This is a genomic window from Streptomyces sp. NPDC107498 (genome assembly GCF_055582805.1).
Genome location: NZ_JBVJPE010000005.1, coordinates 387,795 through 441,805, shown reverse-complemented (window position 1 = coordinate 441,805; position 54,011 = coordinate 387,795). Strand labels below are relative to the sequence as shown.

Genomic DNA, 54,011 nt, shown 5'->3' with positions numbered 1-54,011 from the left:
GAGGAGCACAGGGCCGACGTCATCGGCATGTCCGGCCTCCTGGTGAAGTCCACCGTGATCATGAAGGAGAACCTGGAGGAGCTCAACGGCCGCGGACTGGCCGCCACGTACCCCGTCATCCTCGGCGGCGCGGCCCTGACCAGGGCGTACGTCGAACAGGACCTCCACGAGATCTACCAGGGCGAGGTCCGCTACGCCCGCGACGCCTTCGAGGGCCTGCGCCTCATGGACGCCCTCATGGCCGTGAAGCGCGGCGTGCCCGGCGCCGCACTGCCCCCGCTCAAGCAGCGCCGCGTGGTCCGGCGGCAGCCTGTGGTGGAGGTCCGCGAGCCCGAGCCGGCCGGACGCTCCGACGTCGCCGCCGACAACCCCGTACCCGAGCCCCCCTTCCTCGGGACGAAGGTCACCACCGGCATCCCGCTGGCCGAGTACGCCCCCTGGCTCGACGAGACCGCCCTCTTCAAGGGCCAGTGGGGACTGAAGGACGCCGCGACCGTCGAGACGGAGGGCAGGCCGCGCCTGCGCGCCCTCCTCGACCGGATCGAACGCGAGGGCCTGGCCGAGGCGGCCGTCGTCCACGGCTGGTTCCCTTGTGTGTCCAAGGGCGACGACCTGATCGTCCTGGACGAGGACGGAGGCGAGCGGACCCGCTTCTCCTTCCCCCGCCAGCAGCGGGGCCGCCGCCTCTGCCTGGCCGACTTCCACCGCTCCGAGGACTCCGGAGAGGTGGACGCGGTCGCGTTCCAGGTCGTCACCGTCGGAAGCAGGATCGGGGAGGAGACCGCCCGGCTCTTCGCCGCCGACGCCTACCGCGACTACCTCGAACTCCACGGTCTCTCCGTGCAGCTCGCCGAGGCCCTCGCCGAGTACTGGCACGCCCGGGTGCGGAGGGACTGGGGCATCGGCGGGGAGGACCCGGCGTCCATGGCCGGCATGTTCCGCACCGAGTACCAGGGCTGCCGCTACTCCCTCGGCTACCCGGCCTGCCCCGACCTGGAGGACCGGGCGAAGATCGCCGCGCTGCTCCGGCCGGAGCGGATCGGGGTCGTGCTGTCGGAGGAGTACCAGCTGCACCCCGAGCAGTCGACGGACGCGATCGTCGTCCACCACCCGGAGGCGAGCTACTTCAACGCGGGAGGCCGACGCCTGTGAACCCCACGTACTCCTTCGAGTTCTTCCCGCCGAAGACCGACAGGGGCGAGCAGGTCCTCTGGGACGCGATCCGGCGCGCGGAGGCCCTCAAGCCGGACTTCGTCTCCGTGACGTACGGCGCGGGCGGCTCGTCCCGCGACCGGACCGTCGACGTCACGAAGCGGATCGTGACGGAGACGACGCTCCGGCCGGTCGCCCACCTGACGGCCGTCGGACACTCCGTCGCCGAGCTGCGGGCCATCATCGGCGCCTACGCGGACGCCGGCGTCCGGGACGTGCTCGTACTGCGCGGCGACCCGCCGGGTAACCCGCGCGGCGCGTGGACCCCGCACCCGCAGGGCTTCACGTACGCGTACGAACTCGTCGAACTGGTCCGCTCGCTGGGCGAGTTCCGGATCGGCGTGGCGGCCTTCCCCGAGGGCCACCCCCGCTCCGAGGGCCCCGCCGCCGACCTCGCGCACTTCGTCGCCAAGTGCCGGGCGGGCGCCGACTACGCCATCACGCAGATGTTCTTCGACCCCGAGGACTACCTGCGGTTCCGGGACCGGGTCGCCGCCGCCGGCTGCGACACCCCGATCATCCCGGAGATCATGCCCGCCACCGACGTGCGCCAGATCCGGCGCTTCGCCGAGCTGTCGGACGCGGCCTTCCCCGAGGACCTGGCGCACCGCCTGGAGGCGGCGAAGGACGACCCGGCCGCCGCCTACCGCGTCGGCGTCGAGCACGCGACGCGGACGGGCCTGCGGCTGCTCGACGAGGGTGCGCCGGGCCTGCACTACATCACCCTCAACAAGTCGACGGCGGCCCTGGAAATCCACCGAACCGTCCTCAGCGCAAGGAGAGTTGTCGCACATGTCTGATTTCTCTGACTACAAGGTCGCCGACATCGGTCTCGCGGAGTTCGGCCGGAAGGAGATCGCCCTCGCCGAGCACGAGATGCCGGGCCTGATGGCGATCCGCCGCGAGTACGCGGAGGCCCGGCCGCTGGCCGGCGCCCGGATCACCGGCTCCCTGCACATGACGGTCCAGACCGCCGTCCTCATCGAGACCCTCGTGGCGCTGGGCGCCGAGGTCCGCTGGGTGTCCTGCAACATCTACTCGACGCAGGACCACGCGGCCGCCGCGATCGCCGCCGCCGGGATCCCGGTCTTCGCCTGGAAGGGCGAGACCCTGGAGGAGTACTGGTGGTGCACCGAGCAGGCCCTGACCTGGTCGGACTCGCCCACCGGCGGCCCGAACATGATCCTGGACGACGGCGGCGACGCGACGCTGCTCGTCCACAAGGGCGTGGAGTACCAGAAGACGGGTGTCCTGCCGGAGGCGTCCAACGAGGAGCTGGCGGTCGTCCGCGCCCTCCTGGAGTCCACCGCCCTGGACTGGTCGACGATCGCCGCCGGCATCCGGGGGGTGACGGAGGAGACCACGACGGGCGTCCACCGCCTGTACGAGATGCACCGCGAGGGCGAGCTCCTCTTCCCGGCGATCAACGTGAACGACGCCGTGACCAAGTCGAAGTTCGACAACAAGTACGGCTGCCGCCACTCCCTCGTCGACGGCATCAACCGCGCCACCGACGTCCTCATCGGCGGCAAGACGGCCGTCGTCTGCGGCTACGGCGACGTCGGCAAGGGCTCCGCGGAGTCGCTGCGCGGCCAGGGCGCCCGCGTCATCGTCACCGAGATCGACCCGATCTGCGCGCTCCAGGCGGCGATGGACGGCTACCAGGTCGCCACCCTGGACGACGTGGTGGAGACGGCCGACATCTTCATCACGACGACGGGCAACAAGGACATCATCATGGCGTCCGACATCGCGAGGATGAAGCACCAGGCGATCGTCGGGAACATCGGCCACTTCGACAACGAGATCGACATGGCGGGTCTGGCGCGGATCCCCGGCATCGTCAAGGACGAGGTCAAGCCGCAGGTCCACACCTGGACGTTCCCCGACGGCAAGGTCGTCATCGTCCTCTCCGAGGGCCGGCTGCTGAACCTCGGCAACGCGACCGGCCACCCGTCCTTCGTGATGTCGAACTCCTTCGCGGACCAGACCCTGGCCCAGATCGAGCTCTTCACCAAGACGGAGGAGTACCCGACGGGCGTGTACGTGCTGCCGAAGCACCTCGACGAGAAGGTCGCCCGGCTCCACCTGGACGCGCTCGGCGTCCGCCTGACGACCCTCCGCCCCGAGCAGGCCGCCTACATCGGCGTCCCGGTCGACGGCCCGTACAAGCCGGACCACTACCGCTACTGATGTGTACCGAACGTGACCCGTGGCTCCCGGACCGGCTCCTCCGGACGGAACGGGACCTGCTGATGCCGCTCCTCCGGCGCACGCCGGAGGAGGCGTACGAGCTCCGCACGGCGTGCCCCGGCTGGACCGTCCGACAGGTCCTCGCCCACTGCGGGGCGGCGCTCGTCCGGATCGTCGAGGACCGCCTGGAGGAAGGCGTCTTCCTGCCGGAGGCCAACGCCTGCGACGTCGCCGAACGCGAGGACTGGCCGCTCGGCCGCGTCCTCGACGAACTGGAACGCGGCCTGACCGAGGCGGGCCCGGTCATCGCGGGCCGCGAGGACGGCAGGCTCGACGCGGTCGCCCTGGGCGAATGGGTCCACGCCGGAGACGTGCGGGAGGCCCTCGGCGAGCCCGGCGCGTACTGCGGCGCGGCGCTCGACCTCGCGCTCCCGCTGCTCTCGGTGACGAGCCGCCGCCGGGAGACCCCGCGCCTGATCGGCGACCTGGTCGACCGCGACGGTCCGGTGTCCCTCGGCAACGCGATCGAGGGCCGGGAGCCGGCGCGGTTCTTCGGCGACGCGTCGACGCTGATCCGCATCTACGCGGGGCGTCCACTGGTCCGGACGCGGTACGCCCTGACGGGCGCGACCGAACACGAACTCCTCATCTACCGCTGACCCCACACCCCCCTCGCGGGCGGCACCCCCGACCACCCCCGCCATGAGCGGCGCCCGCCGGCCCCCGTCGTGGGCTGCGCCCCCCGTTGTGGGCAATCGTTCCGCCGGGGCGATTGCCCACAACGGGGGTGGGCGGGGGCAACGCCCCGCCCCGGCGGGGGTGTCGGTCGCAACGGGGGTCCGGGGCGCGGGGTCGTTTTCGTCGAGCCGTCGCTCGACCTGATGACGGGCGTCCGGGGCGTGGTCCTGTCCGGCGGCGCGTACGTGCCGCTCTCGCCCGAGTACCCCGAGGAGCGCCTGCGCTACATGATCGAGGACAGCGGTTGAGGGCGACGACCACTCGTTCCTGGAGGACGCCGAGGGCTGGTCCACCCGCCCGCCGACGGTCGTGGAGCTCGACGCGGACCACTACGGCCTGCTCCGGCAGCCGGACCTGGCGGAACCCGTCAAGAAGATCCGCTACCGCCTGGGGCTGTAGCGGTCTCCCCCGGAACGGGGGGTTTCGAATGGAGGACGGCCCGGCCCTGTTCGGCGGCCCGGGCCGTGCTCTCGGAGACGTAGTCGAGGAAGCGGGCGACGTTCTCCATGCGGTGGCCGGCGGGAGTGCCGGAACCGAGGACGGCGACGCCCTGCCGCGCGGTGTCGGCAACCTGGGCGATGGACCGGGCGGAGGCCGTCATCGCCTGGTACCAGACGTCGTCGTCGACGGTGTAGCGCTCGCGGCGGCGGTCGTCGCGCTCCCGCCGGACGAGGCCCTGCTCGTCGAGGAACGCGACCGCCTTGGAGACGGACGCCGGGCTGACCTGGAGGCGTTCGGCGAGCTCGGACGCGGTGAGGCTGCCCGTGTCGGCGAGGGTCAGGCTCGCCATGACACGGGCCATCATCCTGGGCATGCCCGAGCCCGTCATGACGGTCGTGAACGTCTCCTCGTACGCGCGCACGGCCTCGGCGTCGCGCCCGTGCTCCTGCGGGGGGGCCGCCCCTTCCCGGGGCGCCGCCGGCTTGCGGCGGTGGGCGCGCTGCTCGGTGGCCCGGTGGGCGAGGTCGGCGCGGTAGCCGGTGGGCCCGCCGTTGCGCATGACCTCGCGGGTGACGGTCGAGGTCGGGCGGTCGAGGCGCCGGGCGATCTCCGCGTACGCGAGGCCGTCGGCCAGTCCCAGGGCGATCTGCTGGCGCTCGGACTGGGTGAGTCTGCCTCCCGGCATCGTGGTCTCCTTCGTCGTCCGTGGTGCCGCCAGCATAGCGTTCACGCGCAATCCATTGCAACGGAAGGGAGGGAGGCGTTGCATTCGACCTCACAACCATTGCAATGAAATCCCTCAACTGACCTGCAAAGACGGAGTTTATGTGCAACGAGATACTTGCTGAACTTTCGAACGCAACGTAGCTTTTCCTTCATCGGAAACAGCGAGGCGCACCAGTGCCCGCCACGGACGAAGGAGCAGCACCATGCAGAAGTTCGACACCACCGCCCCGATCGCCGCCGTCCTCGCCGTCCCGGCCGGCCGCATCCGGCTCATCGCCGCCGACCGGACCGACACCACCGTCGAGGTCCTGCCCGCCGACCCCGCCAGGAGCCGTGACGTGAAGACGGCCGAGCGCACCGAAGTCGCCTACGCCGACGGGGTCCTGCGCATCGAGGTCCCCAAGTCGAGGAACGGCGTCCTCGGCACCACCGGATCCATCGAGGTCACGGTCCAGCTGCCCGCCGGCTCCCGCGTCGAGGCCGGAGCCGCCGCCGCCGAGTTCCGCGGGGTCGGACGGCTCGGCGACGTCGCCTTCGAGGGGGCGCACGGCCAGATCAAGATCGACGAGGCCGCGAGCCTCCGACTCACCGCCGCCGACGGCGACATCGAGGTCGGCCGGCTGACGGGCTCCGCCGAGATCAGCACCGCCCGGGGCGACATCCGCATCGCCGAGGCGACGGGCGGCACGGTCGTCCTGAGCACCCGGAAGGGCGACATCACGGTCGGCGCCGCCGCGGGCGTCTCCGCCTCCCTGGACGCCGGCACGGCCTACGGCCGCGTCGACAACTCCCTGCGCAACGACGGCACGTCCGGCCTGAGCGTCAAGGCCACCACGGCGTACGGCGACATCACGGCCCGCAGCCTCTGACCTCCGTCGTCGCGCCCGCCGCCGGACTCCACGTGTCGGACGGGCCCCGGGTCGCCCGGCGGGGCGCACGCGGCGCAGTGCGTCTCGTCGCCGATCGGCCGGAAGAGGGTCGTCTGGACGTGGTCGCCGGCGCACTCGCGGGTTCCTCGGAGCCGTACGGAGACCGATTCCCCGGATGCGCGCGGGACCGGCGGGGAGGGGCGAGGCGGTACGTCGCGCAGGAGGTAGCGGACGAGACCGCCGGGGCGGTGGACGGGTGTTCCGTCGGTGGGCAGGCCGCGCTGGACGTGGGCGTGGACGTCGGTGGGGGTGTGGCCGGCGTCGAGCCAGCGGGCGGCGAGGCGGGTGAGTTCGTCGCGCATGCCGGGCGGGACGTGGCGGAGGGCGGGGGAGAGGAGCGGCAGGGCGCCGATGAGGGCGCGGGCCTCCTCCAGTCGAGGGGACGGCTCCTCGGCCTGGGGGGACGACTCTGCTGGGGGGAGCTCCTCGGCTTGAGGGGGCGACTCTGCTGGAGGCGGCTCCTCGACGGCCTGCGGGGGAAGGAGGGAGGTGTCTTCCTCTGGGTCTTTCTTTGGATGACCGTCGGTCGACGGGGCTGTCGGCTGACCGGCGGCCGGTTTCCGGGGACTCGGTGTGACCTGCGGCGACGCGACGGGTGTCCGGGCGAGGAGCTCGGCGGCCTGCTCGGGGGTCAACGGACAGCTGGAGACGATCTGGTGGGTCGACCACTGCCCTCCGGGGCCCTGTACCCGCCGCTCGTGGACGAAGCCCTCCTTCTTGAGCCGTCGCTTGGCGCGCGTGAAGGCGCACGCCCCGATCCGGGCGCGCCGAGCGGTGCGCGAGAGCGATTCGGGGGCGTCCTGGGGGAGGGAGAGTTGCCAGGTCAGGATCCGAACGGCGTCGGAGTCGAGCCGTGGGTGCCGGATGAGGTCGTGCGAGAGCTGGCTGAAGGCGCGCAGGGGCGCGTTAAAGTGACGGTAGATCACGGTGGGAGTTGTTGCCTTCCACGGGTGGTCGAGGCCCTCGTCGATGGGTGCGAACCATCGGCGGGGGCCGTTTTGCGTGAACCTACCGCACGGAACGTGTCCACTCCGACACGCACGGTCGAGATCCCTCGTGCGGGTGACGTGGCCCCCGCCCCGCTCGAACGGGCCCGTCGTCGTGCGGGGGCCGGGACCGGCCGGCCCGCCGCTCGGGACTTCCTTCCGGACGTCCGGAAGAAGAAGTCATGGTCGAGGGCGTGCCGGCGCGAAAATCCTTTGCGGGGCGGGGGCGCGGGGCGTCACCCTCTCGGGCATGACCACTCATCCCTCCCGCTCCGTCGCGGAACCCCGCCCCGTCGCGGACCTGTTCTCCGCCGACGGGCGCCTCAAGGCGATCCCGCGCCGGCCCGCCCGCCGCGAGGCGCTGCTCGCGCACCTCGCCGCGACCCTCTTCGAGGCGGACCGGACCTACCGCGAGCCCGAGGTCAACGACGCCCTGCGCGCCGTGCACGAGGACTTTCCGGCGCTGCGCCGCCATCTCGTGACCGGCGGTTTCCTCTCCCGCACGAAGGACGGCGCGGACTACCGCCGACAGCAGCAGCCCGGCTCCCCCGGAGGCGCGATCCCCGCCGTCGCGTGACGGCCGCGGTGGTGGCCGGCCTGCTCGCCGGCTACGGCATCGCGATCCCGGTCGGCGCGGTCGGCGCCTACCTCGTGGCGGTCACGGCCCGCACCGGCTGGCGCACGGGCGCCGGCGCGGCCCTCGGCGTCGCCACCGCCGACGGGGCCTACGCCCTGCTCGCCGTGGCCGGCGGTTCCGCGCTCGTCCCCGTGCTCGCCCCCGTGACGACCCCGCTGCGGTGGGCGTCCGCGCTGGTGCTCGCCGTGCTGGCCCTGCGGGCCGCGTGGGGCGCGCTGTCCGCGTACCGGAAGGGCGGCCTCGCCTCCCGCGACGACGGTACGGCCCTGACACCGGCCCGCGCGTACCTCACCTTCCTGGGGATCACGATCCTGAACCCCATGACGGTGGTCTACTTCGTCGCCCTCATCCTCGCCACGGGCCCCTCGGCGCCCGACACCCTGCCCGACCGCGCGGCCTTCGTCCTCGCGGCCCTCGCCGCCTCGGCGAGCTGGCAGCTCCTCCTCGCCCTCGGCGGCACCCTCCTCGGCCGGGTTCTGACGGGTGCGCGGGGACGCCTGGGCACGGCACTGGCGTCGAGCACGCTGATCGCCGTCCTCGCGGTGCGCCTCGTCGCCCAGGGATGAACGCGGGGACCGGCCGCAGGCCGACTGAACCGTTCGGAGGGGGTCGGCGGAGACCGGCCCCCGGCCGGGCCCGCGGGACGTCAGCGCCCCCGCCGCGCCGTCGTCGCGACGGCCCCCGCGACCGCGAGGACCGCGCCCGCCGCCATGACGCCCCGGCCGGAGCGGTACGAGAGCACCGACCAGCACGACCGCGCCGACAGCAGGGAACCGACGCTCGCCCAGGACCCGACGGACAGCGCCGAGGCGGCGGAGCCGACCGACCCGACGGAGAGGAACGACCCGACCGAGCCGATCGAGAGGGTCGAACCGACGGAACCGATGGACAGGAACGAGTCCCGGGACCAGAGCGAAAGACGCGAAGAGGCGGCCATGGCCCGATCGTAGGCGCTCACGCGGCGAAGGACTCGGGACCGAACCGCCCCCACGCCAGGAACAGGCACGGGCCCGCCGCCGCGAGCAGCTCCACGGCGCCGAACGCCTTCGGCGCACCCGGCCGACCTCCCACACCCACGGCGACGACGCGTCCGTCGCCGCCGTCCTCGATCACACCGGGGTCCGTGTCACAGGACGCCGCGCCGTCTCGTCTCGGGGACGTGGGCCCACCGGACCCGCACCGAACCGAGGAGACACGACGATGGACGCACGACTCGACTTCTTCGCCAGCCCCACTGCCGGCAAGGCCCTCAAGCACCTCATGGCCGCCGGCAAGATCCTCCAGGACTCCACCCTCCCGACCGCCGTCCAGGAGCTCGTCTCCCTGCGCATCAGCCAGATCAACGGCTGCGGCGTCTGCCTCGACATGCACACCAAGGAGGCCGCCGCGGCGGGCGAGAGCGCCGTCCGCCTCGCCCTCGTCCCCGCCTGGCGCGAGGCCACCGTCTACACCGAGGCCGAGCGCGCCGCCCTCGCCCTCGCCGAGCAGGGCACCCGCGTCGCCGACGGCGGCGAAGGCGTCGGCGACGAGGTCTGGGAGCGGGCGGCCCGGCACTTCGACCAGGAGCAGCTCACCGCCCTCGTCCTTCTGGTCTCCTTCATGAACGCCGCCACCCGCATGAACATCATCAGCAGGCAGCCGGCCGGCGGCTACGAAGTCGGCCGGTTCCACTGAACGGGGAGCGACATGGGCAAGGTCGAGGAGTTCGAAGAACTGCGATCGCTGCTGTTCTCGATCGCCTACCGGATGCTCGGCAGCGTCAGCGAGGCCGAGGACGCCGTCCAGGAGACCTGGCTGCGGTACGACGCCTCCTCGACCACGCCCACGTCCCCCAAGGCGTTCCTGTCCGCCACGGTCACCCGCATCGCCATCGACGTGCTCCGCTCGGCGCGCGTCCGCCGCGAGGAGTACGTCGGCCCGTGGTTCCCCGAACCGCTCCTGGACGATCCGTACGAGGACCCCGAGCGCGCCGCCGAGCTCGCCGACTCCGTGTCCATGGCCGCGCTGCTGCTCCTCGAACGCCTCAGCCCCCTCGAACGCTCCGTGTTCGTGCTGCGCGAGGTCTTCGGCTTCGGCTTCGACGAGGTCGCCTCCGCGGTCGGCCGTACGGAGGCGGCCTGCCGTCAGCTCCTCGTACGGGCCCGTCGGCACATGCACGACGGCCGGCCCCGCTTCGAGGCGGACCGCGCCGAACGCCGGGAACTGGCCGCCCGCTTCTTCGACGCCCTGAAGGGCGGCGACGTCGAGGGCCTGCGGAGCGTCCTCGCCGCCGACGTCCAGATGGTCGGCGACGGCGGCGGCAAGGCCCCGCAGCTCGCCCGCGCGATCGCCGGCGCGGACAACGCGGCCAGGCTGCTCGCCGCGGTCTTCCCCCGGATGGCCCAGATCGACATCACCTTCGAGCCGCACGACGTCAACGGCCAGCCGGGCGCGGTCTTCCGCGACCGCGACGGCCAGGTCCTCCACACCATGGTCCTCGACGTCGTCGACGGCCGCGTGCAGACGATCCGCTCGGTCGTCAACCCCGACAAGCTGGCCCACCTGGGCCCGGTCGCCGACGCCTGGGCCCTCGACCGGGAGTTCCGCGGGACCTCCCGGGGGTGACGCCTCGGCACGCCGTGACGGCCTCGACGAACGACGTCCACGCGGCGCGGGGGAGAAGGAGGACGGGGCCGTCGGGACGCCTCGACGCCGCCACCGGCGAGGAGGAAGACCGGCGCAGCTACTCGGAGGACGTCGACCACGAGAAGCCCGTCGACGACCTGATCGTCCACGACGACCTGGTCGTCGCCGTGCAAGGGGGCGACGGAGCCGCCCCTTCAGGGCCTACCGCCCCTGGTGACAGAACCCGGCCCTCGGCTCACGCCTCCGGCACGGGCGTGGACTGGTGGTAGTACATCCGCCACCCGGATTCCTCGTCCAGCTTCCGCCAGATCGAGCTCCTCCGTGCTCGCCTGCCGTCGAGCACGGTCTCGAACGTCAGGTGCACGATCCCCGGCGCCAGGACGGTGCCGGTCATTCCGGAGGGTACGAACCGGGGGCCGTCCTCGGACGCACCCTGCATGACCGGCAGCGCCGCGAGCATCGACGCGCGGTCCCACCTGCGCCCCGAGCTGCCCACTTCCGTGAACTCCGGGTCGAGGAGCCGCTCCGCGAGCGCCCTGGACGACCGCCCGGCCGGGCTCATCAACTGCAGCTCCCGCTCGATGGCCTCGGCCACGCCGTCTTCGCTGTTCACGTTCATCGGAGCATCTTGCCCCAGCCGGCCTCGGCGGTCGACGGGACGGAAGTCCCGAGGCGCTGCCAGGATGCGGGCATGACACAGATCATCAAGGGGGGAAACCTTCCGCTCGGCGGCGAGCCGATGCGGGTCGCCGTCGTCCGCCGGTCCGGTGGGCCGGAGGGGCCGAAGGTCGACGCGGCCGCCCTGCTCGTCGACGGGGACGGCAAGGTCAGGGACCGGGGAGACCTGGTCTTCTACAACCAGCCCGAGCACGCCGGGAGCGGCATACGGCTCCTGGGGGAGGCCCAGGGCGAGGACGGGGTCGTCGCGGACTGGCTGGAGATCGACCCCGGCCGGATCGAGGCCTCCGTGGAGCGGGTCGTGGTGGCGGCGTCCTGCGACGGCGGGACGTTCGGCGAGGTCGAGGACCTGTACGTGCGGGCGGTGAGCGCCACCACCGGGGCGCAGTTGGCGCTGTACGCGGTCGAGGACGCGACGACGGAGACCGCGATCCTGCTGGGCGAGTTCTACCGCAGGAACGGGGGGTGGAAGTTCCGGGCGGTGGGGCAGGGGTACGACTCGGGGCTGCCGGCCCTGGCGACGGACTTCGGCTTCTCGGCGTCGGACGACGAGGCGGGGGACGAGGACGAGCCGGTGACGGAGGTCCCCGTCACCGCGCCCGCCCCCGGCGCCGAGTCCGCCCCTGTCGCCGATTCCCCGCAGGTCGCCCCCGTGCCCCCGCAGGGCACCCCCGCGCCCCTCGCCGTCGAGAAGGCCGGCGCCCCCGTCCCGTACTCCGGAGCCCCCGTCGCCGCGCCCCTCGGCCGCCTCAACGCCCTCCCCCGCGAAATGGGTCCGGAGTTCGCGTACTTCGAGTACCAGGGCGACGGCAAGGAGGACGTCGAGACCGGTCTCGCCCTCCCCCGTGGCTTCATCGCCGTCGACGTGGTGAAGAAGGGCTCCGGTCACCTGGACGTCGTCACGTTGACCGTCCGCAAGCGCAGGTGGCGTCAGGTCATGAGGAGCCGCATGGACGATCTGCGCGGGGTGGGCGTCCTGCACCACGACGGCCGGTCGCCGTTGCGGCTGAGGGTCGACACGCGCGGCCGGTGGATGATCAGGCTCCGCCCGGTGTCGACGCTGCGTCCGTTCGACGGGCCGGTGGAGGGGTACGGGCCGGACGTCCTGGCGTACACCGGCGACGAGACCGGCGTCAGGTTCCGGTTCGAGGGCGACGAGGGCAAGAAGGGGTACTTCGGCGTCGCGGCCCACCGGAAGGGCGGCCACTGGGAGTACCGGTTCAGCCGACGCGACCGGGGGCGCGGGAAGGGCGACCTCCCGCGCGGGCCGCGCCTCCTCGTCGTCGAGGCGGACGGGGCCTGGTCCATGGAGCCCCGGCCGGGAGGCGGCGGGGGGTTCTGGAGCCGGTCCGGGCGTTAGGAGGGGCGGACGAGGGGTGCGCGTGGCTCGTCGGACCGATCCGTCCGGTCACGCGCATCGCTCCAGTACGCGCGTGTGGTCGCCGGGTGCGCCACGCGACCGACCGGCAAATTGGTCTAGTCCAAGTTTGGTCCAGGCCATTGACGCGGTCATGGTGGCAGGGGTTACGTCGTACTCCAACAGTCGTGCGCGACAACGGCGTTGGCGCACCCCGCACCCCCCCACAGTCATTGGATTGCCATGAGACGACGCGTTCGTTCGCTCCGCTCGGCCCTCACCGCCGCCGTGACCGCCGTGGCCGCCCTCGGCCTCGGCGCCGTCGCCGCCGCCCCCGCCCAGGCCGCCGCGGCCCCCCTCCCCGCCCGGGTCTTCGCCCCGTACTTCGAGGCCTGGACCGGGGAGAGCCCGGCCGCCCTCAGCGCGCAGTCGGGCGCCAAGCACCTGACGATGGCGTTCCTCCAGACCGCGACGAAGGGCTCCTGCACCGCGTACTGGAACGGCGACACCGGCCTGCCGGTCGCCCCGTCCTCCTTCGGCGCCGACATCGCGACCATGCAGTCCCGGGGCGGCGACGTCATCCCCTCCTTCGGCGGCTACACGGCCGACACCACCGGCACCGAGATCGCCGACAGCTGCACCGATGTCAACCAGATCGCCGCCGTGTACGAGAAGGTCATCACGACCTACGACGTCACCCGGCTCGACATGGACATCGAGGTCGACTCCCTCGACAACGCCGCCGGCATCGACCGCCGCAACAAGGCCGTCAAGCTCGTCCAGGACTGGGCCGCCGCCAACGGCCGCCAGATCCAGATCTCGTACACCCTGCCGACGACCACCCACGGCCTCGCCGCGAGCGGACTCGCGGTGCTGAAGAACGCCGTGACCAACGGCGCGAAGGTCGACGTCGTCAACCTGATGACCTTCGACTACTACGACAACGCCGCCCACGACATGGCCGCGGACACCAAGACGGCCGCCCAGGGCCTCTACGACCAGCTCGCCAAGCTCTACCCGGCCAAGACGCCCGCCCAGCTCTGGGGCATGGTCGGCATCACCGAGATGATCGGCGTCGACGACTTCGGCCCCGCCGAGACCTTCACCCTGGCCAACGCCCGCACGGTCTACGACTGGGCGGTCTCCAAGGGCGTCAACACCCTCTCGTTCTGGGCGCTCCAGCGCGACAACGGCAGCTGTGCCGGCGGCGCCGCCGCCGACAACTGCTCCGGCATCCAGCAGAACACCTGGGACTTCTCGCACGTCTTCGCCCCCTTCACCAGCGGGACGACCGCCCCGGCCGACGACTTCTCGGTGACCACCACCCCGGCCGCCGCCACCGTCACCGCCGGCGGGTCCACCTCCGCCACGGTGAGGACGGCCGTCACCTCCGGCACGGCGCAGACGGTGAACCTGTCGGTCGGCGGACTGCCCGCCGGCGTCACCGCCACGCTCAGCCCCGCCTCGGTGACGGCCGGGGGATCCGCGACCCTCACCGTGAACACCACGGCGGCCACGGTCTCCGGCACGTACCAGATCGTCGTCAACGGGGCGAGCCCCTCGGCCGGGCACGCGGCGGTCCTCTCCCTGACCGTCACCGGCGGCGCCACCTCGTGCGCGGCGGCCCCGTGGGTGTCCTCCAGCGTCTACACCGGCGGCCAGCAGGTCTCGCACAAGGGCCACACCTGGAAGGCCAAGTGGTGGACGACCGGCGAGGAGCCCGGCACCACCGGCCAGTGGGGCGTCTGGCAGGACCTCGGCGCCTGCTGAACCCCCGCCCGTACGTGGACCGGGGCCCGCCTCGCGGCGGGCCCCGGTCCTGGGTTCTGTCCGGCGGAGCCGCATGCCGGCGGGCCCCGCACGTGGTCGTGCCGCATCACTCAGGCCGGTCTCGCGACGGGTTCCCGGCCCGCCCCCGACCCTGACGCGGCCCGGTTCACGAGGTCCGCTCTACCACCGCGGGACGCCGTTCCAGAGCTGATCGGCACCCTTGTGGCAGCTCCACTGGTTCGCGCGTGCGCCCCAGGCCGTGCTCCAGCCGCCGATCTCCAGGCACTTGCCGCTGTGGATGTTGACGAGGGCCATGGCCCCGGTCCCGTCGTCGGGGTAGTCGATCGCGTACCACAGCTGGTTGTCACCACCGGTGCAGTCCCACTGCCGGGCGGGTGCTCCGTCGTCCGTGCGCCAGTCGGCGATCTCCAGGCACTTGCCCGAGTTGTTGTTGATCAGGCGCCAGCGGGACGAGGGGAATTCCTGCTTGAAGTACCAGCTCTGGTGCGCACCGCCACCGCATCCCCACTGGGTGGCGAGGGCGCCGTTGCTCTGCGACTCCCCGTAGATCTCCAGGCACAGGCCGCTGTTGCCGTTGGTGAGCCTCGGGACGTCCGTCGCCGAAGCCGGCGTGGCCGCCGTGCCGATGAGGAAGGTGAACGCCATGGCGAATCCGCCGAGGAGTCGGCGTCGTATCGCTCTCATCATGTCCCCGTTTCGTACGTCGTGTGGAAGCGCGCGGCGCAGGCCGATGGTGTCTCCCGGGAAGCACGCCCCCGTGTCTCCTTGCGCGGCGATTAGATCATCTTGACTCGTCGTGCAGCGAGTTGGCGTGCGGACCGGCGGGCGCGACGTGCGACGGCGGCCACAGGGGCGAGGCCCGGCCGGCGGTCAGTCGATGCGGACGATCTGGAAGGCCTCGGCCATCCGGCCCGGGGGCAGGCCGCCGGCCGTCGCGTGCTCGCCGAGCCAGTCGCGCAGGAGGCCCGCCAGGTCGTCGAAGTGGGCCGTCTGGGAGGTGTGGATGCGCAGGGCCTCGACCTTGCGGTCGAAGACGGAGGTGACGTCGACGTACTGGTTGGGGGTGGGGCCGGTCATCAGCCACAGCTCGTGGACGGTCCACGGCTCCAGGCCCTCCTCCTTGAGGAGTTCCGGGTGGGCGAAGGGGTTGCGGGCCTCGGGGTAGACGGCGCGCAGACAGGCGTCCCCGACCGCCCGGTGGTCGGGGTGGAGGTCGGCGACGCGGGCCCAGTTGATCTCGGGCGACGGGATGACGGCGCGCTGCGGCCGCACTTCGCGGATGACCCGGCACAGGTCGCGGCGGAGCTGCACGGAGGGCTCCACGAAGCTGTCCGGGTAGCCGAGGAAGCGGACGTCGGCGACCCCGCTGAGCTTGGCCGAGTGGACCTGTTCGGCGCGGCGCAGGTCCGCCATGGCCTGGCGGGGGAGCGCTTCGTCGTAACCGCCCGCGCCGCCGTCCGTGACGATGCAGTACGTGACGCGGGTGCCGCGTTCGACCCACTGCATGACGGTGCCGCTGACGCAGAACTCGATGTCGTCCGGGTGTGCGGCCACGACCAGCAGGGACTCGGGGGCCGTCCGGTTGAAGTCCTCCATGGGGCCAGCCTGTTGGGGCGGCGGGGGCGTCGCAAGGTCACGTCGTGGCGTGAATAGGACATGGCACTTACGCGCCATTCAAAAATTTGGTAGATTCAAATCATTGAGTGTGTTCGGTAAGTCGATTCGGAGGCGACCGGCATGTGCAGGATTCTCGGCTCCTTCGCCGCCGGGGCGGACCGCCCCGAACCGGCCCAGCTCGCGGCGGTCTCCGCCCGCCAGCGCCACGGCGGCCCCGACGAGCACCAGGTGCTCAGCGGGCCCGGCTGGTCGCTCGGCTGCGACCGGCTCGCCGTGACCGACCCCCGCGGCGGACGGCAGCCCTACCGGCTGCCCCACCTGCCCGGCGTCCTCGCCGTGCTCAACGGCGAGATCTACAACCACGCCGAACTCCGCCGCACCCTCGCCGCCCGCGGCCACCGCTTCCCCGACCGCTGCGACGGCACCGTCCTCCCCGCGCTCTACGCCGAGTACGGCCCCGCCTTCGCCGAACACCTCGACGGCATGTTCGCCGTCGCGGTCCTCGACCTGCGGCCCGGCTCCACCCGACTCGTCCTCGCCGTCGACGACATGGGCATGAAGCCGCTCCACCTGCACCACGACCCGTACGACGGCTCCACCCGCTTCGCCTCCGAGATCCCCGCCCTCCTCGCCTTCGAAGGCGTACGGATCTCCCCCCGCGACGACGCCCTCGACACCGTCCTCGCCACCCGCACCTCCTTCTCCACCCACACCGCGCTCGACGGCGTCGACGTCCTGCCGCCCGGCGCCACCGCCCTCGTGCGCCCCGGCGCCGCCCCCGTCGTCCGCCGTCGCGGCCCGCGCCGCGCCACCCCCCTCGGCGACACCCAGGACGTGCTGCGCCACGAGGTGCGCCGGCTCGCCCGGGCCGAGGTGCCCGTCTGCGCCGTCACCAGCGGCGGCCTCGACTCCGGGCTCGTCACCGCCCTCGCCGCCGAACACGCCCGCGAGACCGACGCACCGCCGCTGCACACCTTCCACCTCACCTACCGGGGCCGGTGGCCCGACTCCGAGGCGGCGCACGCCCGCTCCGTCGCCCGCCGCGCCCGGACCGTCCACCACGAGGTCGCCGTCGACCCCGACGAACTCGGCTCCCTCCTCACCCGGACCGTCCGCCACCTCGGCCAGCCCAACGCCGACCCCATCACCCTCTCCACCTACGCCCTCTTCCGCGCCGTCCGCCAGAACGGCTTCACCGTCGCCCTCGCCGGCGACGGCGCCGACGAACTCTTCGGCGGGTACGACCGGATGCGCGCCGCGCTCACGGCGGGCCCCGCGTGGGCCGACGCCTACACGGACGCCCTCTCGGCCGCGCCCCGCCTCCTGCGCGAACACCTCTACACGTCCCACTACCGCGCCTACGTCGCCGACCGCGGCTCCGCCGCCGACCGCATCGCCCAGGAACTCCGCTCGGCCGAGGCCGTCGGCGCGGACCGGATCACCGCGATGACCGCCTTCGAGACCCGGTGGCGGCTCCCCGCGTACCACCTGCGGCGCCTGGACCACCTCTCCATGGCGTGGGCGGTGGAAGCGCGCCTGCCGTTCTGCCAGCCGTCCGTCGTCGCCCACGCCCGCTCCCTGCCGACGGTCGCGCGGACGGGCAAGCGGGCGCTGTACGAGGCGGGCGCGGAACTCCTGCCGCCGTCGGTCCTCCGCCGTCCCAAACAGCCCTTCACCCTCCCCGTGGCGGCGATGCTCGCCCCCGGGGGCCCCCTGCTGGACCTGGTCCGCGAGATGCTCTCCCCGGCGCGACTGGTCCTCGGCGGCAAGATCCGCGCGGACCGGGCGGCGAAGCTCCTGGCCCGGCACCTGGACCGCCCGACGCCGCAGGCGGCCCTGACGCTCTGGTCCCTGGCCGTCCACGAACTCTGGACGGAGGTCGTCCAGGGCATGCGCATCCCCACCGGCTGTGCGGCCTGACCCCCCGGGCCCGCTCCGGCCCGAACCGGCCGCGACGGGGGCGGGCGGCGCCCCGGCGGAACGACCGGCCACGACGACCGCCACCGTCGTCCGCGCCCACGACGCCCCCGGCCCCACCCTCGTGCTGCGGGGCGAAGGGCTGCCGCGCGGCGCGCTCGCCCTGCGCGGGGAGCTCGCGCAGCTGCTCCGCGCCCTCGCCGGGACGGCGCACGCCGGCATCAACAAGATCGCCGTCTACGGCCGTGCCCCCCGCGTCCCCCACGCCCTCCCCTCCCCCCACGCCCTCCACTACCGTTTCGTCCAGGCCCTCCCCGGCGGCCGGTTCGACTTCCGCGCCGGGTGCGGGCACTCCCTCCTCGCCTGCGTCGTCGCCGACGGGCGGCGGGAGCCCGTCACCGTCCGGGCGGTGACCACCGGCGACACCGTCCTCTGCGAGCCGCGGGGGGACGCGCACACGCTCAGCTTCCTCCGGGCGCCCACGGGGCCCGGCACCCTCCCCACCGGCCGCCCCGTCGACGTCCTCGACGGCGTGCCCGCCTCGCTCGTGCGGTACGGCAATCCGTACGTGTTCGTCGACGAACGGCACCTGCCCCGAAGGGCGGCGTACGACCGGCTCCTCGCGCTGAGGGCCGAGGCCGCCCGGCTCCTCGGCCACCCCCCGGACTCCGCGCTCCCCAAGATCGCCGCCTTCGCCGAGGGCTCCGACGGCCGGCTCTCCGTCCGCGCGCTCACCGTCGGCGGCTGGCACCCCCGGCTCGCCCTCACCGGCGCCGCCGCCCTCGCCGCCGCGGGGGCGATCGCCGGGACCGTCGTGCCCGCCGTGCGCGGACCCGTCCGCACCCCCACCGGCACGGTCACCGTCTCCACCGCGCCCGACCGCGTCCGCGTCCACCACAAGCGCGCCGAGGTCCTCGAACGTCTCGAACTGCCCTGGCGCATCCACGCAACGGCGTGAACGCGCACCCCGCTCACCGGGTCCGCGTCCCCCTTCCTCTGCCACGCTGAAACGGACCGGCCACCGGTGTCCGTGGGACGTGAGGAGAGCAGACGCACATGAAATTCGAGAATCTGCGTGTCGTCGTGACCGGGGCGTCCCGCTCTTTCGGCCGTGCGCTCGCCGTCGGATTCGCGCACCTCGGCGCCGAGGTCTACGTCTCGGCGCGGACCGTGGAGGCCGCCGAGCGGACCCGCACCGAGGTCCTGGGCGCGGCCCGCGACCGCATCCACGCCTTCGGCTGCGACCTGAGCAGGCCCGCCGAGATCCGGGAGTTCGCGGCCCGGGTCGGCGAACGGACCGACCGGGTGGACCTGTTGGTCAACAACGGCGCCCGCTGGCTCGACGGCATGGACCTGGAGGCGGCGAGCGACGCCGAGATCATGGAGACGATCGAGTCGACGGCCGGCGGCACGGTCCTCATGGTGAAGCACTTCCTGCCGCTGCTCCGCGGCTCGCTGCGGCCCGACATCGTGAACATGGTCGCCGTCCGCGACGCCGAGGGCGCCTCCGCCGCGACCGCCGGCGCCGCCCACGAGGCCTTCTGGGCGGCGAAGAGCGCCCAGGCGGGTTTCGCGGACATCCTGTCGCGCCGGCTGCGGCCCTCCGGGGTCCGCGTCTTCTCCCTCTTCCCGCCCGACTTCTCGACCTCGGACCCGCGCTTCGCGGAATGGGACGGAGCGCATCCGGACGGAAGGGCGCCCGACGAGAAGCTCACCATGCAGGCCCTCTTCGAATGCATCGTCTACGCCGTCGAGCAGCCCCGCGACTGCTTCATCCGCTCCTTCCACTTCGAGCCCCGCTGATCGCCCCGGAAACCGCGCCCCGCCGACCGCCCTGCGCCCGACGGCGCCCCGTCAAGGAGGTCCCATGAGCACCCCCGTCTGGATCACCGCGACTCCGCCCGCCACCCACGGCGAACTCCACATCGGCCACCTCGCCGGGCCGTACGTCGCCGCCGACGTCCTCACCCGCTACCTGCGCGCGGAGGGCGAGGCGGTCCGGTTCACCACCGGCACCGCCGACCACGCCAGCTCCGTGGAGGTCCGCGCGCTGCGCCACCACCGCAAGCCCGAGGAGGTCGCGGAGGGCTACCGCGCCGCGATCACCGCCGACTGGCTGCGGTCGGGCGTGGAGTTCGACCACATCGTGCGCCCGCGCCGCGACAAGGGGTACGGACGCTGGGTGCAGGACCTCTTCGCGAAGCTGTACGCGCAGGGCGTCATCGCTCCCCGGACCCGGCTGCTCCCGTACTGCGAGCCGTGCGACCGCTGGCTGCACGGGGCGCACGCCACCGGCACCTGCCCGCACTGCGGCGCGGCCAGCGACGGCGGGATGTGCCACGAGTGCGCCCGGCCGAACGACGGCGGCGACCTGATCGCGGCGCGCTGCGCGCTCTGCGACACCCCGGCGGTCGCCCGCCGCTGCCGCCGGCTGTACGTGCCCCTGGAGCCGTTCCGGGACACGCTCGCCGACTACTGGGCGACGGCGGGCCTGCCGCCGCGGCTCGCGGCGCTGTGCGAGTCGCTCGTCGAGGACGGGCTGCCGGACATCGCGGTGAGCCACCCCGCCGAGTGGGGCCTGCCGGTGCCGGTCGAGGGCTTCCCCGAGCACCGCGTCGACGGCTGCTTCGAGGCCGCCGCGATGCACCTCTTCGGCTACGACGCGAAGGGTCCGCTGCCGCGCCGCGCGATCCACTTCTGCGGCTTCGGGCACGCCTTCTGCCACGCCGTGCTGCTGCCGGTGCTGCTCCTCGCGCAGGACGTCAAGCTGCCGCAGGACTTCAACGTCAACGAGTCGTACGTCATCGAGGAGGGCGCCCAGGAGGGCAACGTCTGGGCGCTCGACCTGCTCACCGAGTACGGCTCCGACACCCTGCGCCGGCACGTCCTGCAGGCCCGTCCGCTCGGCCGCCGCACGGTCTTCCGGCGGGAGCGGCTCGCCGCCGCCCGGCACGAACTGGACGAGAACTGGAACAGCTGGCTGTCCCGGCTCTTCTCGGCCGTACGGGAGGAGTGCGGCGGCCTCGCCCCGCAGGCGCTGCCCGGCGGCACCGGCTGGGAGATCCTGGAGCGGCGGCTGCACCGGGGCGTGGACGACCTGCGCGAGGCGTACGGCCCCGACGCGTTCGACCCGCGCCGGGCGGTCGCCGTCCTGGACGAGATGGTCCGCTCGGCGGCCGACTTCGGCCACGTCAACGCCCACGAGCGGTGCCGGCCCAGCACCTCCTGCCGTCACCTCCCGGCGCTGGCCGGCCAGTTGGCGGTGGCCTCGGCCCTCGCGGCCTGGTCGCGGCCGGTGATGCCGGAGGGCGCCGACCGGCTCGCGGCGGCGCTGCGGGTGGAGCCGGGGCGGCCGGTCGACTGGCACGCGCTGGTGCCCCCGCTGCCGGGGACCCGGCTCGCGCCGCCGTCGGGACCGGTCTTCGGTTTCTGACCCGCCCCTCTCCGCCCCGTACTACTAAGCAACTAAGTACTTCCGTAGGAAATGCCCCTGCCGCGTGACCGCGCGCGCGACGCGCAGGGACGCGTGGCCCCCGCCTCCCTCACACAGGAGCCCCACGTGTCCCTGCGCGTCGCCATGCTCAGCGTCCACACCTCCCCGCTCCACCAGCCCGGGACGGGGGACGCCGGCGGCATGAACGTCTACATGGTCGAGCTCTCCCGGGCCCTCGCCGAACAGGGCGTGGAGGTCGACCTGTTCACCCGCTGCCGGGGCGAGGGCGCGCCCCCGCTGGTCGAGCTCGCGCCGGGCGTGCGGGTCCGGCACCTGCACGCCGGGCCGCGCCGGGCGCTGCCCAAGGAGGCCATGCCCGACCTGGTGGTGCCGTTCTCGCTGGCCCTGCTCAAGGAGGAGCGGCGCTACGACCTGGTCCACTCGCACTACTGGCTCTCCGGGCAGGCGGGCCGGATCGCCGCGGTGGGCTGGCGGATCCCGCTCGTGCACACCGCCCACACCCTGGCCAGGGTGAAGAACGCCTCGCTCGCCGAGGGCGACGCCCCCGAGCCGGAGCTCCGCGTCCGGGGCGAGCACCAGGTGGTGGGCAGCGCGGACCGGCTGATCGCGAACACGGCCGACGAGGCGGAGGCGCTGCGCTCGCTGTACGGGGCGGAGGGGGAGCGGACCGAGGTCGTGCGGCCCGGGGTGGACCTGCGCACCTTCCACCCGGGCGGGGACGCCTCCCGGGCCGGGGGCTCCGGGGCGGGGCGGGCGGCGGCCCGGGCCGGGCTCGGGCTGCCGGCCGGGGCGTTCGTGCCGCTCTACGCGGGCCGCATCCAGCCCCTGAAGGGCCCGGACGTGCTCGTCCGGGCGGTGGCGGAGCTGCTGCGGGAGGCGCCGGAGCTGCGCCGCCGGCTCCTGGTGCCGGTGGTGGGCGGGCACTCGGGTGCCTCCGCGCGGGGCTCGGCCCTGCGGCTCGCGGAGGAGCTGGGGGTCGCCGACGTGCTGCGGCCCTTCCCGCCCGTGCCGCAGGAGCGGCTCGCGGACTGGTACCGGGCGGCGGACGTGCTGGTGGTCCCCTCGCGCAGCGAGTCGTTCGGCCTGGTGGCGGTGGAGGCGCAGGCGTGCGGGACGCCGGTGCTCGCGGCGGCGGTGGGCGGGCTGCCGACGGCGGTGTGGGACGGGGTGACGGGGTTGCTCGTGCGGGGCCACGACCCGGTGGAGTACGCACGGCGGCTGCACTGGTTCGCGACGCACCCGGAGGCGGTGGAGACGATGGGGGCGGCGGCGGTGCGCCACGCGCGCGGGATGAGCTGGCGGGTGTCGGCCGCGCGGACCGTCGAGGTGTATCGGGGAGCCCTCGAAAGCGGGTTGGGGCAGGGGCGGCGGCACGCCCCTGCCCCGGCGGCCCCTCTCTCCTGGAGGAACGAGAAGGCCGTAGCACAAGTCTAGCATCTCTTTTGGTTCGACCAAAGGTATGGCGGGCTCCGGATGCATCAATTCCCGTTTCTCGACGGTACATTGACGCATCCACGCCATGGCGGATCCACGCACGGACAATCCCTGGATCCGATTCGGGGGCCGGGACAGAATGGAGACGTCTTCAGGGAACGCCCGGCGGCACGGGCCCCCGGAAGTCCGCATTCACATTCCACGTCCTGGAGGAATCATGTCCGTCGCGCAGAACACCGGCATCCGCAAGGCCGTCAGCCGCCTCGTCGTCGCGATGGCCGCGTGTACCGCGGTCGCGGCCGGCGCCGCCGTCGTCGCCACCCCCGACAGCGCCCCGGTCACCCCCCACACCATCGCCGGCGTCGCGGACGACAACGGCTGGCCGGTCCCCCCGGTGAACCCGACCCCCAGCCCCACCAACTGAACCGACACCCCGGGACGTTCACCCGGCAATTCCCCCGGGCGATCCCCTCCGGGCGGTCCCCGGGCGATCCCCCGGCGGCCCTCGATCAATCCCCTCCGGACGGTCCCCCGGAAAATCCCCACCGTGAGGCCCCGCAATCGCTGCCACGATTGTGGGGCCCGCGCATTTCCCCGCCGCCCGCCGGCCCGGACGCTCAGTCCAGCCAGCCGAGCCGCACCGCCCGCGCACCCGCCTCAAAACGGCTCGTCGCCCCCAGCTCCTGCATCAGCTCCGAGATCATCCGGCTGACCGTCCGCAGCGACACCCCGAGCGTGCGCGCGATCCGCTCGTCCTTCATCCCCGAGGCCAGCATGTGCAGCGCGGCCCGCTGCTGCTCCGAAAGGCCGTCACCGCCCGCCTCCGCCGTCGCCTCGTTCCCGTACGGGGTCGCCGTGTGCCAGCAGTGCTCGTACAGGCTCAGATACGGCCGCACCAGCGCGCTGCCCCGCGCCAGGATCGCGCCCTCGCCCGGCTCCTCGGGCCGGATCGGCACCAGCGCGAACTGCTGGTCGGCGATGATCAGGTTCATCGGCACCACCGGAGCGAGCCGGATCTCCACCCCCAGCTCCGCCCGCTGCCCGAGGAACTTCTCCATCCGCGGGTCCGTCGCCTCCTGCCGGCCGTAGACGGCGCGCACCCGCACCCCGTTGGCGAGCTGCCGCCGGTCCCGGTCGAGCATCAGCTCCGGGTTCTGCCGGCCCGGCGTCCCCGGGTGCATCGAGGCCGAACTCTCCTGCATCACATCGGTGATGTCCTCGATGGCCTGCTGGATCCTGCGGTAGTCCGTCAGCGCCTCGACGTGCGCCTCCGCCCGGGTCAGCGCCTCGGCCCGCAGATAGGAGCCCGCCAGGACCTCCAGCGTGCTGTACGCCTCGTCCGCCTCGGCCAGGTGCTCCCGCAGCCGCTCCCGCTCCCGCTCCAGGAGCCGCAGCAGCGCGATCTCCGGATCGATCGCCGCCACCGTGTCCGTCTCGGACCGCCAGCTGCCGTCCTGCACGGCGTCGATGGTGGCGTGCACCTGCCCCGTGGGCACGATGAGGCCCAGGGCGAGGAGTTCGCGGCGACATCGCTCGTACTCCTCCGGCGCGAGCCCCACCTCCCTGCGGACCTCCTCGAAGTCCGAGACGCCCCGACGGCGCAGCTCCTGGTACACGGCAAGCAGGACGTCGGTCGTGCCGTCCCCGATGCCGTCGCCCGCGGTGACCATGGCGAAGTGCCCCCCTCATCCTCCGAGACGGCCCCGCCCCCACCCGGTCATGCGGCGCGGCGGGAGTCCGTCGTGCGCTTTCCGCGGCCCGCACGGCCCCCGTGGGCCGTACGCGTCCTCCCTGACATCCGAACTCCTCGTACTAGTCCACGGGTTCCGGCCCCTCGCCGTCCAGCAGCCCGAGCCGGGCCGCCTTGACGCCGGCCTCGAAGCGGCTCGCCGCCCCCAGCTCCTGCATGACCTCGGAGAGCAGCCGGCTGACCGTCCGCAGCGAGACGCCGAGGCTGCGCGCGATCTGCTCGTCCTTGATGCCCGAGGCGAGCATGTGCAGCGCGGCCCGCTGCTGGTCCGAGAGGCCGTCGCCGCCGGACTCCCCGGGCTCCTCGCCGTACCGGGCGGCCGCCTGCCAGCAGTACTCGTACAGGGCGAGGTACGAGCGGACCAGGCCCGGGCCGCGGGCGAGGATCACGGGCGAGTCCGGGTCGTGCGGGTCCGTCGGCAGCAGGGCGAAGTTCTCGTCGGCGAGGACCATGTTCATCGGGACGACGGGGGAGAGGCGCAGCTCCACGCCGAGCGCCGCCCGGTCCTCCAGGTGCTGGGTCATCTCGGGCACGGTGCCGACCCGGCGGCTGTACATGGCGCGGACCCGCACCCCCCGGGCGGCCCGGGAGCGGTCCCGCTCCAGCTCGGCGGCCATGTCCTCGCGCCGTACGGACCCGGTGTGCATGACGTGGACGGCGGTGCGCACCGAATCCGTCAGGTCCGAGACCTCCCGCAGCACCCGCTGCGGGTCGGTGACGATCTCGACCTCGACCTCGGAGCGGGGCGCGGCCCCGGTCCGCAGGAACGGTCCGGCGAGGGCTTCGAGGGCGGTGTGCGCGCGGCTGGTGGCGGCGAGGCGGTCCTGGAGCCGGTCGCGCTCCCGGCGCAGCAGCCGCAGCAGGGCGACGTCCGGGTCGAGGACGACGGGGCGGGGGGCCGGGTCGGGGGCTTCGGGGGCGGCGGTGAGTCCTAAGGAGGCGAGTTCGCGACGACATCGCTCCCGCTCGTCGGCGGTGAGCTCCAACCGGTCGGCGACCTCGTCGAAGCCGGCCTCGGGGCGGGCGCGGAGTTCCCGGTAGACGGCGAGAGCCTGATCGCTCCCCGCCCGGGACACGGCGGCGTTTCTGGACACGGCGCAGCAGACTCCCCTCGGATCCGGTGGACCCTGTCGAATCGCCCCGCTAGACCCTGCCACAAAATCGAACGACACGCACGGAGTTGACCGGGGCCGAAGCGGCGGGCGGGCGGGGAGGTGACGGCGGCTCAGACGCCGGGACCGGCCGCCCGGCAGTCGGGGCACAGACCCCTGAAGACGACCTCCGCGTCGTCCACCCGCCACCGCGGCAGGGAGCCGCGCGGCGGCTCGGGCGCGGTCGCGGAGACGTTCTCCACACGACCGCACGCGGTGCACAGGGCGTGCTGGTGGGGCGGCCCGGAGACCTCGAACACGGCGGGCAGGCCGGGCCGGTCGAACTTGGCGACCAGGCCGGTCTCCTGGAAGTGCCGCAACATCTCGTACACGGCCTGGCTGGTCAGCGTGCCGAGCCGCTCGCGGGCCGTCGTGGTGATCGCCTCGACGTCCAGATGGCCGCCGGCGGCGAGCACCGCGAGCACCTCCAGGCGCGGGCCCGTGACCCGCAGCCCGACATCGCGCAGGCGCTGGATCACCGCCTCGCGGCCCGTCAGCTCTTCCACGACTGCCATCTTCTCCGCCCGCCACCTGGTTGGCCCAAACGTTTGTGGGCATCGTACCTCTTGCTCGTCAACCTCGGCAGGCGCTCTTCGGCCGACCCCCCGTCCCGTACCGGCCCCCGTCCCGCACGCCTCAGTCGTCCGTCCTGCACACGAGGAGGACGGACTCGGTCCGCTCGTCGATCCGGTGGCGCCGCCTGCCCTCGATGTGCAGCCCCGCCGAGTGCAGCTCGGCCGCGAGCCGCTCGGGGTCGACGATCCACTTGTCCGTGGTCAGCACGACCCGCTCCGAGGAGAGCTTGCCGGTCCTGGCGGAGTAGTACGTGATCCGCTCGCTCATCGACGGCAGGTCGAAGACCTGCCGGGCCACCACCCACTCGTCGATGCCGTCGAAGCGCGGCACCTGGAACGCCCAGGTCCGCCGCGGCTCCGCGATCAGGCCCGGCAGCTGGTGCGCGGTGTAGTCGAGGGCGAGCGCCCCGCCCGCCTCCAGATGGGCGGCGACCTCGCGCAGCAGCTCCGGCCGGCTGGCCGGCGGGACGGCCGTGACCATGGCGCCCGCGAGCAGCGCCAGCCGGTAGCTGCCCCGGAGGCGGAGCGCGGTCAGGTCCGCGCGGCGGGTGACGACCAGCCCGGCCACCTGCGGGCCGATCCGGCGGGCCCAGCCTTCGAGGCGCTCCAGGGCCGAGGCGTCCCGGTCCACGGCTTCCACGGCGAAGCCGTGCCGGGCGAACGGGACGGCGAGCCGCCCGGCGCCGGAGCCGAGGTCGAGGACGGGTCCGCCGGTGGAGCGGGCGAGGCTGAGGTAGCGGACGATGTCCGCGCTGTGCGGGCCGAGCAGGGCGTCGTGCAGCCAGACGGAGCCCTCGTCGACGGGGGAGACCGATTCGAGCCCGGGGAGGGTGTCGGCGGTGACCCGGATGCCGGCGCCGGGGGCGGGCTCCTGGTCGGGGCCGTATCGGGACGGCAGGACCGGAGCGAGCGCTGCGGGCACGACGGGCAGGGAAGTGCCGCTCGGTGTGTGCATCGCTCCTCCAGGGGCTCGCTCGGTCCATGCCGTCCGGGCGGGGAACCCGTGCCGCCGGGCCCGCGCCGCTGAACCCATCCTGACCTGGGAGCGAACCCCCGATCCACCGGATCGGGCTGCGTGAACACGCGATGGCGTGGATCTGCCACGGTGGACTTCGGGAGGGCGGCCGACCGGGAGGGCGGCCGGTCGGGAGGGCGAGCAGACCGGGAGGGCGGCCGGTCGGGAGGGCCGCCGGTCGGGCGAGCTGCCGGGAGAACGGCCGGTCAGGCGAGCTGCCGGCTCCACCGCCTCGGGGAGAGCGCCGCGAAGCCGAGGCGGGCGTAGAAGGGGAGCGCCGGATCGGCCTCGGCCGGGAGCTCCACGCGCTGCTCCCGGGCGCCGTAGTCGCGCATCCGGTCGGTCGCGGCGGCGAGCAGGGCCGTGCCGACGCCGGCCCGGCGCGCGCCGGGCTCCACCGCCAGCGCGTACACCTCGCCCTCGCCCGGGACCGGGACGCCGCCGGCGGCGACGCCGACGACCCTGCCCTCCGCACCCGTGGCGACCAGCCAGCCGAGCCAGCCGGGGGCGCCCCCCGGAATTTCAATTTCCGCGCGTATGCGGGGGAGTGCGCATTGCGCGGAGATCAGCCGCCGCATCGGGATTTCGTCCAGTATTCCGGCGTAGCTGCTCCGGATGGTGTCGGCAAGCAGTCTGGATATCGTGGTCGCGTCGCCGGCCGCTGCCGTACGAACGCCGGCGAGCTGCATTGGTTTTGCACCCTTCGACGTGCCGAGTCCGAACCCCAACGTACCCACAATAGCGGGGCATTCCGTGATCCGTGACCGATGCGAAATCTACGAATTCGCTTAGTAAATAACGACGTTCACGGATTACTGGGGGAACGAGCAGCACGCGATCACCAGGGGGGCCATCGCGAGCCCCGCCGCCGCGATCGTCAGGAGCCCGTACAGCACGGGGTGCCCCGAGCTGTACGGGGTGAGGATCCGCCGCATCCGCAGCGCCGCCGAGGGCCCGCCCGCCGCGAACGCGGACCGCGGCGCCCGCCCCGAGGCCAGCGCGTACAGCGCCGTCGCCAGCGCGTCCCGCGTGCACCGGCGCAAGGCCCGGTCGTCCGCGGCCATTTCGAGCAGCAGGGGTACGGCGGGCCCGCCGTGCCGCGCGAGCGGGAGGCGCGGGAAGACGGCCGCGAAGGCCTCCGCCGCCGCGACGAGGAGGTGGTGCCGGCCCGTGATGTGCGCCCGCTCGTGCGCGAGGGCCGCCGCGAGCTGGTCGGGCGTCAGGGCGTGCACCGCGCCGGAGGAGACGACGACCCGGCGCGAGCGGCCCGGCAGGCAGTAGACGGCGGGGCGCTCGTCGTCGAGGACGGTGGCCCGCAGCACGGGGTCGTACCGTCCGACGAGCCGCAGCACGCCCGCGTGCCGCGTCCGCTTCCGCCGGGCCCGGGCGAGGCGGCGGACGAACGCGGCGGTGGGCAGCGAGAGGACGAGGAGCGAGAGGCACAGGGCGAGCCGTTCGCGCCCGTCGAGGTGCAGGAGCCGGTCGGGCGCGGGCGGCCGGAGGGTGAACATCATGTCGGCCAGCCGGTGGCCGTCGTCGCCCGACAGGACCATCTGGGCGAGCAGCAGCGCGGAGGCGAACGCGAAGCCGGCGCCGCACGCGGCCCAGACGCCGAGGGCGAGCCGGGGCACCTGCTGGGCCCAGCGGGCCCGGGCCACCAGCCAGGGCACGACGAAGCCGGTGAGGAGGACGAGCCCGAGCGGGACGAGGACGTGGTGGTTCACGCGCCGGCTCCGTCCCCGGGGCGGGCCCCGTCCCCGGACCGGATCCCGATCCCGGGCCGGATCCCGTCTCCGGAGCGGGCCCCCTCCCTGGGGTGGACCCCGTTCCCGGGGCGGGCGCCGCCCCCGGGGTGCGGGCCCTGGTCGCCCCGGGCGGCGCGGAGGGCCGCGTCCAGGGCGGCCATGTCCTCGTCCGAGATGACCTCGACGAAGCGGAGGAGGGCGGCCGGGCGGTCCCGGCTGTCGCCGAGGGCGTCCCGCATCAGGCCCGCCGTGTACTCCTCGCGGCCGCGGACCGGCTCGTACAGCCAGGCCCGTCCGGACTTCTCGCGCCGGAGCCAGCCCTTGCGGTGCAGGATGTCCGCCACCGTCATCACCGTCGTGTAGGCGACCCGGCGGCCCCGATTGATGTCGTCGACGATCTCGCGGACCGTGGCGGGCCGCTGCCATGCCCACAGCCGGTCCATGATCTCGGCCTCCAGCTCTCCCAGCCGGCGCACGTGCATCCCCTCCCCCTACGGGCGGCTCATCGTACGGGCCGCTCCGCCGCGCCAGGTATACCCCCTGGGGGTACAATGGCGGGATGTCGACCCTCAGGAATCCCCTCATGGAGAACCGCCCCTGCGCGAAGGTCTGCGACTCCGGTCTCCCCGGTCGGGCGGAGCTGGTGCTCCTCCGTCAGCTGCTCGGCCTCTGTCTCCGGCTGAGTCTCACGCTGTCCGCCGACTGCCCTTCGCACAAGGGCGGTTGATGCCTCCCGGGTGACCCCGGGGACTCCGTCACGTCCGGATCAGCCGGGCGATGGCCTTGGACGCCTCGCCCACCTTCACCTTCGCCTGGTCCCCGCCCTGGGCGATGGCCTCCGTGACGCAGCAGCTCAGGTGCTCGTCCAGGAGGGCCACCGCGCAGGACTGGAGGGCCGCGTTGATGGCGGAGACCTGGGTGAGGACGTCGATGCAGTAGACGTCCTCGTCCACCATCCGCTGCACCCCCCTGACCTGGCCCTCGATGCGCCTCAGCCGTCTGATGATGTCTTCCTTGTGCTGTCCGTAACCGGCCACGGCGGGCTCCTCGGGGATCAGGGGTTCACAGGGCGGGAGGTGATCAGCGGTCGGCGGCCTGGAAGCCCCGCAGGCGGAGGCTGTTGCCGACCACGAAGACCGAGGAGAAGGCCATGGCCGCACCCGCGATCATCGGGTTGAGCAGTCCGGCCGCCGCGAGCGGCAGGGCGGCCACGTTGTAGGCGAAGGCCCAGAAGAGGTTGGAGCGGATGGTGCCGAGGGTCTTGCGGGAGAGCCGGATCGCGTCGGCCGCGGCCCGCAGGTCTCCCCGGACGAGGGTCAGGTCGCCGGCCTCGATGGCGGCGTCCGTGCCCGTGCCCATCGCGAGCCCCAGGTCGGCCTGGGCGAGCGCGGCGGCGTCGTTCACGCCGTCGCCGACCATGGCGACCGAACGCCCCTCGCCCTGGAGGCGCTTGACGACGTCGACCTTGTCCTGCGGCATGACCTCCGCGATGACCTCGTCGATGCCGACCTCGGCGGCGACGGCCTGGGCGACCGCCTTGTTGTCACCGGTGAGCAGGATCGGCGTCAGACCGAGCGCGCGGAGCCGCTTGACGGCCTCGGCGCTGGTCTCCTTGACGGCGTCGGCGACCTCCAGGACCGCGCGGGCCTTCCCGTCCCAGGCGACCGCGATGGCCGTCCTGCCGGCCCTCTCGGCCTCCTCCTTCGCCGACTTGAGTCCGGCGGGCAGCTCCATCGCCCACTCCTCGAGCAGCTTCTCGCGACCGACGAGGACGGCGTGCCCCTCGACGACGCCCTGGACGCCGAGGCCGGGGACGTTGGCGAAGTCCTCGGGGGTGGGCAGGGTGCCGACCTTGGCGGCGGCGCCGGTGGCGACGGCCTGGGCGATCGGGTGCTCGGAGGAGTGCTCCAGGGCGCCGGCCAGGCGCAGGACGTCGGTCTCGTCGGTGTCCCCGGTGGCGTGGACCTTGAGGAGGGTCATCCGGCCGGTGGTGACGGTGCCGGTCTTGTCGAGGACGATCGTGTCGACCTTGCGGGTGGTCTCCAGGACCTCGGGGCCCTTGATGAGGATGCCGAGCTGGGCGCCGCGGCCGGTGCCGACCATGAGGGCGGTCGGGGTGGCGAGGCCCAGGGCGCAGGGGCAGGCGATGATCAGGACGGCGACGGCGGCGGTGAAGGCGGCGGTCAGGCCCTGTCCCGTACCCAGCCAGAAGCCGAGGGTGCCGAGCGCGAGGGCGATGACGACCGGCACGAAGACGGCCGAGATCCGGTCGGCGAGGCGCTGGGCGGCGGCCTTGCCGTTCTGCGCGTCCTCGACGAGCTTCGCCATCCGGGCGAGCTGGGTGTCGGAGCCGACGCGGGTGGCCTCGACGACCAGGCGGCCGCCGGCGTTCAGGGTGGCGCCGGTGACGGAGTCGCCCACGCCGACCTCGACCGGCACGGACTCGCCCGTCAGCATCGAGGCGTCGACCGCCGAGGAGCCCTCGACGACGGTGCCGTCGGTGGCGATCTTCTCGCCCGGGCGGACCAGGAAGCGGTCCCCGACCTGGAGTTCGGCGGTGGGCACGGTGACCTCGCGGCCGTTCCTGAGGACGGTCACCTCCTTCGCGCCCAGCTGCATCAGCGCCTTGAGCGCGGCGCCCGCCTTGCGCTTCGAGCGGGCCTCGAAGTACCGGCCGGCCAGGATGAAGGCGGTGACGCCGGCCGCGGCCTCCAGGTAGATGTTCCCGGCGCCGTCGGTCCGGGCGATGGTGAACTCGAAGGGGTGCGTCATGCCCGGCGTGCCGGCCGTGCCGAAGAACAGCGCCCACAGCGACCACAGGAACGCGGCGATCGTGCCGACCGAGATCAGGGTGTCCATGGTGGCCGCGCCGTGCTTGGCGTTGGTCCAGGCGGCCCTGTGGAAGGGCCAGGCGGCGTAGACGACGACCGGGGCGGCGAGCGTGAGGCTCAGCCACTGCCAGTACTCGATCTGGAGGGCCGGGACCATCGCCATCGCGATGACGGGCACGGCGAGCGCGACGGCGGTGATCAGCCGCTGCTTCAGCGGCCGCAGCTCCTCGTCGGCCTTCTCCTCGTCGGTGGGGCCGTCGGCGCCGGGGGCCTCGCTCCTCGGCGGCTCGGGCTCCCTGGCGGTGTAGCCGGTGGCCTCGACGGTGGCGATCAGGTCGGCGACGTCGACGTCGGCGTCGAAGGTGACCTTCGCCTTCTCGGTGGCGTAGTTGACGGTGGCCTCGACCCCGTCCATGCGGTTGAGCTTCTTCTCGATGCGGGCCGCGCACGAGGCGCAGGTCATGCCGCCGATGGCGAGCTCGACCTGGGCGGTGCCCGGAGTGGTCGTGGTCATTTCCTGCTCCTCGGGTGCAGCGGGGTTCGGGGGCCGGGGTCCGGGCGTGGTGGGCGGACCCCGGCGGCCGGGGTGGTGCGGGCGGTGGCCGCCTGCCGGGCGGACCGTCGGGTACCGGGACGGGGGCGCCGGTGGGGAGTCGGTCGGCCCGGCGGCGGATCAGGCCCGGCCGGTCAGCTCGTAGCCCGCGTCGTCGACGGCCGCGGTGATCGCGGCGTCGTCGGGCTCGCCGCCGGTGGTCACGGTCACCAGGCCGCCGTCGACGTCGACGTCGACGGAGAGGACGCCGTCGAGGGCGCTGACGGACTGGGTGATCGCGCTCTTGCAGTGGCCGCACGTCATGCCGGAGACGGCGTAGACGGTGACGGTGCTGTCGGCGACCGCGACGGCGGCGGTCTCCGTGGTCGAGCAGCTGTTGTCGGGGGTGCAGCAGGAGCCCATGGCTTCCTCCTCGGTCGATCCTTCCGGGCGATACCCTCGGGGGGTATCTGTTCGTGGATCCATGTATACCCCCCGGCGGTATGTGGCGCAAGCGTCGACCCGACGTGACTTTGATACCCCCCAGGGGTATGGTGAAGTGCATCGGACGCACACGTGCCCATGCCACCCACGTACGGGAGAGCAGTCATGAACACCGGAGTGAAGATCACTGCCTTTGCCGCCGCGCTCGCCGCGACCTTCGGGACCGCGTACGGGGTCGGCAAGGGGGTCGGCCCCGTCGAGGAGCCGAAGGGGGCGGAGCACGGCGACCACGCGGAGGCGGCTCCGACCGGCGGCCACGAGGGCCACGAGGAGGGCGCCACCGCCCCGGCCCCGGACCTCCCCGGCGGCCTCCAGGTCTCCCAGGACGGCTACACCCTGGCCCTGGAGACCCCCACCCCCGCCGTCGGCCGCAGCACCCTGAAGTTCTCCGTCAAGGACGCGGCCAGCCGGAAGGTCACCGCCTTCACCGCCGAGCACGGCAAGGAACTGCACTTCATCGTCGCCTCGCGCGACCTCACCACCTTCCGCCACCTGCACCCGGTGAGGGCCGCCGACGGCACCTGGTCGGTGGACGCGGACCTGCCGGCCGCCGGCGGCTACAAGGCCTTCGCCGACTTCAAGCCCGCCGCCCCCGGCGCCAAGGGCGTCACGCTCGGCGCCGACCTCGCCGTCCCGGGCGCGTACGCGCCGAAGCCGCTGCCCGCCGTCGCCCCGACGGCGAACGTCGACGGCTACCGGGTCCGGCTCGGCGGCACGCTCGACCCGGGCAAGGCCGGCGAGCTCCGCCTCACGGTCACCAAGGGCGGCAGGCCGGTCACGGACCTGGAGCCGTACCTCGGCGCGTACGGACACCTCGTCGCCCTGCGCGACGGCGACCTCGCCTACCTCCACGTGCACCCGAACGAGGGCGGGCCCGGCCCGGACGTCTCCTTCACGGCGACGGCGCCCAGCGCGGGCACGTACCGCCTCTTCCTCGACTTCCAGCACGAGGGCAAGGTCCGCACGGCGGCCTTCACGGTGAAGGCGGGCGCCACGGGCGGGACGACGGCTCCGGCCGGGAGTGGAGCGGGCGAGACGGGTGAGACGGGTGAGGCGGGGCACGATGCGGGAGGCCACGCGCACGGATAGTCTGGTCATTGGACTAGACCTGTAGTCGTCATTCATGGAGGAATGGGCGAGATGAGCAACCGTGCTGTCCTTGAGGTGATCGCCCTCGACGAGGAGGACGCGGTCGCTGCCCAGACCGGTGGCGCCGACCGGCTGGAACTCGTCACCGACATGGCGGCGGACGGCCTCACCCCGTCCACGGCCTCCTTCACCGTCATCCGCCGCGCCGTGGACATCCCGCTGCGCGTGATGCTCCGGCTCACCGACGGATTCGCGGCCGGTGACGTCGACGCCCTGGTCGGCCGGGCGGAGGAGCTCCGCGCGGCGGGCGCGACCGAATTCGTCCTCGGCTTCCTCACTCCCGACGGCACGCCGGACCTGGTGGCCGTCGAGCGCCTGGTCGCCGTCCTGGACGGCTGCCGCTGGACCTTCCACCGGGCGATCGACCGCGCCGCCGACCGCGACGGCCTGCGCAAGCTCCTCGCCGACCTGCCCGGCCTCGACACCTATCTGACGGCCGGCGCGGCGACCAGCGTCGACGACGGCCTGCCGACCCTCCGCGCCGAGGCCGCCCGGACGGGCGAACCGGGCTACGAACCCCAGATCCTCGTCGGCGGCGGCCTCCGCCTCGACCACCTCCCCGCCCTCCGCGCGGCCGGCCTCACCGCCTTCCACATCGGCGGCGCGGCCCGCCCGCGGGGCTGGACCCACCCGGTCGCGGCGGAAGCGGTCCGGACGTGGCGGGAGGCGCTGGACACCCCCTAGGGGTTCCGCCCGAGCAGTCGCTCCCGGTCCCGCCAGGCGGTCTCCCACTGGCGGGTCATCGCCGGGTAGACGACGAGGTACCGGAAGGGCGTGATCAGGGCCATGTAGAGGCGGCCCAGGCGGCCGTTGGGCTTCACCAGGACCGCCATGCGCAGCTCGTGGCCGCCGTCGGGCGTCTCCACCCAGCCCAGGTGCATCACCCCGTGGACGGTCTTGTTCGCCAGCTCCCGGGCGCACTCGTCGTGGAGCTCGTACAGCGGGACGAACGGGCCCGGGCCCGGGACGGGGGCCGCCGTCGCCGTCAGTTCCTCCGGCATGCGCTCGCGCAGCGACCGGACGCGCGGGCCGAGGCCGTCCTCCGGGTCGTCCCAGCCGAGCAGGGCGCCCAGCTTCCAGCGCACCGCGAACAGGAACCGCGTCGGTCCCGACTGCCGGGAGGAGTCGGCTCCGGCCGTGATCGCGGCGAGCACGCGCGGGAAGTCGTCGGGTCCGGCGCCCGGGGCGCGGAAGGACCAGACGTCCTCGACCGTGAAGTCGGGGGTGAAGGCGTGGATCCGCCACGGCCGGGTGGTGTGTTCGGTGACGGGGAGCTTCATGGCGCTGTCGCCTTCCCAGTTCTGTACGCTTGCGTATAACGACGAGGCCAACGATGCCAGACCGAATGTACGGTGGCGTATATTCAGTCGTCGAGTGAGGGAGGACACACCGTGGGCGCCGCACGCACACCCCGCGGACGATGGGTGGAGGAAGGCCTGACCGTCCTCGCGGACGGCGGCCCCGACGCCGTCCGCGTCGAGGTGCTCGCCAAGCGCCTCGGCGTCACCAAAGGCGGCTTCTACGGCCACTTCGCCGACCGCGACGCCCTCCTCGCCGCCATGCTCGACACCTGGGGGCGGGAGGCCGCCGACCAGGTGATCGACCGCGTCCGCCAGGACCCGGACGGCGACCCGAGGACCCTCATCACCCTCGCCGGCATGCTCACCTTCTCCGGCGACCGGCTGCGCCCCATCGACCTTGCCGTCCGCGACTGGGCCCGTCGCGACGAGACCGTCGCCGCCCGCCTGCGCCGCGTCGACAACCGGCGCATGGAACTGCTCCGCGAGATGATCGGCACCTTCTGCGCCGACCCCGACGAGGTCGAGGCCCGCTCCCTCCTCGCCTTCTGCGTGGCCATCGGCCACCACTTCCTCGCCGCCGACCACCAGGGCCGCACCCGCGTCGAGGTCCTCGCCCGGGCGGGCGACCTGATCCTGGACGTCCCGAAGGAGCCGAAACCCCGTGGCCCGGAAGGCGCTTGACCGCTAGCGTCGCCCGTATGACCACCCCCGCCGTCGACACCACCCCCGCCGTCGACACCGCCCTCGTCGAGCGGCTCATCGCCGCCCAGTTCCCGGACTGGGCGGGACTTCCCGTACGGGAGGTGGACTCCGCCGGCACCGACAACGCGATGTTCCGGCTCGGCGACGACTTCGCCGTACGGCTGCCGAAGGCCGACTGGGCCGCCGCACAGGCCGAGAAGGAGCAGAAGTGGCTGCCCCGCCTCGCGCCGCACCTGACCCTGCCCGTGCCCGTGCCGGTCGGGCGGGGCACACCCGGCGAGGGCTACGACACGTCCTGGTCCGTCTTCGCCTGGCTGGACGGGACCGACGCCCATGCCGCACCGATCACCGATCTCGCCCACGCCGCCGTCGAGTTGGGCCGCTTCGGCGTCTCCCTGCGCGGGGTCGACGCGACCGGCGGACCCGCCTCCTCCCGGGGCGGCCCGGTCACCGACTGGGAGCAGGGCGCCATGGGTCCGGCGATCCGGGACCTCGGGGCGGACGGCACGATCGACGCCGAGGCCGCCACCGCGGCCTGGGAGTCGGTCCTCCGCCTCCCGCCCTGGCAGGGCGATCCCGCCTGGCTCCACGGCGACCTGCTGCCCGGCAACCTCCTCACCCGCGACGGCCGTCTGCACGCCGTCATCGACTTCGGCTGCCTCGGTACGGGCGACCCGGCCGTCGACCTCATGGCCGCCTGGTCCCTGCTCACCCCCGCCACCCGCCCCCTCTTCCGCGAGGCCGCCGCCGTCGACGACGCCACCTGGGCCCGCGGTCGCGGCTGGGCCCTGTGCTGGGGCGTCGTGACCGAGCACGCCTACCGGGGGAGGAACCAGGTCCTCGCGTCCGTCGCCCACCGCACCTGGACGCAGGCGCTCCCCGAACACGACGACTAGGACCCGCCCCCCCCCGCTGCGGGCGGCGCCCTCACCGGGGCGGCGCCCCGCCGGTCCCCCGTTGTGGGCAACTGTTCCGCTGGGGCGGGGTACCCGCTCTGCTGCGGGCGGCGCCCGTCGGTCCCCCGTTGTGGGCAATCGTTCCGCTGGGGCGAAGGGGGTCCCCCCCTGCTCGAGCGAAGCCGAGAGCTTGGGGGAGGGTGGGCACAACGGACGGCGCCCCTGGCCGGGCCCAGGCTCCCGCGCCCTGACCCGCACCCTGTTGCGCGCCGCGCTGTCGGTGCGGGTCCGGGCGCGGAAGGCGGAGGCGCCGCTATGGGCGCCGTCCCGTGTGCCCACCCGTCCCGCCCCAGCGGGACGATTGCCCACACGGCGGGCGGCGAGAGGGGCACCGCCCAGCCGGGCGCGGGCCCACACGGCGGGCGGCGAGAGGGGCACCGCCCAGCCGGGTGCGGGACCGCGCGGAGGTGCGGGGTGGGCGCCGCCCGTCTCAGGGCCCCGGCGCCGTCGTCACGGCGTCCCCAACTGCTCCGGAAGCGGCGCCGAGTGGACCACCGTCAGGCCCGACACCGCGCGCGTCAGCGCCACGTACAGCCGACGCAGGCCCGTCCGTTCGTCCGGTTCGCCGTCGACGACCGCCGCCGGCTCGTCCAGGACCACGTAGTCGTACTCCAGGCCCTTCGCGAGCGAGGCCGGGACCAGCGTCAGCCGGGACTCGGCCGTCGTCTCCTCGCCGGGCGAGAGGGGGACGAGTCCCGCCGCCCCCAGCGCCTCCGCGAGCGGCGCGATCCGCGCGTCCGCCGCGATCAGACCGATCGAGCCCTCGTGCGCCAGCGCCTCCACGCAGGCCGCGACGACGTCCCCGTCGAGCGCGTCGCTGGAACGGACCTCCAGGGAGCCCGGGTTCTCCCGGACCGACTCCACCGCCGCGAGCCCCGGCGACATGTGCGGAAGGAGCCGCGAGGCGTACGCGATCACCTCGCGCGGCACGCGGAAACCGGCCGTCAGCTCCTCCACCACCGCCTCCGGTTTCCCCAGGTGCCCGAGCGCCTGCGCCCAGCTCTCCGTCGCCCACGGCGTCGTGCCCTGCGCCAGGTCGCCCAGGACCGTCGCCGAACCGGTCGTGCAGCGGCGGCCCACCGCCCGGTACTGCATGGGGGACAGGTCCTGCGCCTCGTCGACGACCACGTGGCCGAGCGAGTGCGTCCGCTCCACCAGGTCCTTCACCTCGTCGATGAGGACGGCGTCCGCCGCCGACCACTTCGCCGACCTCACGCTCCGCGCCGGCTTCGCCCACAGCAGCAGCTTCTGCTCGTCCTCGGTGAGCAGCCCCTCGGCGTGCTCGGCGAGGAACTCGGCGTCGCCCAGCAGCCGCAGGACCAGCTTCGCGGGCTCGACGAGCGGCCAGCACTCCTTCACGACGGCCTTCACCGCCGCGTTCCGCGCGACCGCGTTCTGCACCCGGTCGTCGGGCGCCTCGCCGGCCTCCTCCATCCGGACCAGGACGGCGTGCGCGATGCGCTGCGGCAGGGCCTCGCGGGCGGCGCCGTACCGGATGTCGCGGTCCAGCAACTCCCTTACCATCTCCTCCAGTTCATAGGCGGGGACCCGCCAGCGCCGCGAACCGCGCACCACCATCAGGGGCTCCTTCGGCAGCGACACGTGCGAGCGGACCGCCCGCCGCAGCACCTCCGCCATCCGGGCGTCGCCCTTCACGACCGCCGTCGCCGCCTCGTCCGCGCCCCGCACCTCGACGTGCGCCACGAGGTCGGCGACCGTCGCCTGCTGGACCTCCAGCTCGCCGAGCGCGGGCAGGACCTGCTCGATGTAGTGGAGGAAGGAACGGTTCGGCCCGATGACCAGGGTGCCGGTGCGGGCGAGCCGCTCCCGGTGCGCGTACAGCAGATACGCGACACGGTGCAGGCCGACGGCCGTCTTTCCCGTCCCCGGTCCTCCCTGCACGCACACCGTCCCCGACAGGTCGGAGCGGACGATCCCGTCCTGCTCCGGCTGGATCGTGGCGACGATGTCCCGCATGGGGCCGACGCGGGGCCGCTCGATCTCGGCCTGGAGCAGCCGGCTGGTGCGTTCGAGCTCCCGGGGGTCGGAGAGGTGCTCGTCCTCGTACGCGGTGAGCTCGCCGCCCGTGTAGCCGAACCGGCGCCGGAGGCCCACGTCCTGCGGGTCCTTCCGCGACGCCTGGTAGTACGGCTGCGAGACCGGCGCACGCCAGTCGATCACCATCGGGTCGCCGTCGGCGTCGTGGACGTGCCGCCGCCCGATGTAGAAGCGCTGCCCCTCCTGCGTGGTGTGCAGGTAGTCGAGCCGCCCGAAGAAGAGCGGGGTGTCGGCGAGGTCCGCGAGCGCCTTGATCCGGTCCTCGATCTGCCGCCCGAGCACCAGGGAGTTGACCCAGTTCGCGGTGACGTCCTTGATGTCGAGCGCCTCGACGTCCTCGCGCATCGCGCGCAGCGCGGCGCGGGACGACGTCAGATGGGCGCGCTCGCGCGCGAGCGGGTCGGATGCGGACACGGTGAAGCCTCCGGGCAGGTGGATACGCGGACACGACGAGGTGGCCGCCGGTTTCCGACCGGGCGGCGGCGCTCCACGGGACGGGAGGCGGGGAAGCCGACGAGTGTAACTCCGGCGATCGGCCGGAGCGAATCCCTTTCCCCTGGAGGAGGACCGCCGACGGCCCCTAGGGGGAGGGGTCCGACGTGAGGGGGACCCGGATTCCCTCCCCAGACCGATGTATCCGCAATGTCCGGATTCCATCATGGAGGCATGACAGCGACGACCTTCCCCCTCGTGACCACCGTCCCCCGCCCCCACCGCCTCGCCACCGCCCTCCGCGCGATACGCGCCTTCGGCGGCGCGGCGGCCGGAGTCGTCCTCCTCGGCGACTACGGCCCGCCCGGGGCGGGGGTCAAGGACCCCCGCCCCCGCCTCCTGCGCACGGACTGCACGGACCGCACGGACCGGACGGACCGCACGGGCCGGACGGACTAGGGCCGGACTAGGAACCGAGCAGCTCGTCCGCGTCCACGATCCGGTACGCGTAGCCCTGCTCCGCCAGGAAGCGCTGGCGGTGCGCCGCGAAGTCCTGGTCGATCGTGTCCCGCGCGACCACCGAGTAGAAGTGCGCCTGGTGACCGTCCGCCTTCGGCCGCAGCACCCGGCCCAGGCGCTGCGCCTCCTCCTGGCGGGACCCGAAGGTGCCCGACACCTGGATCGCGACCGTCGCCTCCGGCAGGTCGATCGAGAAGTTCGCCACCTTCGACACCACGAGCACGTTGATCTCGCCGTTGCGGAACGCGTCGAAGAGCTTCTCCCGCTGCGCGTTCGACGTCTCGCCCTTGATCACCGGCGCGTCCAGGTGCTCGCCGAGCTCGTCCAGCTGGTCGATGTACTGCCCGATGACGAGGATCTGCTGCCCGGCGAACCTCCTCACCAGGGCCTCCGTCACCTTCCGCTTCGTCGCCGTCGTCGCACAGAAGCGGTACTTCTCCTCCGCCTCGGCCGTCGCGTACGCGAGCCGCTCCGCATCGGTCAGGTTCACCCGCACCTCGACGCAGTCGGCGGGCGCGATGTACCCCTGCGCCTCGATCTCCTTCCACGGCGCGTCGAACCGCTTCGGCCCGATCAGCGAGAACACGTCGGACTCCCGCCCGTCCTCCCGCACCAGGGTCGCGGTCAGCCCCAGCCGCCGACGGGCCTGGAGATCGGCGGTGAACTTGAAGACCGGCGCGGGCAGCAGGTGCACCTCGTCGTAGACGATCAGCCCCCAGTCGCGGGAGTCGAAGAGCTCCAGGTGGGGATAGATCCCCTTCCGCCTGGTCGTCAGCACCTGGTACGTGGCGATGGTGACCGGCCGGATCTCCTTGCGCGTGCCGCTGTACTCGCCGATCTCGTCCTCGGTCAGCGAGGTCCGCTTCACCAGCTCGTGCTTCCACTGCCGCGCGGAGACCGTGTTCGTCACGAGAATGAGCGTGGTCGCCTTGGCCTGGGCCATGGCACCCGCCCCGACCAGCGTCTTGCCCGCACCGCAGGGCAGCACGACGACCCCGGAGCCGCCGTGCCAGAAGCCGTCGACGGCCTGCTTCTGGTACGGGCGCAGCGCCCAGCCGTCCTCGGCGAGGTCGATCCGGTGCGCCTCCCCGTCCACGTACCCGGCGAGGTCCTCGGCCGGCCAGCCCAGCTTCAGCAGCGTCTGCTTGATCTGCCCGCGCTCGGAGGGGTGCACGGCCACGGTGTCCGCGTCGATCCGCTCCCCGACCAGCGGCTGCACCTTCTTCGACCGGAGGATCTCCTCCAGGACGGGCCGGTCGGTCGAGGTCAGCACGAGCCCGTGCGTGGGGTGCTTGGAGAGCGTGAGCCTCCCGTACCGGGCCATGGTCTCGGCGATGTCGACGAGCAGCGCGTGCGGCACGGGATACCGCGAGTACTCGACGAGCGCGTCGACGACCTGCTCGGCGTCGTGCCCGGCGGCCCGCGCGTTCCACAGCCCCAGCGGCGTCACCCGGTAGGTGTGGATGTGCTCCGGCGCCCGCTCCAGCTCCGCGAACGGCGCGATGGCCCGCCGACAGGCCTCGGCGAGCTCGTGGTCGACCTCCAGGAGCAGCGTCTTGTCGCTCTGGACGATGAGTGGCCCATTCACGTGCGATCAGGTCCTTCCGGCACCCGGCCGTTCCCGTAACGGCCAATCCTCCAGTGTGCCGCATGGCCGCGGCCGACGGCCCCCGCCCGGGTGCGGGGCCCGCCCCGGCTCCGGCGACGGCCCCCGCCCACGGGGGCGCCGCGCGCCCCGCTCCCGTACGGGAGGGCTCGTCACACCTGGTCGTCCGCCAGTTCCGCCACGCCCGTGATCCGGTGCAGGGGGTACGTGCGGACCTCGTCGGCCGTGTGGTCGTAGCCCGTCACGAAGCCGCCCTCGACGCGGACCGGGGCGAGGACGCGCTGGCTCGCCGTGCCCTCCGCGTTCACGTAGCCGATCCAGACCGCCGACCCCGTCATCACCGCCGCCTGGACCGTCGCCAGGGTCTCGGCCGCCGAGGTGCGGGGGAGGCCGCCCGCCGTCGCCACGGGTGCCGCGGGCTCCTTCCGCACCGCCGTCGCCGCCCGGTCGCCCGCCCGGATCGCCTTCACCGCCGCGCCGAGGAGGGTCGTGTCGGGGACCGGCGGGCCGTCCGGGACGGGCACCGGGGCCGTCCGGGCGGGCGTGCGGTACGCGTCGGCACGGGTGACCAGGACGTCGCCCTCGGCGGACTCGGCGGCCGGGGCGTACCCCATCGACCGCAGCCCGTCGAGCAGCGACGCCGGGTCCGCCTGCGCGGCCAGCACCGTCGGCGCGAGACGCCGCAGACCCAGGGCGGCGGAACGCCGGTCGGCCAGGATCTCGCCGAGGACGGTGTCGTCGTCGCAGCGCACGTACGCGGAGGCCGCCCCGATCCGCAGGTGACCGTGTCTCCTGGCCACGTCGTCGATCAGGTACGCGAGCGGCTGCGGCACCGGCGTCCGGGAGTGCGCGGCCAGGAAGTCGTGCAGGTCGGAGGCCGACCGCCCGGAGTCGAGGGCGCGCCGCACGGAACCGGGCGTGAACCGGTACACCGTCGCGCCACCCTTCGATTCCACGTCCGCCAGGACCGCGAGCACGTCGGCCAGCGGCCGCCGCAGCGGCCCGGGCGCGACGGCCGTCAGGTCGGCCTGGAGCAGCACGTGGTCGACGGCCTCCGGAAGCAGCGGCGCGAGCAGGGTCGCCGCCCGCCCGGCGGCCACCGACAGCTCGACCCGGCCCCCGTGGTCGGAAGGGGGCGCGGCCTCCGCGAGGGGAAGGTTGAGCAGCGCCCGGGCGGGGCCGGCGAGCGCGCCCCGCCCCGTGATCCCGAGCAGCTCGGCCTCGGCCAGCGTCCAGCGGGCGAGCCGGGACCGCAGATCGGCGTGGACCTCGGGGGCGGGGCCGGTGGTCTCGTGCGCCCCGGCCGCGGTCACGGCCTGCGGCGCGCGCGGCGGGACCGGCTGCGCGGCGCTCCGCGGCGGCCGCTCCCAGCGCAGCCGGGCGAAGACCGTCCCGGGGTCCGCGGCGGCGCCCGGCGGCAGGGTCGCGAGGAGCTCCAGGACCCGGTGGCGGACCTCCGGCGCGGGCGCGCGGTCCAGGTCCGGGCCGAGGACGGCGAGCGTGCGGCCCTTCGCGTCCTGGCCGCCCACCAGGCCCGGGGTGCGGGTCGCCGTGAGCCAGGGCGCGACCAGCCGCGCCCAGCGCTCGGCGGGCGGCAGGTCGAGCCAGTCGTCGTACGCGGGCGTCGGCGCGTACCGCTCGTCCGCCTCCCCGTCCGAGGCGAGCAGCCCCGCCCCGAAGCACAGTTCCAGCCAGAACGCGGCGACCTGCTCCGTCACGTCCAGGGCCGCCGCCGTCCGCTTGAGGTCCCGTACGGACATCCCGCCCGCCCGCAGCACCTGGGGGCCGCCCTGGTCCCAGGACTTCAGCAGCTCCTCGACGGTCGCGAGCGCCGCGTACGCCTGGCCGGCGGCGGCGCTGTCCACCACCTGGGGACGGTAGTCGCGCACCGTCCCCACCACCGGCGCCACCGGCTCCGGCGCCCGGTGCGCCCGTCCGCCCCGCAGGTGCAGCGCCACCTCGCGCGGCAGCACCATCGTCCGCGCCGACACCGGCAGCAGCAGGCCCCGGTCGCGCAGCCAGCGCACCGGGGGCGCCGGGTTCGCCGTCACCTCGCCGTACGGCGGACCCCACACCAGCCGGTCCAGGACGGAGAGGGCCTCCGGGGACGCCTCGTCGAGCAGCGCGCCCATCCGCGCCCGGTCGGTGAACAGCTCCGTGAGCGCCGCCACCGCCGACACCGGATCGTGCGTCGCGGCCAGCCCGGCCGTCGTGATGATCTCCTGCACCCGGCCCGGCGACATCCCCGCCGTCGCCTCCGCGACCGTCGGCCCGAGCCCCGTCGGCGACGGATGCTGCGCCGAGGGCGCGAGCAGTTCCCGCGCGGTCCGCACCAGCCGCAGCCGGTCGTCCTCGCCCCACACCAGGGCCTGTTCGCGCAGCAGCGCCACCGCGCCAGGCAACGCCGCCTCGATCGCCGGATCGCCCTCGTCGCCGGTGAGCAGCGCGAGCAGTACGGGGTACGGGGCGGGGTCCGGGGCGACGGCCAGCGCCTCGGCCGTCTGCAGGGCGAACCGGTCGAGCCGCTCCAGGGCCCGTACCACCGAGCCCCGCGTGCCCGCGCGGGTCGCCAGCTGCGTCAGGTCGTTCGGTACGGGGCTCAGCAGGTCGGGCCGGGCGCGCAGCAGCGCGGCGAGCCCCTCGTCGCCCCGCGCGCGGAGCGCCTCCGCGAGCGTGCGCGGCGCCGCGCCGACGCTGGTTACCTCGGGCACGTGCGCCTCCCGGTCGAGCTCACCGATCCCCATCCGGACCACGTTAGCCGCTGTTCAGGCGCTAACGTCGGGCCGTACCGGGTGGACCGGCCGTGGAGGGGCGCCGTGGGGATCGAGAGCGACCGGTTGGTCTACGACTATCTGAGCCGGGTCGGCGACCTGGCACAGCAACGGCAGCTGCCGGCGAGCGACCGGATGAAGCTCGTGTCCGGGCTGCGCGGCGAGATCGACCGCCGGCGCGCCACGCACGGCGAGGAGAGCCCGGCGGCGGTACGGGGCATCCTCGGCGCCCTGGGCACCCCGGACGAGGTCGTGGACCGGGCGGGGTCCTCGCGCGGGCGGCCGGCGCCGGGGCCGCGGGCGGGGAAGGGGGAGGGGAACGGAGACGGGGCCGGGGCCGGGGACACGGCCGACGGCGCCCCTGCCGCGTCCGGCGCCTCCGAAAACCCGCGCGGGGCTTCCGGCGCGTCGGATCCCGGTGCTGCGGGCCCCGCGATCCCCGCGCAGGACACCCGCGGTCCCGACGGGGCGGCGGACTGGTGGCGCGACGCCGACGCCTCCGACGCCTCCGACGCCTCCGACAGCGGGTTCCTCGGCTTCGTCGGCGGCATCGAGCGCCCCGACCTCTTCGCGCCGCCCGCTCCGGCGGAGGACGAGGACGAGGGGGCGGAGGAGCCCGCACCGGGGAAGGCCCGCCGCCTGGCGCGGATCCTCCGGCTCCGCAAGGCCCCGGTTCCGGCCCCGGCCCCCGAGGTGCCGGGGCCGGAACCGGCGGCGCCCCGCGTCCGTCTCGCGAGCCCCTTCGTCCTGCTCGCCGCGCTGCTCCTGCTCGGCGGCGCGGTCTTCGGTTCGCTGATCGCCCTCGCGGCGGGCTGGCTCCTCGCGTACGCCTCCCGCCGGCTGACCCCGGGCGAGGTCAAGGGCGCCGTCCTGGTGATCCCCGGCCTCGCCGCCGCGAGCGGGGCCGTCTGGCTCTGGGGCCGCGTCGAGGGCCGCTGGGGAGAGGCGGTGGCGCCGGGCGGGGAGGCGATGGGCACGGCGGTCTCGGAGACCTGGCCCTGGATCCTCCGCGGCGCGGCGATCGCCTCGTCCCTGTTCCTCATCTGGCGATCCCGCAGGCACTGAGCCCCGCGCCGGGGGCCGCCGTTCCGCCGGGGCTGCGCCCACCCGTTGTGGGCAGTTGTTCCGCTGGGGCGGAACGGGTGGGCACAACGGAACGGCGCCCCTGCCGGCGCCCGAGGCTTCCGCGCCCTGACCCGCACCAGCAGGTACGGCGCACACGTGGTGCGGGTCCGGGCGCGGAACGCGGAGGCGCCGCTAGGGGCGCCGTCCCGTGTGCCCACCCTCCCCCAAGCTCTCGGCTTCGCTCGAGCAGGGGGGACCCCCTTCGCCCCTGCGGGACGATTGCCCACACGGGCAGGGGGCGGGGGCACCGCCCAGCCGGGCGCGGGCCCACACGGCGGGCGGCGAGAGGGGCGCCGTCCAGCCGGGCGCGGGCCCATACGGAGGTGGCGGGAGCGCACCGCCCCGCCCGGCGCGGGGGCCGAGGTCCGGTGGGGTGCCGGTCACGTGGGGGTCTGGGTCTCCGCGTGCCACGGCGCCCCCGGCACCACCAGCGGCGACCCCGTCACCGGGTCCGGGACCACGACCGACGAGAGCCCGAAGACGTCCCGTACGAGCTCCGCCGTGACGATCTCCGACGGCGGGCCCTCCGCGACCACCCGGCCCGCCTTCATGGCGACGAGGTGGTCGGCGTACCGGGCGGCCTGGTTCAGGTCGTGGAGGACGAGGACGACGGTCCGGCCGCGCAGCCGGTTGAGCCGGCGGACCAGGTCGAGGACCTCCACCTGGTGGGAGATGTCCAGATAGGTGGTGGGCTCGTCGAGGAGGAGCAGGTCGGTCTCCTGGGCGAGGGCCATCGCGATCCACACCCGCTGCCGCTGCCCGCCCGACAGCGCGTCGACGGGCCGGTCGGCGAGGGCGGTCACGTCCGTGCGGGACATGGCGTCGGCGACGGCCCGCTCGTCCTCCTCCGACCACTGCTTCCACCAGGCCTGGTGCGGCTGGCGGCCCCGGGAGACCAGGTCGGCGACGGTGATGGCCTCGGGCGCGACCGGCGTCTGCGGCAGCAGGCCGATCGAGCGGGCGATCCGCTTGGTCGGCAGCTTCGCCAGGGACTCCCCGTCGAGCAGGACGGCGCCGCCCGCCGGCTTGAGGAGCCGGCCGAGCGCCCGGAGGGTGGTGGACTTGCCGCAGGCGTTGGGGCCGACGATCACGGTCACCCTGCCGTCGGGGACCGCGAGGTCGAGCTCCTCGACGACGGTCCGGTCCTCGTAGGCGAGCGTCAGCCCGCGCGTGGTCAGCCTGCTCACGCCTTGCCTCCAGCAGTTCGGCTCCGGACGACGAGCCAGATCAGATACGGGGCGCCGACCGCCGCCGTGAGGACACCCACCGGCAGCTCGACGGGGGAGAACAGCCGTCGGCCGAGCAGGTCGGCGACGACCACGATCACCGCGCCGGTGAGCGCGGAGCAGAGCAGCGGGATCTGCGCCGTCCGGGTGGTGCGGCGGGCGATCTGCGGGGCGAGCAGGGCCACGAAGTCGACCGGTCCGGCGACGCCCGTCGCGACCGACGCGAGCACGACGCCGACGGCGACGAGCCCGAGCCGGACCCCGCCGAGCCGTGCGCCGAGCGCGGTCGCCGTGTCGTCGTCGAGGGAGACGGTCCGCTGGGCGCGGGCCGCCCACAGCACGGCGGGCAGCAGGAGGAGCAGCGTCCAGCGGATCGGGGCGGACTCGTCCCAGCCGCGCCCGTTGAGGGAGCCGGTCATCCAGATCTGGGCCTGCTGGGCGACGAGGTAGTCGCCCTTCGTCATGAAGAGCGTGATGAGGGAGCGCAGCGCGATCGCGATGCCGATGCCGATGAGCACGAAGCGGGTCGCGTGCAGTCCGCCGCGCCAGGCGAAGGCGTACACGAGGGCGGCGGCGAGGACGCCGCCCGCGAGGGAGACGTACGGCAGGACGGCGTACGAGGTGAGGCCGAAGGTCATCGCGGCGACGGTGACGGCCCCGGCGCCCTGGCTGATGCCGATGACGTCGGGGCTGGCGAGCGGGTTGCGGGCGACGGTCTGGATGAGGCCGCCCGCGATGCCGAAGGCGGCGCCGACGGCGAGGGCGACGACGAGCCGGGGCGCGCGCAGCTCCTCGACGACGAACGCCGACGGCGACGGCCGGCCCAGGAGGATCCGTACGACCTCGCCGGGCGGGACGGACCGCTCGCCGACGCAGAGGTACGCGACGCAGGCGGCGGCCAGGAGGACCAGGAGGCCCGTGGCGACGAGGGCGGAGCGACGGTGGACGAGGAAGGACGCCCGCCCGGCACGGACGAGCCCGTACCCGGCGGGCCGCACTCCGGCGGGGGCCGCGCCCTTCGCGGGCGGGCCCTGGAGGGTCGCGCTCACGCCGCCACCGCCTTCCGTCGGACGAGCGTCACCAGGAACGGCACGCCGATCAGGGCCGTCATCACGCCGGCGGGGACCTCGCCGGGCGGGAAGACGATCCGTCCGGCGACGTCGGCGGAGAGCAGCATCACCGGGCCGACGAGCGCGGCCATCGGCAGCACCCAGCGGTGGTCGGAGCCGACGATCGCACGGGCGATGTGGGGGACGGCGAGGCCGACGAAGGCGACGGGGCCGGCGGCGGCGACGGCCGCGCCGGTGAGGACGGTCGCGCCGAGCCCGGCCACGATCCGTACGGTCGCGACGCGCTGCCCCAGCCCCTGGGCGACGTCCTCGCCGAGCGCGAGGGCGTCGAGCCCGCGCGCCACGGAGACGACGAGGACCGCGCCGAGCAGCAGGAAGGGCCAGATCCGGCCGACGATCTCGGCGTCGCGCCCGTCGAGGGAGCCGATCTGCCAGAACCGGAACTCGTCGAGGGCGGAGGCCCTGGTCGTGAGGACGCCGGTGGTGACGGAGAGCAGCAGCGCGTTGATCGCGGCCCCGCCGAGCGCCAGCTTCACGGGCGTGGCCCCGCCGCGCCCGCCGGAGGCGATCGCGTGGACGGCGACCGAGGCGAGGGCGGCGCCGGCGAAGGCGAACCACACGTATCCGCCCAGCTCGTGCACGCCGAGGAAGGCGATGGCGAGGACGACCGCGACCGAGGAGCCCTGGCTGATGCCGAGGATGCCGGGGTCGGCGATCGGGTTGCGGGTGATGCCCTGGAGGGCGGTGCCGGCGAGCGCGAGGGCGGCGCCGACCATCAGCCCGATGAGGGTGCGGGGGACGCGGAGCTGCCGGACGACCTCGGCGTCGTCGCCCGTGGCGCCGTGCAGCAGGGCGTCGAGGACGGTGGCGGGCGCCACGGGGCGGGCGCCGACGGCGAGGCTGAGGAGGACGGCGAGGAGCAGGGCGACGAGAGCCGCCGAGGTCGCGAGGACCCGTCTGGTACGGAAAGCGGCTGGCATCGGGACCCATCGGGGGAGTGCAGGTTTGGTTAGGCTCGCCTCAGCTTAAGCGGCGCCCATTCGAACACCTGGGCCCCGGGTCCCCTGACAATGGCTCCATGACGACCACGCCGCCCGCGCCGCTCCCGCCCGTGAACCCCCTCACCGTCGGCTTCGACCTCGACCTGACCCTGCTCGACACCCGCCCGGGCATCAGGGCGGCCTTCGTCGCCTTCTCCGTCGAGACGGGCGTCCCGATCGACGCCGACCTCGTCGTGAGCCGCCTCGGGCCGCCGCTGGAGCAGGAGATGGCGCACTGGTTCCCGGCGGAGCACGTCACGGAGATGACCGCCCGCTACCGGGCGCTCTACCCCGCGTACGCGATCGGGCCCACGGTCCCGATGCCGGGCGCCCGGGACGCGATCGAGGCCGTGCGCGAGGCGGGCGGCCGCACGATCGTCGTCACCGCGAAGAACGGCCCGCACGCCGAGCTGCACCTCGCCCACCTCGGCATCGAGCCCGACGCGGTCGCCGGCGGCCTGTGGGCCGAGGGCAAGGCGGAGGCCCTGCGCGCGCACGGCGCCGGGGTGTACGTCGGCGACCACGTGGGCGACGTCCGGGGCGCCGCCGCCGCGGGCGCGTACGCGGTGGCCGTCGCGACCGGTCCCTGCCCCGCCGAGGAGCTGGCCGCGGCCGGCGCGGACGTCGTCCTGCCGGACCTGACGGACTTCCGCCCCTGGTGGGAGGGCTACCGCGGCTGAGCGGGGGCGGCAGCGGCGGCCGAAACCCGCCGGGCCTGCCGCCGCTGGGCCGCGACCGACCGCAGGAGCCCGGCGGCGGCGACGAGGAATCCGACTCCCATCAGCATCGACACGAGGTACGCGACGGTGGGGAACGGGTCCGTCCCGAGGAACAGCGGCGCCACGGTGACCAGCGTCGCGACCGCGCCGACCGCGAACAGGATCACGCCGGCCTTGACCAGTCCGTCACCCGGGGCACTGTCGTCCACCGGCACGGCGGGGGTTTCACTACGCATTCGGCCAGGGTAGTTCCCAGGCCGGAGGAACACGTCGGCGACGTCTTGTCACCGGCCTCCTGACCATTAGCCTGGTGCCGGCGGGTCGGCCGACGACCCGCCGTTTGCCATCCCCATCGACGAGGACGAGGACGAGGACAGACGTGCCTACCGGCAAGGTCAAATGGTTCAACAGCGAGAAGGGCTTCGGCTTCCTCTCCCGCGACGACGGCGGCGACGTCTTCGTGCACTCGTCGGTGCTCCCGTCCGGAGTCGACGCCCTGAAGCCGGGACAGCGAGTGGAGTTCGGGGTCGTCGCCGGTCAGCGCGGCGACCAGGCGCTGTCCGTCACGATCCTCGACCCGACCCCGTCCGTCGCCGCGGCACAGCGCCGCAAGCCCGACGAACTGGCGTCCATCGTCCAGGACCTGACGACGCTCCTGGAGAACATCACGCCGATGCTGGAGCGCGGCCGCTACCCGGAGAAGGCGGCGGGCAAGAAGATCGCCGGCCTGCTGCGCGCGGTCGCCGACCAGCTGGACGTGTAGCCGCCCCTCAGGGGAACGCGAGTGCGTCCGGGCCGAGGGGCGGTACCAGTCCCTCGGCCGCGGCGCGCGTGAGCAGCCCGCGGACCGCCGCGTAGCCGTGCTCGCCGAGGTCGGCCGTGAACTCGTTGACGTAGAGGCCGATGTGCTGGTCGGCCACCTTCGGGTCCATCTCCTGGGCGTGCTCCAGGACGTACGGCCGGGAGGCGGCGGGATCGTCCCAGGCCATCCGCACCGAAGCGCGGGCGGACTCGGCGAGCAGTTCGAGGGTCTCGGCCCCCAGCGAACGGCGGGCGACGATGGCGCCCAGCGGGATCGGAAGGCCGGTCGTGGACTCCCAGTGCTCGCCCATGTCGGCGAGGCAGTGCAGTCCGTAGTCCCGGTACGTGAAGCGGGCCTCGTGGATGACGAGCCCCGCGTCGACCTTCCCGTCCCGTACGGCGGGCATGATCTCGTGGAACGGCATCACGACGACCTCGCCGACGCCGCCGGGCACGGTCTCGGCCGCCCACAGCCGGAACAGCAGGTACGCGGTGGAGCGCTCGCTCGGCACCGCGACGGTCCTCCCGGCCAGGTCGGCGCCCGTCGCGGCGTCCCGGGTCAGCACCAGCGGGCCGCAGCCGCGGCCCAGGGCGCCGCCGCAGGGCAGCAGGGCGTACTCGTCGAGGATCCACGGCAGCACGGCGTACGACACCTTCAGGACGTCGTGCGTGTCGGTGCCGCCCTCCGCCCAGCCGTTGGTGACGTCGATGTCCGCGAACGTCACGTCGAGCCGGGGCGCGCCCGGGACCCGGCCGTGCGCCCAGGCGTCGAAGACGAAGGTGTCGTTCGGGCAGGGCGAATAGGCGATCTTCAGCTTGGTCACGACGGCTCCCACGACTTCGTGAAGACGGTTCTGCTGAGCAGCTCGAAGGTGTTCCCGAGGGCGGCCAGGGCCTCGCCGATGCGCCAGGCGGCGCGGTCGCGCGGACCGACGGCGTTCGACACGGCCCGGATCTCGACGACCGGCACGCCGTACGCGGCGGCGGCCTCGGCGACGCCGAAGCCCTCCATCGCCTCGGCGGCGGCCGTCGGGTGGCGCTCCGCGAGCTCGGCGGCGCGACGGGCGGTGCCGGTGACGGTGGAGACGGTGAGGACGGGCGCGAGGGCGTGCGGCGGGCCCCCGGCGTCCAGGGCGGCGGAGATCCGCCCGGTCAGCTTCCCGGGCACGGGGTGGACGGAGCGGCCGAAGCCGAGCTCCTCGACGGCGAGGTACCCGTCCGGGGTCTCGGCCCCGAGGTCGGCGGCGACGATCGCCGAGGACACGACGACGGAACCGACCGGCGCCGCGGGCCGGAACCCGCCGGCGATCCCGGCGGAGACGACGAGGTCGTAGCCGCCCCCGGCCAGGGCCTCGCGGGCGAGGGCCGTCCCCGTCGCGGCGGCGACGGCCGCGGGGCCGACCCCGCCGACGAGGACGTCGATGTGGTCGTGGCGGCGCAGGGTGAAGCCCCCCGGCAGCGGGACGGGCCCGGAGCCGCCGGGGGCGAGGCCGGCGGTGACGGAGTCCGCCTCCGCCGCCACGGCCGTCACGATCAGGATCCGGTGGACCACCGGCGGATCAGGAGTCCTTCTTCAGCTGGAAGTGCCAGACGCCGGTCAGCTTCTTGCCGGTGTTCTCAACGATGGTCACCTGGGTCTTGTCGGTGGCCTCGCCGGTCTGGCTGGAGAAGAAGGCGCTGGCCGGGATGGTCCGGTACGTCTTCTTGTACGGCTCGGGCTCGGCCTGCTGGCCGCCGAGGAAGATCGTCCAGCCGTTCTCCGCGATCTCCGGGTCCACGCCGAAGCGGATCTTGTCGTCCGTGGAGACCGTGATGGTCTTCTCGGCCTTCTTGTTGAGGCACTGCTGGATCTGCGACTCCTTGATGGCGTCGCCGTCGTTGTAGCAGGCGGCCTCGGTGTTCACCGATTCGGTCCCGACCGTCAGGGTCGCGAGCGGAGTCGGCTTGTCGCAGGCGGAGAGTACGAGGAGCCCGGCGGAGACGGCCCCGAGGGCGACGGCGGCCCGGCGGCGCGAGCCGGAGAAGAACGCAACGGTCATGAGCCGAAGGCTATCGGGCCGCCGCGCCCGCGCCACGCGGGGGTACGGCGTGCCGCCCGGGCGTACCGCTTCGTACGGGGTGTCCCGGGGCCTCGTACGGGGCGCCCCGGGGCTTCCCGCGGGTCTCGTACGGGGTGGTCCTGCGGGTCTCGTACGGGGCGTCACGGGGATCGTACGGCGTGTCCTAGGACACTTTCGCCCGGGGGCGGCCCTCGCCCTTGGGGCCCGGGCGGCTGCGGCGGGTGGCCGAGAGGAGGCCGCGGACGGAGAGGACCGCGCCCAGGCCCAGGATCCCGGCGGCGACGGACATGCCGAGGGTGCCGTTCAGGGGCAGGGCGATGCCGATCCCGCCGCCCACCACCCACGCCATCTGCAGGGCCGTCTCGGAGCGGGCGAACGCCGAGGTCCGCACCAGCTCCGGCACGTCCCGCTGGATCAGCGCGTCCAGCGACAGCTTCGACAGGGCCTGGGTGAGCCCCGCGACCGCGCCGAGGACGGCGACCATCAGGCCGCCGAAGAAGACCGCCGTGCAGACCGCCGTGCCGAACACCACGCTGATCATCGTGGCGATGATCACCTCGGGCCCGTGACCCCGGTCCCGCAGCAGCGAGCCGACGGCCGTGCCGCAGGCGTTCCCCGTGCCCGCCGCCACGCCCACGATCCCGAGGGAGACGGCGGCGCTCTGCCCCGACAGCGGGTGCTCGCGCAGCAGGAACGCCAGGAAGAAGATCAGGAAACCGGACAGCATGCGCTGCGACGCGTTCGCCGCCAGGCCGTGCAGCACCGACGGGCCCACCGTCCGCAGGCTCGGCTTCTTCTCGCCGTGGGTCAGCAGGTGCGCCCGCCGCTCGCCCTTCGCGGAGTCCACCTTGTGCGGCATCCGCAGCGCCCAGAACGTCCCGAGCAGGAACAGGGCGCACGCCCCGTACAGCGGCCAGCCCGACCCGATCATCTGCAGCCCCGCCCCGACGGGCGCGGCGATGCCGGTGGCGAGCAGCCCGGCGAGCGTGACCCGGGAGTTCGCCTTCACGAGCGAGAAGCCCGGTGGCAGGAGCCGGGGCACGACGGCGCTGCGGACCACCCCGTACGCCTTGGAGGCCACCAGGACGCCGAGCGCCGCGGGATACAGCTCCAGACCGCCCGTCGCCACGGCCCCCGACATCATGATCGCGAGGACCGCGCGGGTCAGCATCGCGCCCGCCATCGCCGCGCGCCGCCCGTGCGGGATCCGGTCCAGGAGGGGACCGATCACGGGGGCGAGGAGGGCGAAGGGGGCCATCGTGATGGCGAGGTAGAGCGCGACGCGGCCGCGGGCCTCGTCGGTCGGCACGGAGAAGAAGACGGTGGAGGCGAGGGCGACGGTGATCATGACGTCGCCGGCGCCGTTCACGGCGTGCAGCTCGATCAGCTTTCCGAGCCCCGACTCGCCCGCGCCGTGCGCGTGGGTGGCCTTCCGGATGCCCTTCGCGGTCCCGGTGAACGGCAGGTGCAGGGCACGACCGACCTTCCGGCCCGCTCGGCGGAGCGGCCCGGCGGGATCATGCGATCGTACGGGGGACCGTGCGGCTGCCACCCCGTCATACTGCCCCACGGGGGCGCCCGGCGAACCGTGGCACGACGGAGACCCCCACGAGCGATCGGGAACGGGGCGGTGGGGCG

55 protein-coding genes and 1 pseudogene are annotated in these 54,011 nt (G+C 74.0%); 26 read left to right on the top strand and 30 right to left on the bottom strand.

All coding sequences use genetic code 11. The features are described from left to right. From ACZ66Z_RS12555 to ACZ66Z_RS12540, 4 genes are all read left to right on the top strand, one after another. Window positions 1–1,152: vitamin B12 dependent-methionine synthase activation domain-containing protein (locus tag ACZ66Z_RS12555; protein WP_469933931.1), on the top strand; the 1,152-nt coding region annotated here is incomplete at its 5' end. Further along, window positions 1,149–2,012, top strand: coding sequence for a methylenetetrahydrofolate reductase [NAD(P)H] (gene metF / locus ACZ66Z_RS12550; RefSeq protein ID WP_469933930.1), 864 nt, complete (start codon window positions 1,149–1,151; stop codon window positions 2,010–2,012). The genes ACZ66Z_RS12555 and metF, both read left to right, overlap by 4 nt. Next, window positions 2,005–3,405: an adenosylhomocysteinase gene (ahcY, locus tag ACZ66Z_RS12545; RefSeq protein ID WP_469933929.1), complete on the top strand. Its 1,401-nt coding sequence runs from the start codon at window positions 2,005–2,007 to the stop codon at window positions 3,403–3,405. Before metF ends, ahcY begins: the two co-directional genes overlap by 8 nt. Further along, window positions 3,405–4,064 carry a maleylpyruvate isomerase family mycothiol-dependent enzyme gene (locus ACZ66Z_RS12540; RefSeq protein ID WP_469933928.1) on the top strand — a complete coding sequence of 220 codons (660 nt, stop codon included), beginning with the start codon at window positions 3,405–3,407 and terminating at the stop codon, window positions 4,062–4,064. Before ahcY ends, ACZ66Z_RS12540 begins: the two co-directional genes overlap by 1 nt. A 446-nt stretch (window positions 4,065–4,510) precedes the next feature. On the opposite strand, the gene ACZ66Z_RS12535 is transcribed toward ACZ66Z_RS12540, so the two are convergent. Further along, on the bottom strand, window positions 4,511–5,269 hold the full coding sequence (locus tag ACZ66Z_RS12535) for a GbsR/MarR family transcriptional regulator (RefSeq protein ID WP_469933927.1): 759 nt from the start codon (window positions 5,267–5,269) through the stop codon (window positions 4,511–4,513). A gap of 244 nt (window positions 5,270–5,513) precedes the next feature. On the opposite strand from ACZ66Z_RS12535, the gene ACZ66Z_RS12530 reads away from it, so the two are divergent. Further along, window positions 5,514–6,179, top strand: a complete 666-nt coding sequence (locus ACZ66Z_RS12530; RefSeq protein WP_469933926.1) for a DUF4097 family beta strand repeat-containing protein — start codon at window positions 5,514–5,516, stop codon at window positions 6,177–6,179. On the opposite strand, the gene ACZ66Z_RS12525 is transcribed toward ACZ66Z_RS12530, so the two are convergent. Beyond that, window positions 6,080–7,165, bottom strand: coding sequence for a hypothetical protein (locus ACZ66Z_RS12525; protein WP_469933925.1), 1,086 nt, complete (start codon window positions 7,163–7,165; stop codon window positions 6,080–6,082). The two genes, ACZ66Z_RS12530 and ACZ66Z_RS12525, sit on opposite strands and share 100 nt — an antisense overlap. A gap of 310 nt (window positions 7,166–7,475) precedes the next feature. Here ACZ66Z_RS12525 and ACZ66Z_RS12520 point away from each other — a divergent pair, with 310 nt between their 5' ends. Further along, on the top strand, window positions 7,476–7,802 hold the full coding sequence (locus ACZ66Z_RS12520; protein WP_469933924.1) for a DUF2087 domain-containing protein: 327 nt from the start codon (window positions 7,476–7,478) through the stop codon (window positions 7,800–7,802). Further along, window positions 7,799–8,428 (top strand): LysE family transporter, encoded by a 630-nt coding sequence (locus ACZ66Z_RS12515; protein WP_469933923.1) that lies wholly within the window; start codon window positions 7,799–7,801, stop codon window positions 8,426–8,428. Before ACZ66Z_RS12520 ends, ACZ66Z_RS12515 begins: the two co-directional genes overlap by 4 nt. 80 nt (window positions 8,429–8,508) lie before the next feature. On the opposite strand, the gene ACZ66Z_RS12510 is transcribed toward ACZ66Z_RS12515, so the two are convergent. Both ACZ66Z_RS12510 and ACZ66Z_RS12505 read right to left on the bottom strand, forming a co-directional pair. Beyond that, the gene (locus ACZ66Z_RS12510; protein ID WP_469933922.1) at window positions 8,509–8,799 is read right to left on the bottom strand and encodes a hypothetical protein; all 291 of its coding nucleotides are present in this window, start codon (window positions 8,797–8,799) and stop codon (window positions 8,509–8,511) included. A gap of 17 nt (window positions 8,800–8,816) precedes the next feature. Further along, window positions 8,817–8,975 (bottom strand): hypothetical protein, encoded by a 159-nt coding sequence (locus ACZ66Z_RS12505; protein ID WP_469933921.1) that lies wholly within the window; start codon window positions 8,973–8,975, stop codon window positions 8,817–8,819. 87 nt (window positions 8,976–9,062) lie between these two features. On the opposite strand from ACZ66Z_RS12505, the gene ACZ66Z_RS12500 reads away from it, so the two are divergent. Together ACZ66Z_RS12500 and ACZ66Z_RS12495 are read left to right on the top strand one after the other, a co-directional pair. After that, on the top strand, window positions 9,063–9,536 hold the full coding sequence (locus ACZ66Z_RS12500; RefSeq protein WP_469933920.1) for a carboxymuconolactone decarboxylase family protein: 474 nt from the start codon (window positions 9,063–9,065) through the stop codon (window positions 9,534–9,536). A gap of 12 nt (window positions 9,537–9,548) precedes the next feature. Next, the gene (locus ACZ66Z_RS12495) at window positions 9,549–10,466 is read left to right on the top strand and encodes an RNA polymerase sigma-70 factor (protein WP_469933919.1); all 918 of its coding nucleotides are present in this window, start codon (window positions 9,549–9,551) and stop codon (window positions 10,464–10,466) included. Here ACZ66Z_RS12495 and ACZ66Z_RS12490 read toward each other — a convergent pair. Both ACZ66Z_RS12490 and ACZ66Z_RS12485 read right to left on the bottom strand, forming a co-directional pair. Further along, complete coding sequence (locus ACZ66Z_RS12490; RefSeq protein ID WP_469933918.1) at window positions 10,381–10,560, bottom strand: DUF397 domain-containing protein; 180 nt, start codon at window positions 10,558–10,560, stop codon at window positions 10,381–10,383. The genes ACZ66Z_RS12495 and ACZ66Z_RS12490 overlap by 86 nt on opposite strands. 162 nt (window positions 10,561–10,722) lie before the next feature. Continuing rightward, window positions 10,723–11,106 (bottom strand): nuclear transport factor 2 family protein, encoded by a 384-nt coding sequence (locus tag ACZ66Z_RS12485; protein WP_469933917.1) that lies wholly within the window; start codon window positions 11,104–11,106, stop codon window positions 10,723–10,725. Window positions 11,107–11,178: 72 nt separating this feature from the next. On the opposite strand from ACZ66Z_RS12485, the gene ACZ66Z_RS12480 reads away from it, so the two are divergent. Together ACZ66Z_RS12480 and ACZ66Z_RS12475 are read left to right on the top strand one after the other, a co-directional pair. After that, window positions 11,179–12,525, top strand: coding sequence for a TerD family protein (locus ACZ66Z_RS12480; RefSeq protein ID WP_469933916.1), 1,347 nt, complete (start codon window positions 11,179–11,181; stop codon window positions 12,523–12,525). Window positions 12,526–12,765: 240 nt separating this feature from the next. After that, window positions 12,766–14,292, top strand: a complete 1,527-nt coding sequence (locus ACZ66Z_RS12475) for a glycosyl hydrolase family 18 protein (RefSeq protein ID WP_469933915.1) — start codon at window positions 12,766–12,768, stop codon at window positions 14,290–14,292. Window positions 14,293–14,472: 180 nt separating this feature from the next. Here the strand turns inward: ACZ66Z_RS12475 and ACZ66Z_RS12470 are convergent, their stop codons facing one another. Then, a complete protein-coding gene (locus ACZ66Z_RS12470) occupies window positions 14,473–15,000 on the bottom strand; it encodes an RICIN domain-containing protein (RefSeq protein WP_469933914.1) in 528 nt (175 codons plus the stop codon). Window positions 15,001–15,183: 183 nt separating this feature from the next. Continuing rightward, on the bottom strand, window positions 15,184–15,909 hold the full coding sequence (locus ACZ66Z_RS12465; protein ID WP_469933913.1) for a PIG-L deacetylase family protein: 726 nt from the start codon (window positions 15,907–15,909) through the stop codon (window positions 15,184–15,186). A 141-nt stretch (window positions 15,910–16,050) separates the two neighbouring features. Between ACZ66Z_RS12465 and asnB the strand changes: the two genes are divergently transcribed. From asnB to ACZ66Z_RS12435, 6 genes are all read left to right on the top strand, one after another. After that, on the top strand, window positions 16,051–17,850 hold the full coding sequence (gene asnB / locus ACZ66Z_RS12460; RefSeq protein WP_469933912.1) for an asparagine synthase (glutamine-hydrolyzing): 1,800 nt from the start codon (window positions 16,051–16,053) through the stop codon (window positions 17,848–17,850). Further along, on the top strand, window positions 17,840–18,805 hold the full coding sequence (locus ACZ66Z_RS12455; RefSeq protein WP_469933911.1) for a 2-methylaconitate cis-trans isomerase PrpF family protein: 966 nt from the start codon (window positions 17,840–17,842) through the stop codon (window positions 18,803–18,805). Before asnB ends, ACZ66Z_RS12455 begins: the two co-directional genes overlap by 11 nt. Before the next feature lie 98 nt (window positions 18,806–18,903). Continuing rightward, complete coding sequence (locus tag ACZ66Z_RS12450) at window positions 18,904–19,650, top strand: SDR family oxidoreductase (protein ID WP_469933910.1); 747 nt, start codon at window positions 18,904–18,906, stop codon at window positions 19,648–19,650. Between the two features lie 64 nt (window positions 19,651–19,714). Then, window positions 19,715–21,280 (top strand): class I tRNA ligase family protein, encoded by a 1,566-nt coding sequence (locus tag ACZ66Z_RS12445; protein ID WP_469933909.1) that lies wholly within the window; start codon window positions 19,715–19,717, stop codon window positions 21,278–21,280. A 144-nt stretch (window positions 21,281–21,424) separates the two neighbouring features. Then, window positions 21,425–22,735, top strand: coding sequence for a D-inositol-3-phosphate glycosyltransferase (mshA, locus tag ACZ66Z_RS12440; RefSeq protein ID WP_469933945.1), 1,311 nt, complete (start codon window positions 21,425–21,427; stop codon window positions 22,733–22,735). Between the two features lie 217 nt (window positions 22,736–22,952). Then, on the top strand, window positions 22,953–23,159 hold the full coding sequence (locus ACZ66Z_RS12435; RefSeq protein ID WP_469933908.1) for a hypothetical protein: 207 nt from the start codon (window positions 22,953–22,955) through the stop codon (window positions 23,157–23,159). 193 nt (window positions 23,160–23,352) lie between these two features. On the opposite strand, the gene ACZ66Z_RS12430 is transcribed toward ACZ66Z_RS12435, so the two are convergent. From ACZ66Z_RS12430 to ACZ66Z_RS12400, 7 genes and pseudogenes are all read right to left on the bottom strand, one after another. Then, the gene (locus ACZ66Z_RS12430; RefSeq protein WP_469933907.1) at window positions 23,353–24,405 is read right to left on the bottom strand and encodes a helix-turn-helix transcriptional regulator; all 1,053 of its coding nucleotides are present in this window, start codon (window positions 24,403–24,405) and stop codon (window positions 23,353–23,355) included. A 142-nt stretch (window positions 24,406–24,547) separates the two neighbouring features. Beyond that, window positions 24,548–25,579 carry a LuxR C-terminal-related transcriptional regulator gene (locus ACZ66Z_RS12425; protein WP_469933906.1) on the bottom strand — a complete coding sequence of 344 codons (1,032 nt, stop codon included), beginning with the start codon at window positions 25,577–25,579 and terminating at the stop codon, window positions 24,548–24,550. 131 nt (window positions 25,580–25,710) lie between these two features. Continuing rightward, window positions 25,711–26,151: a Fur family transcriptional regulator gene (locus ACZ66Z_RS12420; protein WP_469933905.1), complete on the bottom strand. Its 441-nt coding sequence runs from the start codon at window positions 26,149–26,151 to the stop codon at window positions 25,711–25,713. A gap of 121 nt (window positions 26,152–26,272) precedes the next feature. Beyond that, window positions 26,273–27,133, bottom strand: coding sequence for a methyltransferase domain-containing protein (locus ACZ66Z_RS12415; protein WP_469933904.1), 861 nt, complete (start codon window positions 27,131–27,133; stop codon window positions 26,273–26,275). Between the two features lie 299 nt (window positions 27,134–27,432). Then, window positions 27,433–27,915, bottom strand: a complete 483-nt coding sequence (locus ACZ66Z_RS12410) for a GNAT family N-acetyltransferase (protein WP_469933903.1) — start codon at window positions 27,913–27,915, stop codon at window positions 27,433–27,435. A gap of 123 nt (window positions 27,916–28,038) precedes the next feature. Continuing rightward, window positions 28,039–28,950 (bottom strand): M56 family metallopeptidase, encoded by a 912-nt coding sequence (locus tag ACZ66Z_RS12405; protein WP_469933902.1) that lies wholly within the window; start codon window positions 28,948–28,950, stop codon window positions 28,039–28,041. Between the two features lie 149 nt (window positions 28,951–29,099). Further along, window positions 29,100–29,447 (bottom strand): annotated as a pseudogene (locus ACZ66Z_RS12400) (BlaI/MecI/CopY family transcriptional regulator); the annotation flags it as partial. Window positions 29,448–29,530: 83 nt separating this feature from the next. On the opposite strand from ACZ66Z_RS12400, the gene ACZ66Z_RS12395 reads away from it, so the two are divergent. After that, window positions 29,531–29,698: a hypothetical protein gene (locus tag ACZ66Z_RS12395; protein WP_469933901.1), complete on the top strand. Its 168-nt coding sequence runs from the start codon at window positions 29,531–29,533 to the stop codon at window positions 29,696–29,698. 28 nt (window positions 29,699–29,726) lie between these two features. Here the strand turns inward: ACZ66Z_RS12395 and ACZ66Z_RS12390 are convergent, their stop codons facing one another. The 3 genes from ACZ66Z_RS12390 to ACZ66Z_RS12380 all read right to left on the bottom strand — a co-directional run bounded on the left by ACZ66Z_RS12390 (window position 29,727) and on the right by ACZ66Z_RS12380 (window position 32,757). Continuing rightward, window positions 29,727–30,008, bottom strand: a complete 282-nt coding sequence (locus ACZ66Z_RS12390) for a metal-sensitive transcriptional regulator (protein WP_015035316.1) — start codon at window positions 30,006–30,008, stop codon at window positions 29,727–29,729. A gap of 43 nt (window positions 30,009–30,051) precedes the next feature. Beyond that, window positions 30,052–32,316 (bottom strand): heavy metal translocating P-type ATPase, encoded by a 2,265-nt coding sequence (locus ACZ66Z_RS12385; protein WP_469933900.1) that lies wholly within the window; start codon window positions 32,314–32,316, stop codon window positions 30,052–30,054. A gap of 159 nt (window positions 32,317–32,475) precedes the next feature. Next, window positions 32,476–32,757 (bottom strand): heavy-metal-associated domain-containing protein, encoded by a 282-nt coding sequence (locus ACZ66Z_RS12380; protein WP_469933899.1) that lies wholly within the window; start codon window positions 32,755–32,757, stop codon window positions 32,476–32,478. Window positions 32,758–32,943: 186 nt separating this feature from the next. On the opposite strand from ACZ66Z_RS12380, the gene ACZ66Z_RS12375 reads away from it, so the two are divergent. Further along, complete coding sequence (locus ACZ66Z_RS12375; RefSeq protein WP_469933898.1) at window positions 32,944–33,927, top strand: hypothetical protein; 984 nt, start codon at window positions 32,944–32,946, stop codon at window positions 33,925–33,927. A 51-nt stretch (window positions 33,928–33,978) separates the two neighbouring features. After that, window positions 33,979–34,671: a copper homeostasis protein CutC gene (locus ACZ66Z_RS12370; protein ID WP_469933897.1), complete on the top strand. Its 693-nt coding sequence runs from the start codon at window positions 33,979–33,981 to the stop codon at window positions 34,669–34,671. Here the strand turns inward: ACZ66Z_RS12370 and ACZ66Z_RS12365 are convergent. After that, window positions 34,668–35,267, bottom strand: coding sequence for a DUF2867 domain-containing protein (locus tag ACZ66Z_RS12365; protein ID WP_469933896.1), 600 nt, complete (start codon window positions 35,265–35,267; stop codon window positions 34,668–34,670). The genes ACZ66Z_RS12370 and ACZ66Z_RS12365 overlap by 4 nt on opposite strands. A 111-nt stretch (window positions 35,268–35,378) precedes the next feature. Here ACZ66Z_RS12365 and ACZ66Z_RS12360 point away from each other — a divergent pair, with 111 nt between their 5' ends. Both ACZ66Z_RS12360 and ACZ66Z_RS12355 read left to right on the top strand, forming a co-directional pair. Then, window positions 35,379–35,969 carry a TetR/AcrR family transcriptional regulator gene (locus ACZ66Z_RS12360; RefSeq protein WP_469933895.1) on the top strand — a complete coding sequence of 197 codons (591 nt, stop codon included), beginning with the start codon at window positions 35,379–35,381 and terminating at the stop codon, window positions 35,967–35,969. A 17-nt stretch (window positions 35,970–35,986) separates the two neighbouring features. Continuing rightward, on the top strand, window positions 35,987–36,886 hold the full coding sequence (locus ACZ66Z_RS12355) for an aminoglycoside phosphotransferase family protein (RefSeq protein ID WP_469933894.1): 900 nt from the start codon (window positions 35,987–35,989) through the stop codon (window positions 36,884–36,886). 510 nt (window positions 36,887–37,396) lie between these two features. Here ACZ66Z_RS12355 and ACZ66Z_RS12350 read toward each other — a convergent pair. Further along, window positions 37,397–39,418, bottom strand: a complete 2,022-nt coding sequence (locus ACZ66Z_RS12350) for a HelD family protein (RefSeq protein ID WP_469933893.1) — start codon at window positions 39,416–39,418, stop codon at window positions 37,397–37,399. Window positions 39,419–39,670: 252 nt separating this feature from the next. Here ACZ66Z_RS12350 and ACZ66Z_RS12345 point away from each other — a divergent pair, with 252 nt between their 5' ends. Next, a complete protein-coding gene (locus ACZ66Z_RS12345) occupies window positions 39,671–39,895 on the top strand; it encodes a hypothetical protein (RefSeq protein WP_469933892.1) in 225 nt (74 codons plus the stop codon). Window positions 39,896–39,902: 7 nt separating this feature from the next. Here the strand turns inward: ACZ66Z_RS12345 and ACZ66Z_RS12340 are convergent, their stop codons facing one another. Beyond that, complete coding sequence (locus tag ACZ66Z_RS12340; protein WP_469933891.1) at window positions 39,903–41,543, bottom strand: DNA repair helicase XPB; 1,641 nt, start codon at window positions 41,541–41,543, stop codon at window positions 39,903–39,905. A gap of 170 nt (window positions 41,544–41,713) precedes the next feature. Beyond that, a complete protein-coding gene (locus ACZ66Z_RS12335; protein ID WP_469933890.1) occupies window positions 41,714–44,305 on the bottom strand; it encodes a helicase-associated domain-containing protein in 2,592 nt (863 codons plus the stop codon). 72 nt (window positions 44,306–44,377) lie between these two features. Between ACZ66Z_RS12335 and ACZ66Z_RS12330 the strand changes: the two genes are divergently transcribed. Beyond that, entirely contained in the window at window positions 44,378–45,397 is a 1,020-nt protein-coding gene (locus tag ACZ66Z_RS12330; protein WP_469933889.1) for a hypothetical protein, read from the top strand. A gap of 440 nt (window positions 45,398–45,837) precedes the next feature. On the opposite strand, the gene ACZ66Z_RS12325 is transcribed toward ACZ66Z_RS12330, so the two are convergent. The 3 genes from ACZ66Z_RS12325 to ACZ66Z_RS12315 are packed head-to-tail and all read right to left on the bottom strand — an operon-like array spanning window position 45,838 to window position 48,733. Further along, a complete protein-coding gene (locus ACZ66Z_RS12325; protein WP_469933888.1) occupies window positions 45,838–46,644 on the bottom strand; it encodes an ABC transporter ATP-binding protein in 807 nt (268 codons plus the stop codon). Then, window positions 46,641–47,732, bottom strand: a complete 1,092-nt coding sequence (locus ACZ66Z_RS12320; RefSeq protein ID WP_469933887.1) for a FecCD family ABC transporter permease — start codon at window positions 47,730–47,732, stop codon at window positions 46,641–46,643. The genes ACZ66Z_RS12325 and ACZ66Z_RS12320 overlap by 4 nt, the downstream gene beginning before the upstream one ends. Next, complete coding sequence (locus ACZ66Z_RS12315) at window positions 47,729–48,733, bottom strand: FecCD family ABC transporter permease (protein WP_469933886.1); 1,005 nt, start codon at window positions 48,731–48,733, stop codon at window positions 47,729–47,731. Before ACZ66Z_RS12315 ends, ACZ66Z_RS12320 begins: the two co-directional genes overlap by 4 nt. Window positions 48,734–48,831: 98 nt before the next feature. Between ACZ66Z_RS12315 and ACZ66Z_RS12310 the strand changes: the two genes are divergently transcribed. Continuing rightward, window positions 48,832–49,473: an HAD family hydrolase gene (locus ACZ66Z_RS12310; protein ID WP_469933885.1), complete on the top strand. Its 642-nt coding sequence runs from the start codon at window positions 48,832–48,834 to the stop codon at window positions 49,471–49,473. On the opposite strand, the gene ACZ66Z_RS12305 is transcribed toward ACZ66Z_RS12310, so the two are convergent. Beyond that, window positions 49,461–49,748, bottom strand: a complete 288-nt coding sequence (locus tag ACZ66Z_RS12305; protein WP_469933884.1) for a hypothetical protein — start codon at window positions 49,746–49,748, stop codon at window positions 49,461–49,463. The genes ACZ66Z_RS12310 and ACZ66Z_RS12305 overlap by 13 nt on opposite strands. A 143-nt stretch (window positions 49,749–49,891) precedes the next feature. Here ACZ66Z_RS12305 and ACZ66Z_RS12300 point away from each other — a divergent pair, with 143 nt between their 5' ends. Then, the gene (locus ACZ66Z_RS12300) at window positions 49,892–50,275 is read left to right on the top strand and encodes a cold-shock protein (protein ID WP_469933883.1); all 384 of its coding nucleotides are present in this window, start codon (window positions 49,892–49,894) and stop codon (window positions 50,273–50,275) included. A gap of 7 nt (window positions 50,276–50,282) precedes the next feature. Here ACZ66Z_RS12300 and ACZ66Z_RS12295 read toward each other — a convergent pair whose 3' ends face one another. The 4 genes from ACZ66Z_RS12295 to ACZ66Z_RS12280 all read right to left on the bottom strand — a co-directional run bounded on the left by ACZ66Z_RS12295 (window position 50,283) and on the right by ACZ66Z_RS12280 (window position 53,925). Beyond that, window positions 50,283–51,137 (bottom strand): 1,4-dihydroxy-6-naphthoate synthase, encoded by an 855-nt coding sequence (locus ACZ66Z_RS12295; protein WP_469933882.1) that lies wholly within the window; start codon window positions 51,135–51,137, stop codon window positions 50,283–50,285. Then, window positions 51,134–51,865, bottom strand: a complete 732-nt coding sequence (locus ACZ66Z_RS12290) for a futalosine hydrolase (protein ID WP_469933881.1) — start codon at window positions 51,863–51,865, stop codon at window positions 51,134–51,136. The genes ACZ66Z_RS12295 and ACZ66Z_RS12290 overlap by 4 nt, the downstream gene beginning before the upstream one ends. Window positions 51,866–51,872: 7 nt before the next feature. Beyond that, window positions 51,873–52,352 carry a DUF2771 domain-containing protein gene (locus ACZ66Z_RS12285; RefSeq protein ID WP_469933880.1) on the bottom strand — a complete coding sequence of 160 codons (480 nt, stop codon included), beginning with the start codon at window positions 52,350–52,352 and terminating at the stop codon, window positions 51,873–51,875. Between the two features lie 184 nt (window positions 52,353–52,536). Next, on the bottom strand, window positions 52,537–53,925 hold the full coding sequence (locus tag ACZ66Z_RS12280) for an MFS transporter (protein ID WP_469933879.1): 1,389 nt from the start codon (window positions 53,923–53,925) through the stop codon (window positions 52,537–52,539). Window positions 53,926–54,011: the final 86 nt, after the last annotated feature.

Bases quoted from the DNA above. Each gene is read 5' to 3' on its own strand.
- ahcY (WP_469933929.1), top strand. From the start codon at position 2,005: ATGTCTGATTTCTCTGACTACAAGGTCGCCGACATCGGTCTCGCGGAG.
- ACZ66Z_RS12540 (WP_469933928.1), top strand. From the start codon at position 3,405: ATGTGTACCGAACGTGACCCGTGGCTCCCGGACCGGCTCCTCCGGACG.
- ACZ66Z_RS12535 (WP_469933927.1), bottom strand. From the start codon at position 5,269: ATGCCGGGAGGCAGACTCACCCAGTCCGAGCGCCAGCAGATCGCCCTG.
- ACZ66Z_RS12530 (WP_469933926.1), top strand. From the start codon at position 5,514: ATGCAGAAGTTCGACACCACCGCCCCGATCGCCGCCGTCCTCGCCGTC.
- ACZ66Z_RS12520 (WP_469933924.1), top strand. From the start codon at position 7,476: ATGACCACTCATCCCTCCCGCTCCGTCGCGGAACCCCGCCCCGTCGCG.
- ACZ66Z_RS12510 (WP_469933922.1), bottom strand. From the start codon at position 8,799: ATGGCCGCCTCTTCGCGTCTTTCGCTCTGGTCCCGGGACTCGTTCCTG.
- ACZ66Z_RS12500 (WP_469933920.1), top strand. From the start codon at position 9,063: ATGGACGCACGACTCGACTTCTTCGCCAGCCCCACTGCCGGCAAGGCC.
- ACZ66Z_RS12495 (WP_469933919.1), top strand. From the start codon at position 9,549: ATGGGCAAGGTCGAGGAGTTCGAAGAACTGCGATCGCTGCTGTTCTCG.
- ACZ66Z_RS12485 (WP_469933917.1), bottom strand. From the start codon at position 11,106: ATGAACGTGAACAGCGAAGACGGCGTGGCCGAGGCCATCGAGCGGGAG.
- ACZ66Z_RS12480 (WP_469933916.1), top strand. From the start codon at position 11,179: ATGACACAGATCATCAAGGGGGGAAACCTTCCGCTCGGCGGCGAGCCG.
- ACZ66Z_RS12475 (WP_469933915.1), top strand. From the start codon at position 12,766: ATGAGACGACGCGTTCGTTCGCTCCGCTCGGCCCTCACCGCCGCCGTG.
- ACZ66Z_RS12470 (WP_469933914.1), bottom strand. From the start codon at position 15,000: ATGATGAGAGCGATACGACGCCGACTCCTCGGCGGATTCGCCATGGCG.
- ACZ66Z_RS12465 (WP_469933913.1), bottom strand. From the start codon at position 15,909: ATGGAGGACTTCAACCGGACGGCCCCCGAGTCCCTGCTGGTCGTGGCC.
- asnB (WP_469933912.1), top strand. From the start codon at position 16,051: ATGTGCAGGATTCTCGGCTCCTTCGCCGCCGGGGCGGACCGCCCCGAA.
- ACZ66Z_RS12450 (WP_469933910.1), top strand. From the start codon at position 18,904: ATGAAATTCGAGAATCTGCGTGTCGTCGTGACCGGGGCGTCCCGCTCT.
- ACZ66Z_RS12445 (WP_469933909.1), top strand. From the start codon at position 19,715: ATGAGCACCCCCGTCTGGATCACCGCGACTCCGCCCGCCACCCACGGC.
- mshA (WP_469933945.1), top strand. From the start codon at position 21,425: ATGCTCAGCGTCCACACCTCCCCGCTCCACCAGCCCGGGACGGGGGAC.
- ACZ66Z_RS12435 (WP_469933908.1), top strand. From the start codon at position 22,953: ATGTCCGTCGCGCAGAACACCGGCATCCGCAAGGCCGTCAGCCGCCTC.
- ACZ66Z_RS12430 (WP_469933907.1), bottom strand. From the start codon at position 24,405: ATGGTCACCGCGGGCGACGGCATCGGGGACGGCACGACCGACGTCCTG.
- ACZ66Z_RS12420 (WP_469933905.1), bottom strand. From the start codon at position 26,151: ATGGCAGTCGTGGAAGAGCTGACGGGCCGCGAGGCGGTGATCCAGCGC.
- ACZ66Z_RS12410 (WP_469933903.1), bottom strand. From the start codon at position 27,915: ATGCAGCTCGCCGGCGTTCGTACGGCAGCGGCCGGCGACGCGACCACG.
- ACZ66Z_RS12395 (WP_469933901.1), top strand. From the start codon at position 29,531: ATGTCGACCCTCAGGAATCCCCTCATGGAGAACCGCCCCTGCGCGAAG.
- ACZ66Z_RS12385 (WP_469933900.1), bottom strand. From the start codon at position 32,316: ATGACCACGACCACTCCGGGCACCGCCCAGGTCGAGCTCGCCATCGGC.
- ACZ66Z_RS12380 (WP_469933899.1), bottom strand. From the start codon at position 32,757: ATGGGCTCCTGCTGCACCCCCGACAACAGCTGCTCGACCACGGAGACC.
- ACZ66Z_RS12375 (WP_469933898.1), top strand. From the start codon at position 32,944: ATGAACACCGGAGTGAAGATCACTGCCTTTGCCGCCGCGCTCGCCGCG.
- ACZ66Z_RS12370 (WP_469933897.1), top strand. From the start codon at position 33,979: ATGAGCAACCGTGCTGTCCTTGAGGTGATCGCCCTCGACGAGGAGGAC.
- ACZ66Z_RS12365 (WP_469933896.1), bottom strand. From the start codon at position 35,267: ATGAAGCTCCCCGTCACCGAACACACCACCCGGCCGTGGCGGATCCAC.
- ACZ66Z_RS12355 (WP_469933894.1), top strand. From the start codon at position 35,987: ATGACCACCCCCGCCGTCGACACCACCCCCGCCGTCGACACCGCCCTC.
- ACZ66Z_RS12345 (WP_469933892.1), top strand. From the start codon at position 39,671: ATGACAGCGACGACCTTCCCCCTCGTGACCACCGTCCCCCGCCCCCAC.
- ACZ66Z_RS12335 (WP_469933890.1), bottom strand. From the start codon at position 44,305: ATGGGGATCGGTGAGCTCGACCGGGAGGCGCACGTGCCCGAGGTAACC.
- ACZ66Z_RS12315 (WP_469933886.1), bottom strand. From the start codon at position 48,733: ATGCCAGCCGCTTTCCGTACCAGACGGGTCCTCGCGACCTCGGCGGCT.
- ACZ66Z_RS12310 (WP_469933885.1), top strand. From the start codon at position 48,832: ATGACGACCACGCCGCCCGCGCCGCTCCCGCCCGTGAACCCCCTCACC.
- ACZ66Z_RS12305 (WP_469933884.1), bottom strand. From the start codon at position 49,748: ATGCGTAGTGAAACCCCCGCCGTGCCGGTGGACGACAGTGCCCCGGGT.
- ACZ66Z_RS12285 (WP_469933880.1), bottom strand. From the start codon at position 52,352: ATGACCGTTGCGTTCTTCTCCGGCTCGCGCCGCCGGGCCGCCGTCGCC.